Here is a 49,386-nt window from a genome sequence, read left to right as displayed (position 1 = left end):
AATTCAACCATCGGCAACACGGCAAAAGAGGAGACGGCAATGCCGTTTCCCTACCCCAAAATCTCCGGCGCGCGATCAAATGCCATCATCACCCGAATATCCATCTGTAGGGAAACGGCACTGCCGTGTCCTCATCCGAATATTTGTTTTTTACTACAAAACAGCCGCCACAGTAGCCATCAGCAACCCTTGAAACAATTTCATCCCATCAGTCTCGCCCAACATCGGATCAGAAGCCCGTTCAGGATGTGGCATCATTCCTAACACATTGCCTGCCCGATTGCAAATGCCCGCAATATTATTTAACGAACCATTTGGATTACCAGCAGCGCTAATTTCTCCGGCACTTGTACAGTAGCGAAACAACACTTGATCGTGCTCTTCTAACTCTGCCAAAGTATCCGCATCAGCATAATAGTTGCCTTCCCCGTGGGCGATCGGCAAATCGATGATTTCACCCGAAGTATAAGCCGAAGTCCACGGCGTATTACCGCGTTCAACTTTCAAGGAAGTGCGATCGCAAATAAAATGCAATCCCGCATTCCGCACCAGAGCACCCGGCAACAAACCAGCTTCAGTCAACACCTGAAAACCATTGCAGATGCCCAGTACAAGCTTTCCTTGTTTCGCGTGTTCCGCCGTAGCCTGCATCGCCGGAGAAAAACGGGCGATCGCGCCGCACCGCAAATAATCTCCGTAACTGAAACCACCAGGGATTACAATGATATCAATATCCGAAATATCGGTATCTTCGTGCCAAATCATCCGCGTCGGTTGGTTGAGCAACCCTTGAGTCACCCACACCACATCGCGATCGCAATTTGAACCCGGAAAAACAATAACTCCAAACTTCATTTTTATACCCCTGCTGTCTCGACAGGTACAGCAATTGCAGTCAAATCAAAGCGATAATTCTCAATAACTGGATTCGCCAAAAGTTGGTCGCAAACGCGATCGAGTTGTTCGCGGGCCTCCGACTCGCCAACAGCAGTCAGCGTCAATTCAACGTACTTTCCGATCCGCACGCCCTCAACATTGTCGTATCCCATGTGTTGCAAACCAGACTGTACGGCAGTGCCAGCGGGATCTAAAACCGAAGGGCGGAGAGTAACATAGATTTGGGCAAGATATTTCTGAGTCACGGGAATGTTGCGGTAGGTGATGTGCAAGTTAGCGCCATTGTATTCTACAACCGACCTGCGCGCGATCGACCTTTGACTTCCCCAAGTGAGATAGCCTAGAAACAGGGACAAATGTGATTCCAGCAGACTACACAAAAAAATTATGAGAACCAACCGCACCCGCAGTCAGGAGCGCATTTTAGACTTGCTCAAGACCTTGAATCGATCGCTCTCAGCACAAGATATCTACCTAGAACTGCGCCAGAGCGACCACAGCATGGGCTTAGCAACCGTTTACCGCTCCCTCGACGGTTTAAAGCGGGAGGGCTTCGTGCAAGTCAGAACCCTTGCTAGCGGCGAATCTCTCTACGGTGCCGCCCACCAAGACCAACATCACCTAACTTGTCTCGAATGCGGCACGTCCATTACGATCGACGAATGCCCCGTCCATCACCTAGAAAGCCAACTGCAACAATCTCATTCTTTCAAGATTTATTATCACACTTTGGAGTTTTTCGGATTGTGCGATCGATGTACCCTCGCTCAAGCATCACAGTTGACAGTTGACAGTTGACAGTTGACAGTTGACCGAAGGACAAAGGAAGAAGGACAAAGGACAAAGGACAAAGAAATAAATAGGACTGATCTGAAATCTTGTAAAACCCTAATGATATCGGAGTGCGAGCATCCCACTCGATCGAACTTGCACTCAAGAGCCCAACACTCGAAAAATTATGATTCCCATACAAACGGAAACGAGCAATTGAGAAAAATAGCTCTCCCAAACATCGCAAAGCCCCAGCCAGCAGCCAAAGGAGCGCGGAAATCCAGATCGTAAAAAGAATAGGTGATACTATTTAGATTCTTAGATTTAAAATTGGAAATTTAAGAATTATCAACGACTTACTCTGCAAGGGTTTGCGACTTGCCAGCCCGATCGCGATTTGTCGCGCCGCAGTCCTCCGGTTGATGCTTCGCTCTTACTCAAAATCAGAGCTTTAGTAACTTAGATGACAATTTTAGCCGATCGAGACCGGCCGCAACTACAATTTCTAGGGGCCCAAGGCCTTTAAGAAATTGATCGGGGCTAAAATCAGTTTATTCTCAAGCTCGTGAATTTGGAGCTGGGAATCATATATCTTCAGAATGTTTTTACACAAACTATTTCGATATGATCAGTAGTTTCTCTCAACCCATTTATTGCCCGAATCTGAGCTGTCCCGATCCCGGCAATACCTTTGGCCGCCAGCAGTGTGCAGCTTGCGAAACCAATTTAATTTATCGCTATTTGTGGGCGGTGGGCCCAGCAGCCGATGAAGTGGCGACGGGTAAGGTAATCGCCGATCGATATTTTGTGATTGCACCCCAAATCTGGCTTGACAGCCGTCCATCTATCCCTCCTAGCGTCCCCGAACAACTGCCGGATACGATTATGCCTTACTTGCATTTGTATCCCCAGCGGCTGCACACGCCGGAAGTATACGGCTTTTGTTCCCTCGGGGAAGCAGCGGAAGCGGTAGAGGTGCTGCTGTTGGAAAATGTGCCAGTCAATAATTTCGGTCGCCTGTATCCTTCTATTCTAGAAGCTTGGGCTCAGACAAGTGCCGCCCGCCAAGTTTACTGGCTGTGGCAAATGCTGCAAATGTGGACGGCGCTTTCAGAACAAGGAGTCGCTGCGAGTTTGCTGGTACCGGAAAATTTGCGCGTGGAAGGTTGGCGGGTACGCCTGCTGCAACTGCACCCCGGCAATTTTGTACCGACGCTGAAGGATTTGGGAGACGTGTGGTCGGGTTTGGTGGAATCGGCACAACCCGAGGTGCAGTCGAGACTCGGAGAGATTTGTGTATTTATGCGCCGCAGCAGCATGAATCTCGATGCGATCGCCCTGGAACTAAACGATTTACTATTAGAACAAGCTGCTAAATTGCCCCTGCACTTAGAAGTAGTCGGCATCACCGATACTGGGCCGCAGCGCTCCCAAAATGAAGACAGTTGCTATCCGACTGCTGCTGATTTTCAATCAAGCAAAACTTCAGGGAACGACCAACTAATTCCTTACTTGACAATGGTTTGCGACGGGGTTGGAGGCCACGAAGGTGGAGAAGTTGCCAGTCAATTAGCCGTGCAGTCCCTGAAAGCTTTAATCCAAAATTTGCTCGCAGAAATCGCTGAACAACAAGAGTTGATGACGCCACAAATGGTGACCGAGCAACTCGAAGAAATAGTCAGAGTTGTGAATAATGTGATTTCCGCTCAAAATAACGAGCAGGGAAAAGAGTTGCGCCAGCGGATGGGGACGACTTTGGTGATGGCCCTCCAGTTGCCTCAAAAAGTGAAAGTTTCCGAGGATTTGCCGTCGAATAACGGCCACGAACTTTATTTAGTTAATGTTGGAGACAGCCGCGCTTATTGGATTGGCAAAAATTACTGTCAGCGACTGACTGTGGACGACGATGTAGCGTCCAGGGAAGTGCACTTAGGACACAGTTTATACTGGGAGACTCAATTGCGATCGGATGCAGGAGCCCTGACTCAAGCTTTGGGCACCCGGGACGGCGATTTTCTGCGCCCGACGATTCAGCGATTTATCATCGAAGAGGAAGGCTTACTGCTGCTGTGTTCCGACGGTTTGAGCGACAACGATTGGGTAGAGCAATCTTGGGAGAATTACGGCCCAGAGGTGCTAGAGGGCAAAATGTCTTTGGAAGCTGCGGTTCAGTCTTGGATTCGCCTCGCCAACGAGAAAAACGGTTACGATAACACCTCTGTGGTGGTGACTTACTGTCGGATGTCGCCGGAGAGATTGGTACTGTTCGATACGGCTGGTGCGTCAGCGCCGGTGTCAGCAGCGCCGGTGTCGCTGCCGATGTCACCGTCTGTGTCAGGGTCGGCATCCCTCCAGAAGACCGGCAGGATGCCAGAATCTCAGCTTTCTGAATCGTCCAAACAGTTGCTGTACCCAGAAACTGCCCCCGCCCCGGAACCAGTTCAAAAACAGAAATCCAAGCGTTGGCTGCCTTTGCTGGGGCTGTTGGTGCTGATGTTAGCCTTCGCCGGTTTAGGTTTGTGGGTGCGCCGCCTCCAAAGCCCGCAGCCTGATCCCGAACAACTTCCGCCACCGCCGGAAACTACCGCCCCAACTCCTGCGGATATTCCCTCGCCCGGTGCCGATATTCCTTCGCCCGCTGCTGAGAGTCCCTCGCCATCGCCAGAATCGACTCCTGCGGAGAGTCCCTCGCCGTCGCCAGAATCAACTCCTGCGGAAATTCCCGCGCCCGGGGCCGAGAGTCCCTCGCCATCACCGCAGTAAAGGAGAGCGAATTCAGCAGGAGGTTTCAAAAAATGCAGATACTTTCCGGCGGCACGGCGACTCGAACGCTGTCGCCAACTTTGTGCCGCTGCAAGTCATCTCTGTGCAAGTTTTGTCGGCGAAGGGCGATCGAGCTTTTAGCAGTCAGGCGCACCGTATAGCGCGTATCAGTGCCAATATAAATCGCCTCTTCTACTGTTCCCGGCCAGCTATTTTCAGCCTCATAATTAGCCGGATAAATAGCAGCTTTTTCCGGCCGCAACACCAGCGTAACAACTTTCCCAGCGGGCCAATCTTCTGCTGTCGCAACTAATACTGGCAACTGTTGGTCAACCAACACTATTATTTGACCCTGTTGCTTTTCTACTACTCGCCCGGTTAAAAAATTGCTGTCCCCAATAAAATCAGCTACAAACCGCGTTTTAGGATATTCATAAATATCAACAGGCGTCCCGACTTGTTGCAGTTTTCCTCCCTCCATCACTGCAATTCTGTCCGACATTGTGAGTGCTTCTTCCTGATCGTGAGTCACATAAATAAACGTAATTCCCAATTTTCGCTGCATTTTTTTTAATTCTAATTGCATCTCTTTACGCAATTTTAAATCCAGCGCTCCTAGGGGCTCGTCCAACAGCAAAACAGAAGGCTGTTTGACTAACGCCCTCGCCAGCGCAACTCGCTGCTGCTGTCCTCCCGACAGTTGGCGGGGATAGCGTTTTTCTACATCTGTTAACTGTACTAATGCTAAAGTTTCCGCCACGCGATCGCCAATTGTTTGCTGAGGCAAATTCTCCATTTCCAACCCAAATGCAACATTTTGTGCTACAGTCATGTGCGGAAATAAAGCATAGTTTTGAAATACCGTATTCACTGGGCGGTGAAATGGCGGGCGATTTTGCATCGGTTGGCCGTGAAGATAAATTTCCCCCGCTGTGGGCATTTCAAAACCCGCGATCATTCGCAAAGTTGTGGTTTTGCCGCAGCCGGAAGGGCCGAGCAAAGAAAAGAATTCGCGATCGCCAATTTGCAGGTTAAGGTTGTCTACAGCTAAGAAATCTTGACTGCGGACACTTTTAAATACTTTGGAAATATCTAAAACTTCTACGGCGTGCATTGTCTATCCTGATAGGGTGTTGTGCATTTGAATTTAATTTTTAGGGGTGATGCTCGGAGCAACTGCCCACAAGAGTTTTAAGAAAGAAGATTGTTAAAATGAGCTCGGCGATTAATCTATTGTGCATTTAAGTTGCTTGTCAAAAAATAATCAAACTATTTCTTGTGGGGCGTTGCTCCGAGCATCACCCCAAATCGGCAATTTAAATGTGAAACAGCTTACTTTCCTGCCCCTGCTTTAACTTCCGTCGAAGCTCGATCGTACAATGCGGTTGCTTTCCCGACATCCTGCAAGAATTTCAGTTTGCCAAATACCTCAGCAGGCGGGTAAATTTGGGGATTTTTCAAATCTTTCGGGTCAATTAAACCTTTGTCTATTGCTGCTTTATTCGGCGAGCCATAGTGGGTAAAATTGGAAATTTTAGCACCTATTTCTGGCTGCAAAATGAAGTTAATAAATTTCTCAGCTAACTCTTTGTGCGGCGCACCTTTGGGAATTGCCATGTTGTCAGAAAAGACTATTGTGCCTTCTTTTGGAATAGCATAGCGGAGATTGGGATTCTCTTTCATCACCTGAAAAATATCGCCGCTCCATTCCATTGTCAGATTTACTTCTCCTTGATCGAGCAGAGTTTGACCAGTGTCGGGGACAAAGGCGGCAATGATATTCTTATTTTTAATCAGCAAATCGCGGGCTTTGTTGATTTCTTCAGGATTAGTTGTATTTGGGTCAAATCCTAGATAAATTAAAACCACTGCAAAAGTATATCTGGCATCATCTTGCCATGCTACTTTTCCCGTATATTTAGGATCGAACATCGCCCCCCAACTGTTAATCTCGCCCTTGGTTGCTTTGATGTTGTAGCCAATTCCCATTGTTCCCCACTGATAAGGCAACGAATATTTGTTACCAGGGTCAAATGTTTGGTTTAGCCATCTGGAATCAAGATTTTTTTGGTTGGGAATTTTTGCTAAATCTAACGGCTCAAGTATATTATCGGCTGCCATGATTTTCACCATGTAATCGGCGGGAAATATGACATCGTAACCGGGATTTCCCTGTTTTAGTTTGGCATAGAGTGCGTCGCTGTTCTCGAAAGTGTCGTATTGAATTTTAACATTGTTCTCTTTCTCGAATTGGGCGATCGCTTCTGGGGCGATATAAGTTGCATAATTGTAAATGCTGAGGACTTGTTGCTGGTTGCCACCTGTGCGGCTACAGCCGAAAACCACCGTTGCACTCATCACAAACAAAAGTAGGAAAGTCAGCAGGCGTTTCATGGGTTTTGTTGGCTACATAAAACAATAATTATGACATAAAAAGCAATTTAGGAATGAGAATTAAATAACTTACAATCTTTATTGTTCTTGTGGGATGGGCGTCCCGCCCGTTCTTTATGGACGGGCGGGACGCCCATCCCACAAACTTGTGTAAATTATTTAATTTGCGATCCTTAGTCAATTTTTTTGAACCCTGAGTGATGATACAACCAGCAACAAGGAAGCCAACAACATCAAAGTTGAGATGGCATTAATCGCTGGCGTCACTGCAAATTTTATCATGCCGTAAACCAATAGCGGCAGCGTCATCGAACCGACACCTGTGGTAAAGAATGTCACGACAAAATCATCGAGAGACAGCGTAAAAGCCAGCAGTGCCGCGCTGAAAATAGCGGGCCAAATTAGAGGGAAAGTGATGCGCCAAAAAGTCCGCCATTCGTTGGCGCCCAAGTCAAAAGCTGCTTGTTCTAATTGAGGATCGAGTTCGGCTAAACGCGCCCTGACAGTAATCGTCACAAAGGAAATATTAAAGACAACGTGACCGATAATTACTGTAGGTAAGCCGAGATTGAGGCGGATTCCCGTGAGATTTTCTACGATCCGAAATACGAGGGTAAAGAAAACTAGCAGCGAAATGCCGATCGTAATTTCGGGCATAATAATCGGCAAAAACAGTAAAGCTTCCACTGCTTTGCGTCCAGGAAAATGAAAGCGTTCGAGTGCTAGCGCTAGCATTGTACCGAAAATTGTCGCTAACACAGTCGAAATAGCTGCAATTAGCAAGCTATTGCTAAGTGCTGGCAAAATTCCGGCGCTGCTGCTGGTAGCAATCGTCGCGCCTGCATTGCTAAACAAGCTACCGTACCAATCGAGGGTAAAACCGCGCCAAACTGCGTTAAATTTGGAAGCGTTGAAGGAGTAAATAATTAAGATCAGAATTGGCAAGTAGAGAAAGGCAAATGCTAGTGTCGCTTGTACCCAAAGCCACTTTTTGCCGATCGCGCGCACGAGCAAATCTAGTTTTGTTTTAGTCATTGGGCATTGGGCATTGGGCATTGGGCATTGGGCATTGGGCATTAGTCATTGGGCATTGGGCATTAGTCATTGGGCATTGGCCAAACAGGGCATTGGGCATTGGGCATTTTATCTTAAATTTAGGGTGCGCGATGCACACCATTTATGAACTTTCATCAGAGACACGGAAGTAAATTAAAACAGGAATCAATATGATTACAGTCAACAGCATAGAAAGCGCCGAACCAAAAGGCCAATCCCGAGCTTTCATAAACTGATTTTGAATCAAGTTTCCCACCATAACTGTTTTGGAACCGCCCAATATATCCGGTGTAACAAAAGCACCAACTGCGGGAACAAAAACTAGAATCGAACCTGCAACAATGCCGCGAGTTGTTAATGGCAAAAATACGCGCCAGAAAGTCCTAATATCGTTTGCCCCTAAATCTTGAGCAGCTTCTACTAATACAAAATTGAAGCGTTCTATGCTAGAATATAAAGGCAAAACCATGAAAGGTAAATAACCGTAAATAAGACCGATCGCCACAGCGAAAGGCGTAAACAGCAAGTTTAACGGTTCGGTAATAATTTGCAAGCTTTGGAGGGCTGTGTTAACTACTCCTTCGCTGCGCAGCAGAATTATCCAGGCGTAGGTTCTCACCAGAAAATTAGTCCAAAATGGAATAATTACCAGCAACAGCAAGGCATTTCGCCAGCGTGGAGGACGGGTGGCGATGAAAAATGCTAGGGGATAGCCAACTAAAAGGCAAGCGGCGGTTGTCAAAAAAGCTAAAAAGAGCGATCGCCCAATTACGCCTAAAAAAAGTCCGCTGAACAAACGCTGGTAGTTGCTGAGAGTAAATATCCAAGTAACGCCGCCGTAAGTACCGCGTTCTAAAAAACTGTACAAAAGTACAATTAGCACCGGCAGAATGAAGAAAATTATCAGCCATGCGGTGGCTGGAAATAATAGCAGTAACAGGCTATACAATTTTCGATGTTCGATGTTCGATTTGCGATCGGGAAAGAGCGATTTCATAAGGGTGTTTGGCTACCCGTGCGTATAGCACTAATAATGCAACACATTTTATATCAAATCCGCAGGTCAAGCCGCAGCATTTATTTAGGGGGAGAATTCTGGCTTTTGGCTTCGGGCGAGGGTAACTGGCGGTTTAAGTCTACATTCAAGTTTTCGCGGCGGAATTGGAAGCGGAAAACGACTTTGCGATCGCCCGCTGCATTTTGAGTCGGATTCGCATCTAATTCTCCCCGTCCCGAAACTAATACTTTCTGCTGCAATTCTGCTTTTTTAGGAAAATTAACCTCATCGGAAAACATATAATTAGAAACAGCTAAAGCTCTTCGCAAACTCAGTTCCAGATTTTTTGGTTCGGAACCTGCGGAACTGGTATGCCCTTCGATAACAACGCGAGCAATTTGTTTTTCAAACTGTTTGTTAGCAAAAAGCACTTGGCTGTAAATGGGAATGAAGGCTTGGAGAAACTTTTTTCCTTCGGGTTTGAGGACGGAACTGTTATTATCAAACAAAATGCGATCGCGAATGCTGACATCTCCCGTCCCTGGGTCAACAGTAAAAATATCTTTGTCTCCAACTTTCCCCTCTAAAGCATTGACAATAATCTGCGGCAGTGCTTTAAATGCGCTTTGATATTGTTGCAATTCCTGGCGCAGCTTTTCCACCTGAAGGATTTTTTCATCCAGCATTTTCACCTTTTCGCTGAGCTGAATTTGCACGGTGATGAACAAAAGGGCGAACAACATCAGCAAGCCGGACATTAAATCGCCGATCGACAGCAGGACGCTGGAATCTTCCTCTTCTTCTGTTTCCGGTGCATTGTCTAAATCTGATAAATCTCTCATGTTTGTTGTTAGGTGTTAGTTTTTTTATACTGTCAGATTTGACCTATAATTATTACTGTGGACTATTTGATAGATTCTGCCATTTTACATGACAATCTCGAATAAAAACAACAAAAAAATATTATGCCCTACAGTCAGTTTAGCATCGACAAGGTGAAGCGAGATTTTCACCTGACAATAGTTGAGGGAAGCCGATTTTTCCCGGACTCTGTTGAGCCGATCGCTGCGAGTTCTAAGTTATTAGCGATTTTAGAAGATGTACCTTGGGCGATCGCTGTAGACACCGAAAAAGCTCGCTCTGAAGTCATTATTAATCCTGTCCTGCTGGAAGTGCGACGAATTCTCAACCGTCAAATTAGCGTGTTTTCCGGTGAAGAATTTAATGTCGATCCGAGTGTTGGACTAAACGGAGTTTGTGATTTCCTGATTAGCCGTTCTCCCGAACAACTTACGGTGGAAGCGCCAGCAATTGTGGTGGTTGAGGCAAAAAAATCTGACCTGAAATCAGGGCTGGGACAGTGCATTGCAGAAATGTTGGCTGTAGGGCAATTTAATCAGGCAAAAGAGCAACCGCTTAGGGCTGTCTACGGTTGCGTTACCAGCGGGACACAATGGCGGTTTTTGAAGTTGGAGGGACAAATAGTAACGATCGACCTAACCGACTATCCGCTACCTCCTGTCGAGCATATTTTGAGCTTGTTAGTGTGGATGGTGAAAGATGATTAATTGCCAACTTTCAAGCCATTACAACTATGGAGGGCGGGTTTATTAGACCTGCGATATGTTTCCAATATCTCTCGTAAAACCCGCCCCTACGGTTTCTTCGTTCCCAAATTATCAGCCGCCGCCACCAAATAATGAGCAACCTGCATCAAACCGTCCGAACTTTCTTGCAATCCCGTGCACACTTTCGCCATCGAAGTATCAGCTTCTTCAAAAAACTTGTGCTGCGAGGACGTAGTTTTTTCCAAATAGCCAACTAATTGATTGTTGCCCAACTCCAGCGCGCGATCGAACTGATTTGTCATGTTTTGATAGGCACTTTCAACCCGCTGCACTTGTTCTTGTTCCGCTTGCAAAGCTGCATTTAATTGATTCACCAAATTTGTATAGGTAGTTTGCAACCTTTCCCCTTCTGTATTGAACTGATTTGCCATTTTTTCATACACGCTTTCTACCCGCAGCACTTCTTGTCCGGTGATCTTCGCTAATTCCTGCAACTGTGCCAAACGCTGGCTGGAATTCAAGCCTACAGAATTAGCAAACTGACTGACTTCTGCGGCGGTTGTCAAAATTTGGCTCATACTTTGGTCAACTTGCTGCGACATTAATTTGCGCTTCTCCGATTCTTCCTGAAAAACTTTCTGCAAGCCGAGTACAACCTGTGCTAAGCCTTTTTGTTGCTTGCCTAAAGTACCTTCTAGTAAATTGTTTTGTTGGGTAAAGAATTGATGAAGAGACGATTGATACGTCACTCGGAAGTTATCTAACTCTTGCTGAACAGTGACGCGAGTATTTTGCAACATTGCGTCAACATTTTGTAAGCTACCAACCAAATTTTCTCGGGCTTTATCCATCAGTTCCGAAGCTTCGTCGCCTACTACTTTGAGCGTGTCTGACTGAGTTTGAAAAGCTGTATGCGTTGCATTTAAAATATTGGTCATCCGGGTTTCGACACCTTCTAGCATTTCCTTCTCTTGTGCCGCTTGAGTGTGCAGCGATGCTTGCAAATTGTCCTGAATTCCTCTAAATGTATCGGCGGCTTCTTGGGCGCTTTCTTGAAAGGCTGTTCTTTGCGCTTTCATGCCTTCAATGCTTTCTCCAACTCCCGATCGTATTTCGGTGGCCATTTCCTGCAAAACGCCGTGGGTGTCAGTTTGAAACTGTCCTAAAATTTGCTGCAAGTTGTTGGCAAATTCCTGCAACTGTACTAATGTATCTTGCTGGAAAGTTTGAATTGTCAGGATAGATTGTGCTAAACTAGAAGATATTCCGCCTAGTTCGTTCTTGAGTTCTCTGACAGCTTCGGATGCTTCTTGAGTTAACTGAGCACTTTGATCTAATCGCCCAACTACGGGTTCAATTACTTCGGTGCGGAGTCCTGAAAGCAGGTTGTTTAATATCTCTTCGCCTTGGTCTGCTTTAATCTGTTTTAGTACGGATAATTCTTGGCGAATGTCTTGGAAAACTGGGGTCATTGCTAAACCGATTTGTTGTCCGATCGCCTGCGAGTTCACATTGCTTTGCGCCTCGACGATTTGAGCAAATCCGCTTCTCATTGTCTCGATTGCAAGGGCGATCGCACTTTCAGCATCGCCGCTAGAATTGGCGCGGGAAAACATTTGTTCTGGCGTTTGCAATTTCGCGATTTTATCTAATTTGTTGCGTAAATTGGATTGATTAGCAACGCGCGTGCGATCGCCCCAAGCCAACACAATCGTAAATACGCTAGAAGATCCCAAACCCATCAAAGAAGTCGAAAACGCCGTTTTCATCCCCTCCAGCAACGTGCTAATCGAGGGTAGCAATTCTTTTGTATCTTGCAGCGAACCCAAGTTAACATCCTGCAAGCCAGTTTGAATGCCGTAAAATGTGCCCAAAACCCCGAGGGCTACTAAGACGCTGGGCACAAACCGCCACTGACTCCGAGGTGCCGATCGCCCTAAAATTGCCGGATACTGAAATAAGACAAACCGCCCGGATTTTACCTGCGCCCTGTAAGCCTCGCCGTCAGCGGTTATGTCGCCCGCCAAGTGTTCGCTAAACCAGTCTACAAGCAGTTTCCAAGTATCCGTTGCTGCTTCCCACTGTCGTAGTTCGATCGCCCCTGAGGTACCGCTTTCTAACTTCGAGCTCAAATAGTTGACAGCCTCAAAAGTCGATCGGCTTTTCGCACCGACATATCGCTGATACTGCTTCACAGAAGTGTACTCACCCCAAACAGCCACGCACAGCAAAATTAGCGCCGCCCAGTGAAAAATGCTGTTCTGCCAAATCACCCCAAAAACAGCAGTCAAATAATTAATTAATTGCATATTGACAACCCGTTCACTTTGTGTATTTTACTTAGCTTTCAATCATGGAAAAAACTCACCTTAACGTTTTAATATAACAGCTCTCGCCCTCAAAAAAACCAGTCTAACCTTAAGAAAATTTATCTCGCATCTCACTTTATTTTATCAATTATGTCATGATTAACAAAGAATCAAGAGGTACGCAATGTCAGCAAAATCGCCAACCCCCAAAATAGTCATAGTCGGTGCCGGATGGGCCGGTTTAGGCGCCACCTATCACCTAGCCCAGCAAGGCTATGACGTAACTTTGTTAGAAGCAGGCCCTCAGCCGGGAGGCTTAGTCGCGGGGTGGAAAACCGCTGGCGGGCGTTCCGTAGAAGCAGGCATTCATGGCTTCTGGTATCCCTACAAAAACATTTTTTCATTGGTCAAGCAATTAGGACTCGATCCATTCACACCTTGGACTCGTTCTTGTCAGTATTCCCCCGCCGGATTGGAAGTCGAATCGCCCATTTTTCAGGACGAACCACGACTTCCCACACCGTTAGGAACCTTTCTGTACACCCGATTTAAAAGACTGCCATTAGTCGATCGCCTGTCAGCCTTACCCTTACTCTACGCCGTCCTAGATTTCGACAATTCCGACGCAGCTTGGCGCCGGTACGATCGCGTTACAGCCCGCGAGTTGTTCAAACAGTTTGGCGTTTCTGCAAGGCTGTACCGCGATGCTTTTGAGCCAATGTTATTAGTAGGTTTATTTGCACCAGGAGAACAATGTTCTGCCGCCGCAGCTTTGGGAATGCTTTATTATTTCATTCTAGCACACCAAGCGGATTTTGATGTAGTTTGGTGTCGCGGCACAGTCGGAGAAAAAATCTTTCGCCCGTGGGTGGAGCGCCTGGAAAAACTCGGCGCAAAAGTATTGACAAATCGGCGAGTTACTGATTTAATTATTGACAGCAACAACCGAGCGACGGGCGTTGTCTGCGGCGACGAAACCTTCGATGCAGATGCAGTTATTTTTGCAGTTGGTGTCACGGGAATGCAAAAAATTATCAGCAGCAGCCCAGCTTTGCAAAGCCGCCAAGAATTTCGGGACGCGATGAATTTGGGCGCTGTTGACGTGCTAGCTGTTCGCCTGTGGTTTGACAGAAAAATTGACATTCCGCTGCCTTCCAATGCCTGTTTTGGATTTAGCTCAACTACTGGATGGACATTTTTTGATTTGAATGCTTTGCACGACGAGTTCCGCGACGAACCGGGAACAGTTGTCGAAGCTGACTTTTATCACGCCAATCAATTAATTCCCCTAAAAGATGAGGAAATTGTTTCCCTAGTTCAGCGAGATTTAGCGACTTGCATTCCCGCTTTTCGGGATGCTAAGGTGATTGACAGCAGCGCGATTCGCTTGTCGCGGGCGGTGACGCATTTTGCACCGGGAAGTTATCAGTATTTGTTGCCTGCGGTAACAAGTTATGATAATGTATTTATGAGCGGCGATTGGGTTGTTACCCGTCACGGTTCTTGGTCGCAGGAAAAGGCTTATGTTACTGGTTTGGAGGCGGCTAATTTGGTAGTTTCTCGTTTCGGAATCGGCAAGAAAGCGGCAATTATTCCCGTTGAGGCTGATGAACCGCACATTCAAATCGGGAGACAGATTAATCAGTTTGCTCGCGGTTTGACTAAGACTTTGCTTCCCGATTTTTGGCTGCCATAATCAGAAGGAAGTTCGGCAACGGATTGTGTAACGGATGTAACGGATGGAATAAGTAACTAATCGTAGGGTGCGTCAGGGCAAAAATTATTAATTTATACTCAAGACATTCAACCCTGACGCACCCTACAATCACTCATAGCGCAATACGGTTCACTTAAGACAGATATCCCTTAAAAAGGGGGGGACAAGAAAGCTCTCAAAGTCCCCCTTGCTTTTGGGGGATTTAGGGGGATATCCGGGGCATAAATAGTAACTAATCGTAGGGTGCGTCAGGGCAAAAATTATTAATTTATACTCAAGACATTCAACCCTTACGCACCCTACAATGACTACTGACTACTGACTACTGACTAAAAACTATCGCCAATAAGGCCGGCCCTTCCAAAAAACTCCCACAGTAATTCCTATTAGCGCAGCTTCTGATAAACTTGCTAACAAAGCAGGTACGGGCAAAAATGACTTTAATACCAAACCGAAGAGCACGCACAAAACTAAAACCCACAAATTAGTCCGATTGAGTAAATATTGTTGCTGCCAATACTCTAAAAAGTACACTGCTAAAGCTCCCATCCCCACTGCGGCGGCGAAAGGTATCAAGAGTCCCAGGGAGGGGCTGTAGAGAAGCGTCAGGATGTTGCGGATTACCCGCGATTGCGTGAAACCCCAGGCTAAAAATAGCTCCACTCCCATCACGATTGAGTTGACGAGGGCAGCAATTTGCAGCATTTCTCGCCAGGGTAAAAGTTTTAAGCGGCGCAGAAAATTGCTCATAATCGGCAAATTAGGTAGGTTGCTTTGATTTTATAACAGTTTTGTCCGGGCGATCGACATTTGATGCCAGTTTGTCAAGTAAAATGAACAGAGAGGGCAGTCTCTTGACAAATTCGCCCAGAGCATCTGCCTGCTAGTTGTTGGAACCGTGAAAGGAAAAAAGTTATGGTGGAGAACACTGTCGATTGTGCTGTAGCTTGTGTCAACGGCTGCGTTTTGGGCGACAAGTGCCCGAAGCGGGAATATGCGGCGGCAACGTCAAACTTTATTGAAAATACTTCTCTCGACAAAATGCTAGAAATAGCCGAGGAAGCGGTGAGAAAGAAACGCAGGGAACCTCCCAAGTGGATCATCCCTGATTTCCCCGAATAAAATTACCGTTCTTTTGAAAAAGCATCGCCCTTATGAAAGGGCGATGCTTTTTGTATTCCCAATTAAATAGCTGATCAAAATCAATATATTTCTTGGGATAGAAGCTGAAAGCTTAAATAGCAGTTATTATGCCACTTAATTACAGCCATTGGCAATCAATAACAATTCAGCTAAAGCCCAATACGCTTGGGATAAGCCTGATCCCCCCTAGCCCCCCTTAAAAAGGGGGGAACAAGAATTTGCTCTTGCGTCCCCCTTTTTAAGGGGGATTTAGGGGGATCTCCGAGGACTAAACAGTTTTAATTGAACCGTGTTCAGCTAAAGCCAATAGCTAAATTCCGAAGTATTTAATTGAATTAAATTAAAAAAACTCAGGAGAAAACATCGTGGCACAGCCAAAGAAACGAGCAGAAAAAGCAACAGAAGAACGCGATAATTCGGGCGATTTGCCTCAAGAAATCACTGAATCTTACGGCACTGGCGTCATCACTCAACCGGGATTGAGCGAAGACGACATCACAACCCTGGATGACAGCAGTTCGGAATACGGTTCTACCAGTTCCCAAATCAGCGGCGACGATGGCGAGGTTGCTGCGGCGGAACAAGAAAGTGCCACTGGCGAGGAATTGGTGGGGGGAAGCGCTCCAACTCCCGACCAAGATATGGTTGATGAACTCGGAGCTGCGGCGGGCATAGAAATGGCCGACGGAGCTATTTTGCACACCGCAGATATGCTCGATCGCCGAGATGAAGATCGGTGGGAATTAGACCCTAGTTCTGCGGAAGATCATCAGGAACAGCCGGATTTATAGGTTTATTTGTTAGAGTTTTGGAGTAATTTTTTAGTCTTAAGTTGACACGAATAATTAGCGGCCTCCAAGTTTGGAACCGGAGACCGCCATTTCTCGCAATTTTTGTCTAATTGGCAGTTCGATCGCAAATTCGGTACCTTGGCCGGGTGTCGAACAACACTGCAAACTTCCACCGTGCTTTTCTGTGACAATGTGCCAGCTAATTGACAACCCGATTCCCGTACCTTTGCCGATCGGCTTTGTCGTAAAAAACGGGTCAAAAATACGATCGCACAATTCCTCACTGATTCCCAGCCCGCTGTCAGAAATTCTAATAATTGCCGTGTTGACGTTGCTGACTTTCGTACAAATCCGAATCTGGTAGGGATTTGCTTGAATTTCCTCGAAAGTTTTTTGACTGCTGGATTCTTCGATCGCATCGATCGCATTAGCTAAAATATTCATAAATACCTGATTAATCTCCCCGCCGCAGCACTCTACATTTTTCAAATCGGGAGCGTACTCTTTAATCACCTCAATCGCGGGACGGTTCGCCTTAAATTTCAGCCGATTTTGCAAAATCATCAGCGTGCTGTCAATACCTTCATGAATATTAGTCGGCTGCATTTCCCGCCCTTCTTGCCGCGAAAAATACCGCAGAGACAGAATTATATCGCGAATGCGATCGCCACCTACCCGCATCGAGTCTAGCATTTTCAGTAAATCTTCCTTGATAAATTCTAAATCCACCGCTTCTGCTGTTGATGTTATTTCCGGTGCGGGATCGGGATAGTGCTGTTGATAAAGATTGAGCACCTTGAGCAGATCTTCAGCATAATCGCGAACATAATTGAGATTACCGCAGATAAAATTCACCGGATTGTTAATTTCGTGAGCAATTCCCGCCACCATTTGCCCCAAAGCCGACATTTTTTCGCTTTGAATTAACATCGATTGAGCCTGCTGGAGATCGTGTAGAGACTTCTGCAAATTCTCCTGTATTTGCTGCCTCTGGTTCACCTCTTCCTGTAGCTGCTGGTTGGCTTGAGAAAGTTGAACAGTGCGCCATTCTACCCGTTTTTCCAACTCAGCAGCCAGTTGTTCCAGGTTAATTTGAGCTTGTTTGCGATCGACAATTTCCTGCTGCATCTGGACATTTTGCTCCTGAAGTTTTTGAGTCAACTTGCGGATGCTCAAATGCGCCTTAGCGCGAGCTAAAACTTCTTCATTTTGAATCGGCTTAGTAACATAATCAACAGCCCCCAAACTAAAGCCTTTCACCTTATCTTCCGTCTCATCCAGCGCCGTCATAAAAATCACCGGAATTTCTTTGGTCAAATCGCCAGCCTTCAAAAGCCTGCAAGTTTCAAACCCATCAATTCCCGGCATCAATACGTCCAGCAAAATCAAATCCGGCGGCGAGTATTCAGCTTTTTTGATAGCGCTCTCGCCCGTCCGCGCCACCAACACTTTAAACCCCGATGCCGTCAAAAAATCAAACAGCACTGCCAAATTATTTGGGTTATCATCGACGATCAAGATAACGCTCTCTTCCCAAGGTAAAATGCTCATATTTTCACTGATTCCTGTATTGTTCTACGAATTCTAGAATCTTTTCTTCTTCAAAATTTTTAGCTAATTGATTCAGATGGCTGGCGAAAGAGACATATCTTGCATCCATTATTACCAATTTTTCTGCTTGTTTTTGAATTCCTCCTAAGTCACCCATCATCGCTAATTCAAAAAGTATAGCTATTTCCTCTCCCTCTGGAGCGATTATTTCTTGATGCTGAATTTGAGATTGGTTATCGGAAACTTTAGATTCAGCATTCTCATCCAGCAACTCCTCGTAAATCCATTCTAACTCCAAATGGACTTGTAAGCAATTTAAAAGTTCCTCAGCCCGGATCGGTTTTGGCAGAAAAGCATTGCATCCTGCTGCTAAACTTCCCTGCTTTTCCGTTTCCATAATGCTAGCAGAAGTGCCGATGGCCACCACATTTTGCAATTGGGGCAACTTGCGAATTTGTCGCATCGCTTCAAATCCGTCCATCACCGGCATCACCAAATCAATCAAGATACAATCCGGTTGAAATTCCTGGGCTTTATTCAAACAATCTTGACCATCAACAGCCTCAATTATTTCAAAACCTAACGGTTGCAGCAGATGAATTAAAACCGAGCGATTTTCCCGCATATCGTCCGCCACCAAAAGTTTTTTCTTAGTACCCTTGAAACCTTTGATAAATTTTTCGGAATACTTTTTATTTGTCTGTGGGCTGTCAACTGCTAGCAACTCCAACTCAAACCAGAAAATGCTACCTCTGCCTAAAGTGCTTTCTACTTGTAATTCGCTGCCCATAATCTCCACTAATTGGTGGCTAATCGCTAATCCCAAGCCTGTTCCTTCAGTATGGCGGCGGGTATTCCCCACCTGTTCAAAAGGTGCAAATATCTTTGGCAATTCATCAGCAGCGATACCGATTCCTGTATCTTCAACTTGAAACCGAATCCTCACGTTCGTAGTAAGGACTTCAGTCCGGGTTCCATCCCTGGCACAATCCACTGCGGAAACCTTAAAAGTAACCCCACCTCTTTCAGTAAACTTCACAGCATTGCCAATTAAATTAATCAAAATTTGGCGCAACTTCTTTTCATCAGCCAAGATTGCAGTGGGGAGAGACGAAAGATATTCGCAATTAAAAGCTATGTTTTTTTGACCAGCCCGGATGCTACAAATGGCAGTTATGCCTTGCATGAAATCGGGAAAATCAAACTCTGTCGGCACGAGTTCCATTCTCCTAGCCTCGATTTTAGAAAGGTCTAAAATATCCTCGATTAAAGCGAGCAAGTGTTCGCCGCAGCGGTGAATAACGCGAATTCCATCCTGTTGTTGCGAGGTCAAATGCTTGTCGCGCTTAAAGATTTGAGCGTAACCTAAAATGCCGTTGAGGGGGGTTCGCAATTCGTGGCTCATGTTAGCTAAAAATTCACTTTTGGCGCGACTGGCATCTCGGGCGGCGGCTTCGGCTTTTTGGCGTTCTTGAATTTCTTCGGAAAGGAGTGTATTTTTTTCGTGTAATTCTTGGGTGCGCTCTTTAACTTTTGCTTCTAGGGTAAAGTTGTATTCTGCTAATTGTTGGTTGGCAGTTGCTAAGTTAGCGTAAAGGCGGGCATTTTCCAGGGCGATCGCAGCTTGGGAAGAAAGCAGCTTCAAAACTTCCAATCGTTGGGGCGTAAAAGCACCCGTTATCAAATTGTTTTCCAAATAAAGGATCGCGGTTAATTTGCCTTGATAGACGATCGCCACGCATAACACCGATTTGGGCTGGTGTGTGGCGATGTAGGGGTCAGTGTTGAAAATAGCCTCGTTGCGGGCATCGTGCAGGACAATATCTTCGTGAGTGCGATCGACAAAATTGATTAGCGATCGCGGATACGCACAATCCAAGCCCGCGCCGGAGAGCACCCGCACATCGCCGTCCACCTCTCCCGCAGCTTCAATGACAAATTCACCGTTTTTAGGCGCAATCAGACAACCAGTTTGAGCACCCGCATTTTCCAGCACAATCTGCATCAATTTTTGCAGCAAAGCATCGAGGACAATTTCGCCAGAAATAGCCAGAGATGCTTTGATCACAGTAGCGAAATCCAAAGCTTTGTGACTCTCAGTAACAGTTGCAGAAGTTACAGTCAGAGTCGGGCTGCTACTTGTTAAAATATCGCTTTCTGGCATCCGTACAATTAACTGCGGATAGCGTTCTTCCAAATCAGCAACCTTAGCATTCGCACCCCAGCGGATATACCCGTAGTAAGCATCCGTCATGTAAACCTTAGCCACCTTTTCCCGGCCCGCCAACAGGTAAAACTCAGCGGCTAATTCATTAGCCAAAGCCTCTTCCTGAATGTATCCCTGTTCGCGGGAATGTTGGATTGCGCGATCGTAATAATCGATCGCCCGGTCTTTATCTCCCAACACCCGCGCTTTTTCAGCCTCAACCAACTCATATTTGTGCTGATAATTCATTGGTGCATGGTGCGCCCATTTCTGCATTCTTTCCTGATTTGCTGCTACCTGCATCAAGTGTTTTTCTTGTTCTGCACTGTCAGCAGTTGGATACACAGCAAGCAGTGCCAGCGAATAGTAAAAATTGTGCGTACCGATCATCATGAAGCCAATTGCTGCTTGTGCATATTCGGCAGCTAAAGATGCGCTAGTAACTGATTCTTCGGGCTTTTTAAATAAGTAAGCAAGCAGCATTTTAGCAAAATAAACATTAAAAGTTGACATACGATTATTAGTTATTTGCAGCCGAGGCAACATTTCTTCTTCATTAAATTGATCGCCTATCAATTGAGATTTATTTGCGGATATTCCTCGCAAATTTAAAACAAGCTGCCCCCAAATGCCCAGCAATACCAGCGAAACTTCTTGTTTTAGATTCTGTCCCAAATTGAAGTATTGAACTTGTTTTTCGGCTACGTTTTCTAGCGGTTCTCCGATCAAAAATGGATAAGAACAACTGTTGAAAGCAGAATAACTACTAAATTCTAAGTCTCCAGTTTCGAGGCCGCTTTGAATGCTCTCTATTAAGGGTGCAATTGTCTCCCGGCCGTGTTCTCTCCAGTGCCGGATAAAACTGTTAAACATAGTGTAAACTTTGGATTTAAGTTGTTTAGCATTGAATTGGTCTAATAGCTTCAAAGCTAGTTGTCCAGAATGATATCCAGCGTCTATCTCTCCTAATATCCCAATCAGCAGCAAGCCGTACCAACTATAGCCAATTGCCCCAAGTGCTGAATGACCGCGTTCAATAGAAAAATCAACCATTGTGAATACGATCGGCGGCAAGAGTTCTGGTTTTGCCACAAAAGCAGGAGTAAGAATAACCGAGAGTATCCGCATTGCTGCCAACTGATAGGCATCAGTCATTACCGGAATGTTTTCTATTTCCTCAAGCTGAGGTAACTTAATTCCAGCCAAACCCTCTGGCGGGATTTCTGATAGGGAAAATCCCAATATTTCCAAAGCTTTTAAACCAGTATCGATGGCTTTTGGCATCTGGTTTTGAGATATATAAGACTGGATTTGCAGTTCGTAAACCTTAACTTTGTCGAGCAGGTTTGTAGCTTGTTGTAACACGATATCTGCTAATTCTTGCGATCGCCCAAAGTTAGTATTGAGATATTCCGCCTCCGCTGCTTCTACGTGCAGGTTAAGCGTCAAGTCATAATCAGTCTCCCAACTAGACCCCATACTAACAGGGGACTGAGGGGAGTTAATGAGTTTTAAACCGACATTCAAATATCTGACAGCCGCTTCGTAAGCATTGGATGCTTTAGCTTTTTTACCAGCAATCAGATTCAGTTTTGCCAGTTCATATTTTTCGGCTTTTTCAGCGATTAATTCAACACCGAAATTCAGTTGATTGACAATATCAAAGACATTTTCTTCAATCTCCGAAGCGGGAGTATTATTGAGCAGCAGTTGACCGATTTTGACGTGCGTTGCTTGTTTCTCGCCATCGGGAATCAAAGAATAAGCTGCTTGCTGCACTCTATCGTGCAAAAACTTGTAACTAACCTTGACATCTTGCAGCCCGGACAGCCCCGTTTCCGAACCCTCAAAAACCAGGGGAATTTTGTAATCGTTGCTCAGCGGCAAAACTAGACCTGCCTGAAGAGCATCCCAGAGACTTAATGCTGTTTCTTTCTGAGATTGTTCGCTGACAATTGCCAGGACTTCTAAATTAAACTGGTTGCCAATACAGGCAGCCAATTGTAATGCTGACTGCGCCGAAACAGGCAACTTCCGAATATTTCTAGCGATTAACTCTACGACATTGCAGTCAGTAATCCCAATGGCTTGGATGTGGCCGAGATCCCACTGCCACGCACAGGATGGAAAATCGTAAACTAACAAATTTTCTTGATAAAGAGTTCTGAGTAACTGAGTTAAAAAGAAGGGATTTCCTTGGGTTTTGTTGAAAAGTAGCTCTGCTAAAAGTTTGACTTTTTCTGAAATTGTGCTGGTTAAAGTTTCGGATATTAACAGTTCAACATGACTCAATTCTAATGGAGCGAGAACAATATTGCTGATTTTTTCGGGAAGTCCTACTCCAGCTTTTTGGATATTTTCGATAGTTTGAATCAGCGGATGGGTGGCGCTGACTTCGTTATCTCGATAGGCTCCAATTAGCAGCAAATATTTGCTTTCTAAATCCGTCACTAGCAGTTCAATTAATTTCAGCGATGCCGAATCTGCCCACTGTAAATCGTCGAGAAAAAGCACCAGCGGGTGTTCCTTGGCGGTAAACACGCTAATGAATTGTTTAAACACCAAATTAAATCGGTTTTGCGATTCTGTCGGCCCTAATTGTGGGACTTCTGGCTGTTTTCCAATAATTAGTTCGACTTCGGGAATCACGTCTGTGACAACTTTCCCGCTGCTTCCCAAAGTGGCTAGCAATTTATCTTTCCAAGTCTGGATAGATGCTGCGCTTTCTGTTAGTAACTGCCGAATTAATGACTGGAATGCTTGAATCAGGGAAGCGTAGGGAATGTTGCGCTTGAATTGGTCAAATTTACCGGAGATGAAATAGCCGCGCTGCCGAACTATGGGTTTTTGAACTTCATTTACTAAGCAGGATTTGCCGATGCCGGAGTAACCGGAAACCAGGATCATTTCGACTCCGCCTGTTTTGCTGGTTAAGGAGGGTGAAGAAATTTCTTGAAGTCCCCCCTTAGCAAGGGGGGGTTGGGGGGGTTCTACGCCGCTAATTCGGTTAAATGCTGCCAGTAAAGCGGCGACTTCGGTTTCTCTACCGTAGAGTTTTTGGGGGATGAGGAGTTGACCGGCTCGATCGGCATTTCCGGCAGTAAAATCAGATATATTACCAGTAGCTTGTAGTTGTGCGAGACAAGTTTCGAGGTCAAACCTCAGCCCATCAGCGCTTTGATACCTGTCTTCCGCCGTCTTAGCCAACAACTTCATCACGATAGCAGAGATTGCTTCGGGAATTTCGGGCTGCAAACTGCGGGGCGCGGGGGCGATTTTAGCGATGTGACAGTGAACTAATTCTAAAGGGTCGATCGCACTAAATGGCAATTCACCAGTCAGCATCTCGTAAAAAGTGACACCTAACGAGTAAAAATCGCTGCGATAGTCGATCGCCCGATTCATTCTACCAGTTTGTTCCGGCGAAATATAAGCTAACGTACCTTCCAGCAAATTGGGATAGCTGGAAGTTGCGTTTTCTCGAACCAATCGCGACGAGATGCTGAAGTCTGTAATTTTAACCTGATAGGTTTCTGGATTGATGATGATATTGTGCGGTTTTATATCTTTGTGAATTATTTGATTTTGATGAATCTTACCCAAACTTTGCGCTAGCTGCACGGCAATTTCGAGAAATTGTGTTAAGTTGATTTTTGTTGATGTTAAAAAACTAGATAAAGCCAAGCCACCAAAGTCTTCTAATGTCAGCGATACACCATTTTGATGAGTTTCGATGCGGTAGCAATTGACAATATATTCGAGATTTCTCAAATTTTTGCGGATTTTATACTCGTGTCTCAAGCGGGTAATCTCTTCCAGAGTTGGATACTCGCTTTTTAGGGTTTTGACGATGACTGGCAGGTTGTGTTTTTGCCAGATTCCCCGATAAATTACAGTATTGACACCAGAGTAAATTTGTTCGGTGATTTGATAGCCTGTTAGGGAAATCATAGTTTAAGAAAGTTGAATTTAAAGGGTTTGTAGCAAATTTGCAAAAGTTGTGCTGTGGGCGGAAGTCGATCGCCTGTGTTGAAGGAGTGATCGATCGGGCGATCGGCCAAACTCGTGAGATATACCCAACCTTAGTCTAAAGCCCACAGCTTTGTCATTAGCTATTTAGCTTAATCTTTAAGTCGATCGCACTTGCGTAATATTGCGTAGATATAATGTGCTAGATTTGACTCGGCGGTTGAAACCGCGTCTACACAAACAAAACCCGCCTCCGCGGGTTGAAAAACGGGCGGTTGAAACCGCCGTCTTATCTTCTTATCTTCTTCCTTCTTCCTTCTTCCTTCTTCCTTCTTCCTTCTTCCTTCTTCCTTCTCAATCATTGCGGGTTAAACCCTGAAGGCTAACTTGCAAAATCGACAAACCCAAAATCAGCAAAAACAACACCAGCCCGATCGTACAAGCATAACCAATTTCCAAATCCTTAAAAGCCCGTTCATAAAGATAATAAACAACTGTCTTAGAACTATTGCGAGGCCCGCCCTGAGTCATAATATAAACTTCTTCAAAAACCTTAGTAGCAGAAATAGCCGAAATCACCGCCACCAAAACCAAATAAGGCTTCATCAGCGGCACAGTAATATCCCAATGTTTCCGCAAACCTTCCGAACCATCAATCGCAGCCGCCTCATAAAGTTCTGCCGGAATAGATTGCAGCCCTGCCAAATAAATTACCATGTAATAACCCAATCCTTTCCAGATAGTAACTGCCATGACGCTAAACAGTGCCACCTTCGGATTAGCCAGCCAAGAAACCGGAGGTAAACCCAACAATTCTCCCAACTGATTCAGCAATCCAGTCTCAGCAAACAGCCACTTCCAAGCAATCCCAGCGACAACCATCGAAATCACCGCAGGCGTGTAATATGCTGCGCGGAACCAGTTCATCCCCCGCAGCTTTTGATTGCACAAAATTGCCATTCCCAACGGTATAACAACCAATACAGGCACAACACAGGTGAGATACAGCAGCGTATTGGTCAAAGTTTGCCAAAATGTGCGATCGCTCCACAACCGCTCAAAATTCTTCAACCCCACCCACTGCGGCGCTTGCGTCAAGTCATATTCGTAACTGGTAAAACTCAAATAAAAAGCCTGCAAAGCCGGCCACAAAACAGTCAAACTCAAAATAAATAAAGCCGGAAACAAAAACAAATAAGGCGTCGAATAGCGGCGAACAAAACTAAAAGACATAATAATTAGTAATTGGTAATTGGTAATTAGTCCTCCGGGTGCTCTTCGGCGCACCTTACCCTACTCAAAAACTCGCATTTGTAGGGTGCTCTTCGGCGCACCGGCGCTGAGTCCTTGAAAACATTTCTTGTCCCCCCCTTATTAAGGGGGGTTAGGGGGGATCTAGACTTCGACGCCTACAAACAATTGTTATTTAACGCCAGAGAACAAACCCTGCCAATCTCCGGGAGGACTACCATTTTCCCCCTCTTTCACCTCAAATGTCACCTTAGAAGCTTGCGGTTGTTCCAAGGCTTGCACGCACAACTCAGCAATATCTTCCCGACTAACTTTACCCCGAATATTGTCTCCTTGCTCGAATATCAAAGCTTTGCCGCCCGCTTCTTCGGTCAAAGCACAAGGTCTGACAACAGTATAAGGTATGCCGCTCGATCGCACGCAATCCTCCCCTTTCAACTTCCAAGTCAAAATTCCCCCCAACATATCATTCATCCTGACAGCCGGCGGTTCATCTTCCAAAATAAGTCCAGGGCGGCCCGGGCGAGTAACTCCAGCCGAACTCACCATCACAAATCGCGGCAAAGTCTGCCCACCATCAGCTTTCACAGATTCTAATTCCAGTTGAAAAACACCCGGTGTAAATTTCGGATTTAGCGCGCCATCATATTCAAACTTGCTCAGCATTAACTGAAAAGAATAAATACTGCTGGCATCAAATTTCGAGCCTTCTTTCACAGTTTTCGCGCGGAATACGGGAATCAACTTATCGAAGGGAACTGCGATCGTAATCCAGGTATTGTAAACAGTATCAAAAGAATAGCAATAGCCAATACCATCCCATTTAGCCTCGCTACGCACGATCAACTTGTAGCGCTTACCGTCCCCTTTGACGCGCAGTTGGAGGCCGCTAAATCCTGTGAGATTGAGCGGAGAATCGAAGTTGCGAGTCCGCACGGAAGCAAAGCCACCGGAGTTTGCGGTGGAAACATTGCCTGTGAATATAGCTGTATTGTCCGTAAGTGCGATCGAACTTTCGCTAGTCCCGCCCATCACAACATCATCGAGGGCACCCCAAGTTTCTTTTAAATCTTGGCTGGGTTTTGTGAAATCAAAAATGAATTTTTCGCCTGCTTTAATTAGCTGGCTGCGAACAGCTTGCACTAAATTATTCAAGCCTTTGTATTCCACTATTTCGGGAACATCCACAACTTCCGGCATATAAAACTTGATGCCTTGATAGTATTTTTCCCTGGTTGGGGTGTCTCCTTCTACTGGTTGAACTTTCGTGCCGGTGCAACAGATAACTGCTTCTACGCCCTCGGTTACTAAGGGCGTTAGCGTCTCGGCGACAGTGATATCTCCCTCGACTAATTCAACATTTTTGCCCAGAATTTCCGTTGCTCTTTTGGTATCTCTAACAAGACAGCGGACTTGATATCCCCGCTGTTGCAGCCGCTTGACAACTCGCTTCCCCACACCACCGGTGGCACCAGCTACTAATATTAGTTTGGGTTTGTCTTTTTTAATGTTGCTGCTGCTTCCGAACAATTGTTGCAGCCAGCTAATGCTGCCAATGAAGGGAATGACGCCGAAATAAGCCAAGGTTTTGACAAATCTGCCGGCATCCCATTGGGCGGTTTTTTTTTCAGTCACAGTTGGTTCCTCAGAGTTGGCTTAAATCTATTTACTATTCAATACGCTTAGGTTCACACTATTTATTCCCCGGAGATCCCCCTAAATCCCCCGAAAGCAAGGGGGACTTTGATGGAGTTCTTGTCCCCCCCTTTTTAAGGGGGGCTAGGGGGGATCTGGCTTAACTGAACCGTATTGACTTACTATTTAGCTGCTTTTGTATTTTAATCGAATTTTCGATTTTTGAATTTGAGCGATGAACGGACTTTTTTTCACTTGACAATGGGTTTGAGATGAGTTTGGCTCAAGGGAATTTCAATAATCAACTTTGTTCCCTCTCCGGGGGCGGAAATGCAGCTCAATTTGCCGCCGTGTTGTTCCACCACAATTTCGTGACAAATCGCCAAACCTATTCCCGCACCTTTTCCCACTGCTTTTGTGCTAAAAAACGGCTCAAATATTTTTTGGCGAACTGTTTCTTCCATCCCCCAACCGTTGTCCTCGATCCGAATTGCTACGGCTTTTTCTCCCGGACAAACTTCTGTCACAATCCGAATTTGTCCGCTCTTGGCTGGCTCTGCTTCGGCTCCGGAGTGCAGCGATAAGTTTTTGTGGAGAAAGGCATCTTCTAGAGCATCAATTGCATTTGTCAGTACATTCATAAATACTTGGTTGATTTGAACTGCGTAACACTCAACCAATGGCAGAGAGCCGTATTCTTTGATGAGATGAATTACCGGGCGATTCCCTACGGGATAGCTTTGCTTCACGGGCTTCGGTTTGAGTCGGTTGCTCAAAATCAGCAAAGCGCTGTCCAATCCGTCATGAATGTCAACTGGTTTAATCTCTGCTTCGTCAATTCTAGAGAAGTTTCGCAGCGACTGAACTATTTCGCGGATGCGGTTAGCTCCTACTTTCATTGAACCTAGCAACTTCGGTAAATCTTCAACTAGAAACTCTAATTCTGCTGCTTCTGTTTCTGCTTGAATTTCTGGCAAAGGCGACGGATAGTGCTGCTCATAAAGCTGCAATAAATTGATGAGTTTTTCACTGTATTCGTTGGCATAGCTCAGATTTCCGTAGATGAAGTTAATCGGGTTAGTGACTTCATAGGCTACCGCCGCCACCAACTGTCCCAAACTTGACATTCTTTCGCTTTGCACCAATTGAGTTTGCGTCCGCTGAAGCTCGGACATAGCTGTTTTTAAATGAGCAGCTTTTTCCCGTTCTCTGGCGACTGATGCTTCTAGTGCTGTATTTAATTTTTCGAGTTTTTCGGCTTGGCGCAGCACGATATTAATCATGGCTTTTTTCAGTTCCAATGCAGCCTCTATTTCGCATTGTTTCCAAGGCAACGATTTACACCTCACATTTTCTTTCCACAGCTCGAAGGATTTCCGAGGAGACAGTCTCTGGCTGCCATCTTCATCTATTTCAACTGGTTTGTTGGGGTTTCCCGCCCAATTTACGGTCTTAATGACTTCCGGGCGAAACCACAAAACATATATTTGTTGAGTCGGCGATATTGCGATTGCCAAACACCCGCTGGCCGTGTCTTTAAATTCCTCAGCTTCTGGAAAAAACTTGGTCAAAGAGTCTGTATAAAATATTTCTTTGTTTAAGTGTTTTTGCACCCACTTAGTTAAGTATTTGAGCGATTCTCCGCGAGGTGTTTGCCCGACTCGATAGCAATTGTCTCCAAATACTATTGCTGCGCCTTGGGCGTTGACTGCTTCCAGCAAATTATGCTGGCATTTCACTAACACTTCTGACAAGTTTTCGGAGGTTGATATGTCTTCAAAAATCTTGGTTTGAATTGATTTTAAGTGTAGCTTGTAGTCGTAGTCTTCGTTTCCTTCTTTGGATTGCAGTTCTAAGGACATTACTTGCCCGATAAATTCGCAGGCTGCGCGCACTTCATAGTTGAGGTATTTTGGTGTATAGTTGTGGCAAGCAATCAATCCCCACAGTTTTTGATCTTTTATTAACGAGATTGACATCGAAGCTGCAACGCCCATATTTTGCAGGTATTCTAGGTGAATGGGAGAAACGCTTCTCAACACGCTGAAACTGAGGTCTACGGGCTGGTTGGTAATAGCATTGTTTGCTGAAACGAGGGGGACTGGTTGATAATTAATATCTGGTACTAACCTCAGCCAATTCAACGAATACAGTTTTCTGGCTTGTTTGGGAATATCTGTGCTGGGGTAGTTTAATCCTAAGAAAGGACTCAGGCTTTCTGCTTTGTCTTCAGCGATTATAGCGCCATTGCCTTCTGGGTCAAATTGATAGACCATAACTCTATCAAATCCAGAGATTCTCCTGACTTCTTCTACAGTCTGCTGACATAATTCCTTGAGATTTTTGGCGCTTTGAATTTGGGTGACAGTGGCTCTCACTGAATGATAAAAGCTAAAAACTGAAAGATTTTCTTGGGTGGTGGCTAATTCTAACTCTACCATCAAAACTCCTTCTCCTCGGTGGAGGATGCAGTCAAATTCTAAAGACTTGCCTGCTTTTTCGACAGACAGTTTAATGGGATTGACGGTTTTTAAGTTTTCATTCTGCAAACAGGCTTTGAGTTTTTCTAGCTGAGTGCGATCGAGTAATAAGCTTAAATCTTGACCGATCGCACTTTTGGCATCGAAGCCTAACAAATCTTGCGTATTTTCACTGACTTGCAGTATTTCTAGTTGAGGTTCTCGTACAACAAGGAGCACCCCGTGCGGCTGAATCTGCCCTGATATGTGAATGGGTTCTCTGTCGCAGTTGGTCAAGTCAACTTCTTCGAGTGCTGGGATTGTGATTTGTCGATTCATTGTCTCTGTTTTCCGCTGTAAAATTTCTCTTTGGGTTCTATCGATTTTAGCTTTGAGCTCAAATTGGCTTGTCAATAATCTCATATTGTTCGATCGCACAACGGCTTGCTCCCTTGACCGACGCTGACAAGGCATCATCCGAGAATCTGCGTGTCGAAAATGATTGAGTCGAAAATTAGCCTGCCGTTGTGTTGCTGCGACACCGGCCTCAGCCTTCTAGATATTTTTACGGACTTGGCTCTTGTATACGCTTTATACCAGATCTTAATTATTGCAGCAACTGCTACCATTATTCAAGTAGGTTTAATACTTATCCACAAATTAATATTTGTGGTAAAATTTTGCCAGCAAGAAAAAGGCGAGAGAAATGGGTCTTCAGACTGGCCTACTGAGGAAACTATTAAGTTAAACTAAGGGTGACAAGATGTGAAAGTCAAGTCACGTTAAGCTCTTTGAGTATATCCAACAGGCCCGACAATTAGACAGATGCTCGACTTCAATACTGTTAATGAGTTTTCGCATAGCTACTGCATAGCTATCTGTGCCTTTTTAGTTCCGGCAAACTTGCTGACTACTTTGCAGACAGGGATTTTGACCGGACTAAACCGACCTCGAATGCAAGTTTGGGCGTCTGCGGTTGTGGCCGGGCTTTGGGCTACAGCAATGATCTTTCACGTTTTTACCTGGTTCGCGATCGGGGTAGTAATGCCTCCGACATACATCTTGCTAGCTATGGGAATCATTTGTCTGACAATCAATGTCTGGGCAGTGGGACATCCTGACAGCATGATGCAATTAATTGGAGTTGCGATATCAGCTTTTAGGGGATTTGTGAGAAGAAGGAAGGAAGTTCGGCAACGGATGCAAGTAACGGATTTAACGGATGTTAGAAAGTTCGGCAGCGGATGCAAGTAACGGATTTAACGGATGTTAGAAAGTTCGGCAGCGGATGCAAGTAACGGATTTAACGGATGTTAGGAAGTTCGGCAGCGGATGCAAGTAACGGATTTAACGGATGTTAGGAAGTTCGGCAGCGGATGCAAGTAACGGATTTAACGGATGTTATGGAGTAAGGTTTTAGTGATTTAGGAGAGAAGTTGGTAGCGAAAAATGTGAAAAATGTCAGGGAGAATATTAGTTTTAACTAAAGTTTTCCCTGGTTTCAAATATTAGTTATGAGTCGTGATTTTATCATGCTTATTCCGGTTCGCGATCGCGACAATCTTCTGCTTCTGGGCCGCCCGGATGGATCGTGCAGTTGAGCAGGTTGCCACCATCGCTTCTACCGTAATAGTAGCGACATCCGTTGCAAATTGCGGGACGGGCGATCGCCCTTTGGTAAACCGGATAATCCGCAGCCGCCAGCAGGGAAAAGTCGCGCTGAGTCTGCACAGTGCCGATAATAGCGCCTGAGAGTTCGACAGCTTGGCGGATGTTTTCGATCCTGCTGTAAGGCGGCAGGTAAATGTCAATATAAAGGCGCACGCCCAAGCCTTCCTGCTCGTGGCGGGTAATAGTGCCTCCCAGCAAACCGACGCGCTCGGCAATAGCGGACAAAAATTCGGCCAGCGATGTGCAGTAACCGGAGAAAACGTGAATGTGTTCGTCGGTAGTAGCTCTCACAGTCAGGCGAGTGGGAATCAGCACTCTCAGGTAAGCGTCGAGTTCGTCAAAAACAGGTGCGGCGACGCACAGCAATTGGTTTGCGTCTTCGTGGTTGAGCCCAAAACCTTTAGAAACCTTGGACACGAGGGCTGCTAAAATATCAAAAACTGCGGTTAACAGCGATTGCAGCCTGTTATCAATGGCGATCGGACATTCTCTGAGCAGTTTTAAATAATCCTCCAAGCGATGGGCTATGCGCTGAATGCTGCTAAATCCGAGCATAGCAGCTCCCCCTTTAATCGAGTGCGAGGCTCGGATCAGTTGGTGTATCCTTTGAGGAGCTTGCACGGTGTTTTGCAAGCCCTGCAAGCCTTGTTCGATGATTTGGATGTGTTCTGCGGCTTCTTCGAGAAAGTAGCCGATAATGCGCTGTAGTTGTTCTGGGAGCATAACTTTTTTCTCCGAAAGGCACCCTAGTAGTAGAAAGCAGAAAGCAGAAAGTAAAAATGCTGATATTTTTTAATTTTGAGTCAATATTTAACTGACTGGTGGTATCACAGCGGCGTTACATACGGCATACCGCTCGCTGTGCGAGCGAAAAGCGCTCGACTCGGAAAATCATGATACGGATGCCAGTGCAAACCATATTATTTCTACTTGATATCTATCCTGCCTCACGATAACGGCGGTGGCAAATACCGAACCGCAGAGGCTTGTTAAACTATCTATGATGCCAAATATAGTGCCAAAAAGGGCGATCGCTTGTGCAAACTCGCAAGAGATTGTCATTAAAATTCTCCAAAACAAAATCTAGGGTAGGCAAGATGCCTACCCTAGAAGACTTATAGTGCGAGGGAGCGAATTAGTATTGCCAGAGCGCGATCGATATAACAACAACGGCTATATCGCTCGAATTTTCCTATGGAGCGACTGTGGCACCGACTTTGGCGGCGATCGCGGCTAAAGCGTTGCGGTTGGCTTGCAGCAGCGCGTTATTTTTCTGCACCATGCTGCCGCTTAATTCTGGGGGAGCGGGCAGTTTAACGCCTAATTTTTCAGCGATCGCACGGACAATTTGTCGATTTCCCAACAATAATTTGTGGTTTTCTGCGGCTAAGTCACCACCACCTGCTGGGCCTGCTACGCTGGGTACAGTTGCGCCTACTTTTGTAGCGATACTGGTAAAAGTAGCTCTGTTTTGTAAGATTAGCTGTTGGTTAACTTGCAAAGGATTGCTACCAGAGGGATCTCCATCCTTGCTAACTGCTGCGCCTACTTTAGCAGCAATATTCTTAGCTGTTTGACCATTTTTTAATAGCAAATCTCGATTTTGCTGGATGAGAGCTTGTTCGTTAGCTTGAGCAATAATTGTACTGTTAACAGTAGGAGGTTGAACTAATTCACCAACGCCGCCAAATAATCCAGATGCCAATAAACTAGCACTTAAACCAACAATTAATTTAGACATTTTTTCCTGCCTCGATATGTTTTTTACACACGCATATGTTTTACTGCGTCATCTACCAAAAGAAACATATCAAGACTTTTTTTAGCAGTTTGTCACAAATATTACATTTTGTGACGACTTATGCAAAAAGTGCAACATCCCATTGCGATTTTTACAATCCGAGACAGAAAGTAGGTTTTTATAGCAGTTGACAGTTGACAGTTGACAGTTGACAGTTGACAGTTGACAGTTGACAGTGGACAGTTGACAGTTGACAGTTGACAGTGGACAGTTGACAGTTGACAAGCGAAGATATTTGCTATATTTTATTGCTTTTCACTTTTTCACTGAGATTTTTGGGCTCCGAAAGTGGCCGCGGCTACCCCAAACAAGAGGACTCCGGCACCTGTGAGTACCGCCGGGGCTGGCATTTCCCCAAACAGCAAATAACCCAAACAACTCGCCGCCACGGGTTCAAACAAGATGGCAAGAGTTACCAGAGTCGGGGAAATCTGCACTACAGCCCAGTTTAAAATAGTGTGGCCGACTAATTGAGGCAAGGCGGCGGTTAACAAAATATACAAATATACAATGTTTGGATAGCCTGCATAACTGGTGCCGAAGGCGAAGGGGAGAGGCAGCAGGACGATCGCACTAACAGTATAGGCGATCGCGATATAGCCGCCAATACCCAATCCCCGCCGTTGAGCTTCCCGGCCTAGCAATAGATATAAGCTGACAGCCCAGGAACCAGTCAGAGCAAGGAAATCCCCCAGTAGTTGACTGTTTCCGGCACTTTCTGCGCCTGCACTCCCGACTGCGATCGCCATTCCGCCTGCAAGAGCTATAGTAATGCCTGCGATCGACATTTTGCTGAGTTTTTCGCCAAACCAGAAGCGCGACAACAGCGCTACCCAAACGGGACTTGTGGTGACGAGGGCTGTGGAAGCTGCGATCGAAGTATAAGAAAGTGAGGTAATCCAGAGAGCAAAGTGCAGGGCGAGACACAAACCCGCCGCCGCAGCATAGCGCCGAGCTCCGGGGCGCAGGGTATTCCACTGAATTTTCTGCCAAGCGGGAAGCAGAATTAAGGCAGATAAAGTCAAGCGAGATGCGGCGAGTACCAGACTAAAACCGAAGCCGCCCGCGCCTGCTTTCAAGTTGGCCAGCCGGATTAAAATCGATGAGGTTGAGACTGCTAAAACGCCGATAATTAACAAAAGGGCGATCGACCAATTCGGCGGTTTTTTCGCAATATTCATTTTTGGGGTAATTGGGAATTGGTAATTGGGAATTGGGAATTGGGAATTGCCAAAAATAACATTTATATAGCAATTTTTGCATAATAAGTCGTAAACTCTTTATCTGCCCTTCTCTTCTCGTCTCTTGCTTCGTGGAACAGGCGGGACGCCTGTTCTTCATCGCGTCTTCGCGGTTGGTTAAAAAAAGCCCGATCGCCAATCATGAAAAATTGCTATTTTCAACAACAACTATCAATCTAGAGCGCGCCCAAAAAACTGTGCATCTGTTATAGTTCCAATAGAGCAGCAAACGAAATCCCAACTTACAAATTATAACTATCTATGGCTCCTACAGTTTTGATTACAGGCGCTTCTCAAGGAAGCGGCAAAGCAACAGCACTGTTATTTGCAAGCAAAGGTTACGATGTGGTGATGGTGGCTCGCGAGCCGGAGAGATTGGCAGCAGCAGCGGCTCAGGTGCAGCGTGAAGGCACTTCGGCTGTCGCGATTGCGGGGGATGTGGGCGACGTTCAACAAGTGCGGGCGATCGTCCAAAAAGCCCTGGATGCCTGTGGAAATATTGATGTTTTGGTGAATAATGCTGGGATTTGTCTCACGGGGGCGATCGAGCAAACCACCTCCGAAGATTGGCAGCAATTAATGAATACCAATTTTTGGGGCTGCGTTAACACAATTCAAGAACTTTTGCCACATTTTCTCGCCCGAAAAATGGGTACAATCGTTAATGTTGGCTCTATTGGCGGCAAAATGCCCTTACCTCAAATGACTGCTTATTGCGCCAGCAAATATGCAGTAACGGGTTTGACAGAATCTTTGCGATTGGAATTGGCACCCCAGGGCATTCACGTTTGCGCGGTGCATCCGGGCTTGATTAACAGCGATTTTCTCGAAAGAGCTCAATTTCGCGATCGAGACGAGCCCGCAGTCGAATTGCGCCGCCAGCAAATGACCGAAATGCTGAAATCTGACTGGGCTTCTCAGCCAGAAGATATTGCTAAAGCTATCTGGGATGCTGTAAAAAATCAGCGTGCAGAAGTTACCGTCGGCCCTGCTTTTTTGGCGTCGGAAGCTTATCGATTGTTCCCCGGTTTGATGCAGTGGGCAATGGAAAAGGGCAAGTTATAATTAGTCATTAGTCCTTAGTCCTTAGTCCTTAGTCAGTAGTCAGTAGTCAGTAGTCATTAGTCATCAGTTATTAGTAGACAATATTGCATTCACTCCTAATTATCTGAAAAATATCTGCGTTAATCTGTGTTTGTCTGCCTTACCAGAAAAAATTGGTTTAAAGCCTCTCCCTTTTAGGGAGAAATTAAAATCAGACGATTCATTACTCCAATCCTCTTCCTTCTAGGTAGAGGTCGCACTCATCTGTCAACTGTCAACTGAAATCTGCGGTTTCTGTATTAAGGTCAGATTTATTTAATTCAAGTCTAGTAAGGTGCGCATTGCGCACCCTACACCTACTAATTAAAGCAAAGAACTAGCATTAATAAAACGGCCGGTTAAATCTGCCGGAGTCACATTCAACACAGTTCCTAACAAAGCATTAGTAACACCGAATCTAATATTAGTAGCTTCCACGCGCCCGTTGCCATCTGGATCGAGACTTTGCTGCGAGATGCCACCCTTGGCTAACAAACTCGTTCCCCCCGCTATAGTTCCTGGATCGATCAGCAACAGTCTCGGATCGTTCAAGCTATAACTTACTTGTTCAAATGAGATATTATTGCTAGTAAATGGTACACTAATTCCAATCGAATCGCTAGACTTATCAAAATCCACAATTACTGCGTCAGGAACTTCAATCCCAACTACTCTGATTCCAGCTTGATCAACTCGAAAAACAAACACATCACTTCCCACACCTCCTTTATAAATATCCACATCTCTGTCGCCAATTAAAGTATCGTTACCGTCACCGCCAACTAACAAATCAACACCTTGTCCGCCGCGCAGTAAATCATTTCCTGCACCGCCATCCAGGAAATCGCTATTTCTATCTCCTGTCAAGAAATCGTCGCCTGTTTCTCCCAAAATGTCGTCATCATCTTTGCCACCGTAAATAGAATCATTACCGGCACCACCTAACAGACTGTCTTTACCATCGTTGCCGAAAATCCGTTCTGCATCTGACGCGCCCCTGACAGTATCATTGCCCCCCAGCATCCAAACTCCCCCAGGAAAACTGGCAAGTTGTCCCGGTGTAAGTGTAATATTTTCAGGAGAATTGTCTCCTACCAAACGAGAGATGCCGGAAGTATCGGGTTTGAGTACCATAGTTGTAAATTTGGTGCGATGTGGTAATGGATATCTTGTAAGATTCTACAGCTTGTTCCATCTTGGCACAAGCCCGATCGCAACATCACAGATTAAAATAAAAGTTAAAACTTAAGCTGATGCCAATTATCCTAGTTGAAGACTTGAGCAAAGTTTATCCGGTAGCAATTAAAGAACCGGGACTCAAAGGAACAGTGCGGCACTTTTTTAACCGCACTTACCGCAATGTCAAAGCAGTTGAGGGCGTTTCTTTCAGCATTGAACCCGGGGAAGTGGTGGGGTTTCTCGGCGCTAACGGTGCGGGCAAAACTACGACGCTGAAAATGTTGACTGGTTTGATTTATCCGTCTGGTGGTACTGTCAGTGTATGCGATCGAACTCCTTTCCGTCGCGAAGCCGATTTTCTGCGAAAAATCACCTTAGTGATGGGGCAGAAACAGCAGTTAATCTGGGATTTACCCGTGCTCGACTCTCTGAAAATTAATGCCGCTGTCTACGGAATTTCTGACAAAGATTACCGACAGCGAATCGGAGAATTGACAGAAATGCTCTCTCTAGAAGGCAAGCTAAATCAGGCGGTACGAAAGCTGTCTTTGGGGGAACGCATGAAAGCTGAATTCATGGCGGCGCTGCTGCACCAACCGGAGGTATTATTTTTAGATGAACCGACGTTAGGTTTGGATATAAATGCACAGTTTAGCGTCAGACAATTTTTACGAGAATATAACGAGCGCTATCAAGCAACGGTGCTGTTGACAAGTCACTATATGGCTGACATTACTGCTTTGTGCAAGCGAGTTTTGTTAATCCATGAAGGGCAATTAGTCTATGATGGCAGTTTGGACGGATTGCTCGATAGATTTGCACCTTATCGGCAAGTTCAGGTAGAATTAGCTCATCCGCTGCCAAAAGATAGCGCTTTTGCTTACGGGGAGGTAGAATCTATTGAGGGGAATTCAGTACGGTTTTTGGTAAAAAGAGACGAGCTGACAGGGAGCGTCTCGAAGATGTTGGCGGAGTTAGAAGTGGTAGATTTGACTGTTACTGATCCGCCAATAGAAGAGGTTATCGGTCGAGTTTTTCGCACCGGAAAAGTGTAATTAATGCGACCGCTTTGGTGAATAAAATTAACCACAATACTTGTAGGGGCGGGTTCACAAAAAATCTGTAATTCACATCCAGAATATAGATAAACCCGCCCCCACCAATGGACAGAATTCGAGCGCCGGGAATTCAATGTGCACGATATAAGTATAAATTTACATGATTTGATACGCTCTATGAAAAAAATCATCAGAATTGCTAAAACTTTGCTGATTACTTACTACGCTTATATGGTCGAATACCGGGCGGAATTGCTTTTATGGGTTCTGTCGGGAGCTTTGCCATTTATCTTGATGGGCGTGTGGATGCAGGCGGCTCAAAATGGGCAATTCGGGCTGAATTCGATCGACTTTGCCCGTTACTTTTTAGCAGCTTTTATCGTCAGACAAACAAATGTTGTATGGGTGATTTGGGAGTTTGAAAAACAGGTAGTGCAAGGGACTTTATCTAATAAGTTGTTGCAGCCTTTAGATCCAGTATGGCATCACTTTGCCTCTCACGTTTCCGAAAGGTTGGCGAGGCTGCCGTTTGTATTCGGATTGGTATTGCTGTTTTTTGCACTTTACCCGCAGTCTTTTTGGTTGCCGAGTGCTGGCAGATTTATGCTTTTTTTGCTGGTAATTGCATTGGCTTTTTGTCTGCGATTTCTGATCCAGTATACGTTTGCACTGTTTGCTTTTTGGATTGAGCGCGCAAGTGCGATCGAGCAATTCTGGTTTTTAATTTACCTGTTTTTATCGGGACTTATCGCGCCGCTGGAAGTGTTTCCCGCACCCGTGCGCGAAGTCGTTTTGTGGACGCCGTTTCCTTATTTAATTCATTTTCCGGCTTCAATTTTGATAGGATTGCCCGTGGATATTGGCCGCGGTTTGTTGGTGATGCTGGGTTGGGGTTTGGTGTTTTTTGTGTGGAATCGGTGGCTGTGGCGGCAGGGTTTGAAACAATATTCTGGTATGGGAGCTTAAACAGTTGACAGGGGACAATTGACAGTTTACAGGGGACAATGGATAATTGAAACTTCACAGGGGACAATTGACAGTTGACAATAGATATTTACCGAACAATCTCCGGCCCTGTGAATTGTCAACTATTAACTATCAACTGTCAACTATCAACTGTCAACTATCAACTGTCACCAGACATCATGCAAAAATGCGATCGCCAGCATTCGACAATTGCATAAAAATAATTTTTTTGTATCTATACATACAAAAATTTACAAAAAAGTCTTATATTAATAAAACTAACGACTGATAAACAGGATAAAAGAGATTCTAATGACAGCCAAAAAAAACCTGATTGTAATCGGCAATGGCATGGTAGGTCACAAGTTCCTAGAGTTAATGGTGAGCTCGGATGCTGCCAAACGCTGGAATTTAATTACTTTTTGTGAAGAGACGCGCGTTGCTTACGATCGCGTAAACCTCAGCGGATTTTTCTCTGGCAAAACAGCGGGAGATTTATCCCTAGTTGCACCGGGATTTTATCAAGAAAATGACATAAAGATTCACATCGGCGACAAAGCAGTCGCCATCAATCGCGAACAAAAAACAGTCACTTCAGCCAACGGTTTAGAGGTTCCCTACGACAAAATTGTGCTCGCCACGGGTTCCTATCCATTTGTACCGCCCATCAAAGGCAAAGATACTGCTGGCACTTTTGTTTACCGGACAATTGACGACTTGGAGGCGATGTCTGAGCACGCTAAAAATTGCCAAGTTGGTGTAGTAATTGGCGGCGGTTTGCTGGGTTTAGAATGTGCTAATGCTCTGCAAAATATGGGCTTGAAGACTCACGTTGTTGAGTTCGCGCCGCGGCTGATGCCCTTGCAAGTGGACGAGGTTGGTGGTGCAATTCTCCGCAGCAAAATAGAAGAGTTGGGGGTTTCGGTTCACGCCAGCAAATCTACAACGGAAATTGTCAGCGAAAATGGCAAAGTTACTAAAATGCTGTTTGCTGATGGTTCGGAATTGGCAACGGATATGATTGTCTTTTCTGCTGGTATTCGCCCGCGCGATGAAATTGCGAGAACTTCTGGGATAGAAGTAGGTGAACGCGGCGGTATTGTGATTAATGATAGCTGCCAAACTTCCGATCCTGATATTTATGCGATCGGCGAATGCGCACTTTATCAAAATCGCATCTACGGCTTAGTTGCGCCTGGGTATACAATGGCTAGCGTCGCCGCCGATATTTTGAGCAGCGCAGCGGATGACAGCCAAGATGCTAGCACTAGCACTTTCGCGGGTGCGGATATGTCCTCGAAACTCAAACTTTTGGGCGTGGATGTCGCTAGTTTCGGTGATGCTTTTGCCAAGTCTCCCGATGCTAAAGAAATTGTGGTTGCTGACACTTTCCAAGGCATTTACAAAAAATTAGTTTTAAATCAAGACGGTAGCCGGATTTTAGGCGGAATTCTCGTGGGAGATGCTTCTGCTTACGGCACTTTGCTGCAATTCATGCAAAATGAAATTGCTCTCCCGCCGCATCCTGAAGATTTGTTGATGCCGCCGCGCGAAGGTGGAACTCCTGCGGGTTTGGGTGTGGATAGTTTGCCGGATTCAGCTCAAATTTGTTCTTGCAATAATGTCAGCAAAGGGCAGATTTGTGAGGCGATTCGCGATCGCAATTTAACTGATGTCCCCAGCGTCAAGAAATGCACTCAAGCTGGTATGGGCTGTGGTGGCTGCGTGCCTTTGGTGACGGACATCTTTAAGTCCGAGATGAAGAAAGCCGGGTTTGCAGTCAAAAATAACCTCTGCGAACATTTTGAATATTCCCGTCAAGAATTGTACCATTTGGTGCGCTCTCAAGAGCTTAAAAGCTTTGATGAGACGATCGCAAAACACGGCCAAGGCCACGGCTGCGAAATTTGCAAGCCTGCTGTTGCTTCGATGCTGGCTTCTACTTGGAACGACCATATTTTAGAGAAGTCTCACGTCGGTTTGCAAGATACGAATGACTACTATTTGGCAAACATTCAGCGCGACGGTACTTATTCGGTGGTGCCGCGAGTACCTGGCGGAGAAATTACGCCGGATAAGTTGATTGTTTTGGGAGAAGTTGCTAAGGATTTTGGGCTTTATACTAAGATTACTGGGGCACAACGGATCGATTTGTTTGGGGCGCGTGTGGATCAGTTGCCCCTAATTTGGCGTCGGTTGATTGATGCGGGATTTGAGTCGGGACACGCTTACGGTAAGGCTTTGCGGACTGTAAAATCTTGTGTTGGTAGCACTTGGTGCCGCTTTGGGGTGCAGGATTCGACGAGTTTGGCGATCGAGGTGGAATTGCGGTATCGCGGTTTGCGAGCTCCTCACAAATTCAAGTCTGCTGTCTCTGGTTGCACTCGCGAATGCGCGGAAGCTCAAAGTAAAGATTTTGGGATAATTGCAACTGAGAATGGTTGGAATTTGTATGTGTGCGGCAATGGCGGGATGAAGCCGCAGCACGCGGTTTTGCTGGCGTCTGATATCGATAAGGAAACTTTGATTAAGTATGTCGATCGCTTCTTGATCTTCTACATCCGCACTGCCGATCGCCTGGAACGTACTGCTACTTGGTTTAATAAGCTTGAGGGCGGAATTGAATACTTGAAGCAGGTGATAATTGAGGATTCTCTGGGCATTTGTGTTGAGTTGGAAGCGCAGATGGAACATTTGGTGAATACTTATCAATGTGAGTGGAAAACGACGATTGAAGACCCGCAAAAGGTGCAGCGGTTCCAGCATTTTGTGAATTCCGATTTGCCCGATCCGAGTATTGTTCGCGTCGAGGAACGGGGACAAACTCGCCCTGCTTACGAGCATGAAAAGTCTCTGGCTGGAGTTGCGGAATAACTCAAGGCGTGTCAACTTGAACTCAAACGTATTGTCAGCTTGATTGTTTTAGCCAAAGCCCCGATCCCCCCTAACCCCCCTTAAAAAGGGGGGGACAGGAATATTATCAAAGTCCCCCTTTTTAAGGGGGATTTAGGGGGATCGAGACTCGGAGACAAACGAGCGCGATCATGGGTTTTAGCCAATTGTTGATACGATGAATGTCGGAAATTGGGAAGAAAATTGTATTTAATTAATAGGAAAAAAAATGGTTCAATCATTACAAGTTTCTGAGACTGTGACAACTTGGGTAGATGTGTGCTCGCTGGATGCGATCGCCCCGAATACAGGTGTTTGTGCTTTGGTTGCTGGGGAACAAGTGGCAGTTTTTCGAGTGGGAAACGGGGATGAAGTTTATGCTTTGAGCAATTATGACCCGTTTAGTAAGGCTTTTGTGTTGTCGCGGGGGCTTGTGGGCGATCGCAGTGGCACTCTGAAAGTTGCTTCTCCGATTTACAAGCAAAACTTTAGCTTGGCTACGGGCCAGTGTTTGGACGATGAAACGGTAAAAATTCCGACTTTTAGGGTTCGGGTTGCAGCCGATCGCGTTCAAGTAGCTGTTAGCTAGATTCAGTAGCTCAATTGTGCGAGATCCATCCGTCAACACCTGACATTCCGATTCGGTGGTGGCGGATTTTGCATGGGAGCGATCCAGAGCCAGTAGTTTTGCTATAAAATAAAGATCGGACGTAGGGTTGAAACCAGGTTTAGACAAACGATGTCCGCACTTCGACAAGCGAGCGCGACCACCTCCGCGGTGTAAAGAGGATAACGTATTTTAACCGCCATATCTTCAACCCGCGCACCATCCGGGTTTTGCCTGTATAGACGCGGTTTCAACCAGTCTTCTTTCAATGCAAACAAACTCCAGGGGGCAGGATATCAGTATGTTGTTAAAAAAACTTGTTTCTGAAAATAATCCCCAGACAGTGGCAGAGTTAATCGACGCACAACTCAAAACTGGTCAAATTACTTGGGCCCAACTCAAAACACAAGTTTTTGTCCAGCACTGGCGGGACGAATGTTTGCACGAAGTTCTGAAAGAAATTGCAGCCAAGCTCGACCAAGAAACAGCGAGCGAAATTATAGAATATTTGACTGCTCAAAACGGTCAACAAGAAAAATTCATTAATGTGTTTTTGGCAGCAGAATGCCTGTTAAAAATTCAAGAGGGTGTCAATAAAAAAATCGAAAAAAAACTGTTAAACGCTTTAAAAAAGTTATCGCAATACGGCACGGGTTTCCTGATTCTTTATCAAAGCGCTGAAGAATTGCAGGAAACTTATCAAATTCGCGATCGCTCGATCGCCGCGATCGCCCAAACTTGGAAAAACGACCCGCAAACCCTCCCCTGGCTGAAAATACTCGCTCACTCCAGCGACAGCGGTGAAGTCCGCGCCACAGCAGTCAAAGCCATAGCCTGCGGTTGGCCCTCCGATCCAGAAATTTACCTGATGCTCAAAAATCTCGCTAAATCCGATCGCAGTTGGGCAGTGCGATCGGCCTGTGTGCGAGAAATGGCTTCGGGTTGGCCCTCTAACAGCGATACCTTGCCGCTGCTGACGGTACTGGCTCAATCCGATCGCAGTCCTGCCGTCCGCACCTGCGCGCTGGAACAATTGGCCCTATATTGGGGCGATCGCACAGATACCCTGCTGATGCTGAGAACCGCCGCCGAATCCGACGAAAATTTGGGAGTGCGAGTCGCAGCGTGGCAAGAAATAGCCAGAGGTTGGCACAGCGTTTTAGGCACTTTATCCCAGCTCAAAAACCTCGCCCACACAGGAAGTTCTACCCTGCGAACCGTAGCGGTGCGGGAATTGGCAGCAGGCTGGCGGGCCGATGACGAGGTTTGCTTACTGCTGAAAACCCTCGCGGCATCCGACAGCAGCGAAAAAGTGCGCACAGCCTCGATCGAAGAATTGGCCTCAGGAAAGGGGCCGGGCGAAGCAGACATTTACCCGCTGCTGAAAAGTCTCGCCGAGTCCGACCCGAGTTCCACCGTCCGGCAGGCAGCAGTGCAAGGAATTGCCTCTGGCTGGCCCTCTAACCCCGCAACTATGGCTTTTTTGCAAAATATAGCTACGGGCGATCGCGACGCCGAACTGCGCGAAATCGCCCTGCAACAGATTGCCTCCGGTTGGCCCGACAGCCCCGAAACATTGCCCCTGCTACAACAAATTGCTAGCTCAGACGATTATTGGACTGTACGGCAAGTAGTAGTAGTAGCCGCAGCCACGATGCCGTCAGCCAGTCTCGAAGTCTTTGGCTGGTTGAAAAATCTCGCCGAGTCAGACAGACACCTCAACGTCCGAGAAACTGCTGTGGAACAGATAGCATCTTGCTACGGGCACAGGGGCGAGACGCTGCCTTTTCTCAAAAAACTGGCGGAGTCGGAACCCGATTCTCACCTGCTGAGCGTGCTGGTGCGAGAAATAGCGCGGCGATGGCCCTCCGAGCCGGAAACCTTGCCTTGGTTGAAAATTCAGCTTGATTCGGGGAAGGATGAGGTGCGGAAGGTGGCGGTGGCGGAACTCGCTCGCCATTGGCCCGATGCTGCTGAAACTTGGATGATACTGCACGCTAAAGCAGAGGGCGATGAGAGTCCGGCGATCAGGCAAATCGCTTTGCAAAAGTTAGCCCGGGGGCGGACAAATGAGCCTCAAACTTTTGAGTGGCTGAAAATTAGGGCCGCCCAGGATGAGGATTCGCAGGTGCGGGCGATCGCCCTGGTAGAGTTAATGCGGGGATGGAAGGACGAACCGGGAATGTTTGAGTTTTTGCGCGATCGCACTCTTACCGATCCCTACGATCGAACAGGTTCTTTTGCTTACAATCCCCGGTTCACAGCACTCGAAGCAATTATCGAACATTATCCCGAAAATGCGGAAACTTTGCTGCTGGTGCGATCGCTTGCAGTTTCCGACGCAGACGAGCAAGTGCGGGCTTTGGCGGGCCGCCGACTGAGGAGCCAAGACTGGTAATTAGTGATTAGTCATTAGTCCTTAGTCATTAGTCTTAGTCATTAGTCCTTAGTTATTAGTTCTGAGCCGGTGTTTTTAACAATCTTAAATCCCCAATCGATTCATTCCCACAACAGGGCGATCGCAAACCGCACCGCTTCCCCCATCATCGAACAACGAACACTCGCCGAGGCCGTTTTTTCCCACCTCAGCAACTGTTCCCGAAAACCCGCATCTTGCTTGGCCCGCTGCACGATCGCCTGACTGATTACTTTCTTCTGAATCTGCTCTGTGGGAATACCTTGCTGCTTCAAATAATCCAACAACCGCTGCACGCTTTCTGAGAATTTATCCGGCGTTTGAGACATCAAAATAAACGAAATTTGGCGCACCATTCGCTGATAGATTTCCTGTCTTCTAAGCAACTGCTCCTTTTGGCTCAGCATCGCCGGCTGTGGTGTTGCTGACTCCTCCTGGGAACTGCGGGCAACAGCCAAGCCTAGCAAACTCAAAATTTCAGCACCCTTCCCTAAAACCTTTTCCAACATATCTGGATAAAGCGCCAAAATGCGATCGCCCAAAATCTTGCCATTCACCAAACGGTTCGCGCTCAGCCGCAGTAAATTTTGTTCTCCCGCCGACTCAAAAAATTGAACCTTCAACTGAAGTTCGCAGCTCTCCAACTCCACCCGACGCACCGTAAAAACCAAAGCCTCCCAATTAGGAGATTGAGCAAAACACACCTCCACAATCGAACTTTCCTCTGGATGCTGCCGCCCCAATTCCCCCGACTCAAAATCGCGATCGACCGGAAAGCGATTTGCCGCAACTTTCGCCGTATAATCAAACTCAGTAAAAACATAGCGACAGTCAACTTTCGACAGATCCACATCTTGAACCTGCCAATTTTGAATGCAGCAACCCGTAAGCTGCGCCCCCTCCAAATTCGTCCGAATCAAACGGCACTCAATCAAACAAGCTTCTCTTAAATCCGCCTCAGCCAACATCGCATCCATCAAATAAGCGCCGCTCAAATCAGCTTTCCGCAAATCAGCACTCCGCAAATTAGCCTCGCTCAAATCCGCCCGCAGCAAATACACTCCTTGCAGGTTAGCTCGCAGCAAAAGCGCCTGCTTAAAACTCGCTTTCAACAGATAAGCACCCGCCAGATTAACTCGACTCAAATCAGCGTTATCCAGCACCGCCTCAGTCAAATCTGCCCCCGCCAGCACGGCTCGGTGCAAGTCAGCCCCAGTCAAATTTGCCGATCGCATTTGAGCACCATTCAAGTCAGCTTCAATCAAATTTACACCGCTCAAAATTGCCGAGCGCAAATTCGCTTCCACCAAATGCGCTTCCCGCAAATTAGCACCCGTTAAATTAGCACCGACAAGACTACCGCGGTTGAGATTCGCCTCCATCAATTCCGCCCCCATCAACTGCGCGCCGTCGAGTTTAGCCCCTAACAAATTAATTTTGTCAGATTTAACTCCTTGAAGATTTGCACCGCCCAAATCCGCTTCCGGAAGCGCCGCCCAATTCAGATCTGCCGCTTCCAAACAAGCAAGGCGCAAATCCGCTTTCGCCAGATTTGCCCCGCTCAAATTTGCCCCGCTCAAATTCGCCCCAGCCAGCCCCGCACTGCGGAGATCCGCGCGGCGCAAACAAGCCCCAATTAACTTAGCATTGCTCAAAAAAGACCAGCTCAAATTAGCACCGGTCAAGTTAGCACCAGTGAGGTCTATTTCTCGCAAATTGACACCGCTTAAACTAGCACCGCTGAGGTCAATGTGAGCAAAGCTGCGCTCTCCCTCTTGATAGCGCCGTAAAAATTCATGTACTTGCATTCGCAGGGGAAGGGGAAGGGGAAGGAAAAAAACGATTTCTAGTCGGGTAAAATAACAGTTATCACGTTTGTTGTGAGGACTTTAGTCCTTTAGTCCTTAGTCCTCTGTTTTTATGCGGACTAAAGTCCTCACTACGAACCATTATCACGTTTGTTGTGAGGACTTTAGTCCTCTGTTTTTATGCGGACTAAAGTCCTCACTACGAACCATTTTTATTGCGATAGAACGACCGGAAATTACCAGATTCAGAAGTTGTGCTGATAGGATGATTTTAGAGAAATCGCTGCAATTCCTGCTGCAAATACTTTGCCCATTTAGTCGCTAGAGGAACTTCTGTAAAAGGAACTTGCACCGCCCCAGCATCTTTTAACAAAAATTCTATGGCGATCGCACTTCCAGAATTCGGCGGCGACTCTAAATCTACCGCAGCGCCGTTAACTAACAACCGCAGCGACTGCACATTTCTCAAAGAAAAAGTTTGCAAATTCACAGGCCCGCTGCGAGTAGGTTTCCCCCAAGTCAAACAGTCTTCTTGCTGACCGAGTACAGCATAAATATCGTACTTTGCCTTGGCGAATTGTTCCGCCCAGACGCGATACGCTTCCAGCTTTTGATACTCGTTCCATCCCGCCCACGCCAGAGAAATAAAAATTGCCAGCAGCGGCAGCCACATTAAACCTCTTTCCATGCAATATCCTTGTTGAAAATACTCCCGGTTTTGTTTGCCATCTCCTCTCATGATACAATTGATTGAACTCCTCAAACTTACTGGGCAATTTAAACTAGAAATTAGAGCAATTGGCGATCGCATGGGCAGCCCGCGCCGCCAAACACCAAACGCCCGCGCCCCAGCAATCCAGAAGCCGCCGCCCGTAAAACTGGCGATCGCACTGAAAATTGGGTTATTGTGGTGAACAAGCCTTCCCTAAACGGACGATCGGCCATGAAAAAGTTTTTCCTTTTGTGCTTATTTTTAATCGGGCTCGGCTGGGCGATTTCTAATTTCCCAGGACTGGCTACTCAAGGTACTTACGACTCGATTGTGCTGGATTTCCGCGAAGATATCGGTGCTGCTGAGATTGCCAAAGAAGTAAATGCGATCGCCCAGCAGTACCAAATATCACCGCGACTCAACAGCGAATTCTCAGCATCAGATAATGTGTATGTTGTCAAGGGCGATCGCGCGTTGCTTTCGGCCCTGAAAAAATCAAACTTCGCTAAAGATACCGAATACATTGAACCGAACTACGTCTACAGCGCTTTCGAGATTCCCAACGACCCCATGTATACCAAACAGTGGAATCTCCGCAGCATCAACGTAGAATCCGCCTGGAACGAAACCAAAGGCAGCGGTACAACAGTCGCGATAATTGACACCGGCATTACCCCCGTTGCCGACTTAAAAGAAACCAAATTTGTACCGGGCTACGACTTTGTAAACGATCGCGCCGAGGCCTACGATGACAACGGCCACGGTACTCACGTCGCCGGTACTGTCGCCCAATCAACTAACAACAACTACGGCGTTGCAGGCATCGCTTACGAAGCAGCTTTAATGCCGCTCAAAGTATTAAGCGGCAGCGGTGGCGGCACGGTTTCCGACATTGCCGAAGCGATTAAATTTGCTGCTGACAATGGCGCAGATGTGATCAACATGAGTTTAGGCGGCGGTGGCGAAAGTCAATTAATGGCAGAGGCGATCGACTACGCCCACTCAAAAGGCGTTGTCATCGTCGCAGCCGCCGGCAACTCCGGCGACAGTTCCGCGTCCTATCCCGCCCGCTATCCCCACGTCATCGGCGTTTCGGCCCTCGGCCCCAATGAAGAAAAAGCCGATTATTCCAACTTCGGCGCGGGTGTTGACATTTCTGCCCCCGGTGGTTCTGAACTAGGCAAAATTCTGCAAAGTACGATCGACCCAGAAACCGGTGCCGAAGTCTTTGAAGGCTACCAAGGCACCAGCATGGCTGCTCCCCACGTCGCCGGCGTTGCAGCACTGATCAAGGCTTCCGGCATCACAGAACCGGACGAAATTCGCAGCGTACTCTTGCAGTCCGCGCGAATTGTCACCGAAGATCCGTTAAACCATTTTGGTTCGGGACATCTAGACGCAGGCGCAGCAGTTCAGCTAGCCCAGCGCGGACAAATCAACTTCCGCGACTTCTTCCGCTGGCTGCGCGACAACGGCTATCTCAGCCCCCGCTTCTGGATTGACGGCGGTGCAGTCGCCCTGTTACCGAAAATTGCCATGGTGCTCGGTTCTTACCTGCTGGCTTTCATTTTGCGGAATTATTTTCCGTTCCAGTGGACTTGGGGCTTTTCCGGCGGCTTGATGGCTGGAAGTTCAGGGTTCTTTTTCCTGCGGAACTTGTTTGTCTTTGACTTGCCGCAGTGGCCGATGAGAATCATGGGCAGTTCTATCCCCGAACTCGGCGGTGCAATTAACGGCAGCAGTATGCTGAATCCCTTGTTTGCTAGTGTTTTGATTCCCGGGATTTTGATTGTTTTGCTGTTGGGACATCAACAGTGGAAGTGGATCGCGATCGCCATGTCGATCGGCTTTGCCAGCAGTTTAGCAGTGAATGCTTTTGTGTCTCCCGCAGTCTGGGGATTGGGAACTGGTTTGGTAGCACAATCATTCTTGATTGTCAATGCTTTGCTGTGTTTTGGATTGGCACGTTTGGCGATTAAAACAGAGGCGCAGTCAGCATGAGTATTACAGTCAAAGGCGAAATTGAACGCAAAGGATTAGGCCCGGGCACTTGGGCTTTGGTTGGCGAAGATGGGGAAACTTACGAACTTAAGGATGCTCCTTCTGAGTTGAAAAAAGCTGGTCTGAAAGTCAGCGTCAAAGGTGAAATCCGCAAGGATGTGATGACTTTTGCGATGATCGGCCCGGTGCTGGAGGTGCAGTCTTTTGATGTGTTGTAGGTCTAAAGATTAATCTAGCTTGCGATCAAAAAAAAACCCCGGCCTTAATTGGCTGGGGTTGATTAATCAGGGTGCATCTACTAATTTAATCTCCGGCTCAACAGCACATCATTCAGGACACTTTCGGAAAATCTGCGAGAATTTGCTGCGCCACTTCCATACCGCAAAAAAAAACTCCAAACCAAAATTGGTCGGGAGTTAATTAATCAGGGTGCATCTACTAATTTAATCTCCGCCTCCACAGCACCACTTTCAG

At 46.3% G+C, this 49,386-nt stretch carries 38 protein-coding genes; 16 read left to right on the top strand and 22 right to left on the bottom strand.

Features of this window, described 5'->3' with window-relative positions; genetic code table 11:
- Positions 1-153: 153 nt before the first annotated feature.
- Together purQ and purS are read right to left on the bottom strand one after the other, a co-directional pair.
- Positions 154-855, bottom strand: a complete 702-nt coding sequence (purQ, locus tag QUB68_RS00355) for a phosphoribosylformylglycinamidine synthase subunit PurQ (protein WP_332988303.1) — start codon at positions 853-855, stop codon at positions 154-156.
- A gap of 2 nt (positions 856-857) precedes the next feature.
- Positions 858-1,142 (bottom strand): phosphoribosylformylglycinamidine synthase subunit PurS, encoded by a 285-nt coding sequence (gene purS, locus QUB68_RS00350; RefSeq protein ID WP_332989199.1) that lies wholly within the window; start codon positions 1,140-1,142, stop codon positions 858-860.
- A 142-nt stretch (positions 1,143-1,284) separates the two neighbouring features.
- On the opposite strand from purS, the gene QUB68_RS00345 reads away from it, so the two are divergent.
- On the top strand, positions 1,285-1,695 hold the full coding sequence (locus QUB68_RS00345; protein WP_332988301.1) for a Fur family transcriptional regulator: 411 nt from the start codon (positions 1,285-1,287) through the stop codon (positions 1,693-1,695).
- A 597-nt stretch (positions 1,696-2,292) separates the two neighbouring features.
- The gene (locus QUB68_RS00340) at positions 2,293-4,431 is read left to right on the top strand and encodes a protein phosphatase 2C domain-containing protein (RefSeq protein ID WP_332988299.1); all 2,139 of its coding nucleotides are present in this window, start codon (positions 2,293-2,295) and stop codon (positions 4,429-4,431) included.
- A 25-nt stretch (positions 4,432-4,456) separates the two neighbouring features.
- Here the strand turns inward: QUB68_RS00340 and QUB68_RS00335 are convergent, their stop codons facing one another.
- The 5 genes from QUB68_RS00335 to QUB68_RS00315 form a co-directional block, all read right to left on the bottom strand.
- Positions 4,457-5,545 (bottom strand): ABC transporter ATP-binding protein, encoded by a 1,089-nt coding sequence (locus QUB68_RS00335; RefSeq protein WP_332988295.1) that lies wholly within the window; start codon positions 5,543-5,545, stop codon positions 4,457-4,459.
- A gap of 218 nt (positions 5,546-5,763) precedes the next feature.
- Positions 5,764-6,825, bottom strand: a complete 1,062-nt coding sequence (locus tag QUB68_RS00330) for an ABC transporter substrate-binding protein (protein WP_332988293.1) — start codon at positions 6,823-6,825, stop codon at positions 5,764-5,766.
- 177 nt (positions 6,826-7,002) lie between these two features.
- Positions 7,003-7,860, bottom strand: coding sequence for an ABC transporter permease (locus QUB68_RS00325; RefSeq protein WP_332988291.1), 858 nt, complete (start codon positions 7,858-7,860; stop codon positions 7,003-7,005).
- A 142-nt stretch (positions 7,861-8,002) separates the two neighbouring features.
- A complete protein-coding gene (locus QUB68_RS00320) occupies positions 8,003-8,878 on the bottom strand; it encodes an ABC transporter permease (protein ID WP_332988289.1) in 876 nt (291 codons plus the stop codon).
- Positions 8,879-8,958: 80 nt separating this feature from the next.
- On the bottom strand, positions 8,959-9,720 hold the full coding sequence (locus tag QUB68_RS00315; protein WP_332988288.1) for an OmpA family protein: 762 nt from the start codon (positions 9,718-9,720) through the stop codon (positions 8,959-8,961).
- Between the two features lie 123 nt (positions 9,721-9,843).
- On the opposite strand from QUB68_RS00315, the gene QUB68_RS00310 reads away from it, so the two are divergent.
- Positions 9,844-10,446, top strand: coding sequence for a hypothetical protein (locus tag QUB68_RS00310; protein WP_332988286.1), 603 nt, complete (start codon positions 9,844-9,846; stop codon positions 10,444-10,446).
- A gap of 86 nt (positions 10,447-10,532) precedes the next feature.
- On the opposite strand, the gene QUB68_RS00305 is transcribed toward QUB68_RS00310, so the two are convergent.
- Positions 10,533-12,755 (bottom strand): hypothetical protein, encoded by a 2,223-nt coding sequence (locus tag QUB68_RS00305; RefSeq protein ID WP_332988284.1) that lies wholly within the window; start codon positions 12,753-12,755, stop codon positions 10,533-10,535.
- A 184-nt stretch (positions 12,756-12,939) separates the two neighbouring features.
- Between QUB68_RS00305 and QUB68_RS00300 the strand changes: the two genes are divergently transcribed.
- Positions 12,940-14,451 carry a hydroxysqualene dehydroxylase gene (locus tag QUB68_RS00300; RefSeq protein ID WP_332988281.1) on the top strand — a complete coding sequence of 504 codons (1,512 nt, stop codon included), beginning with the start codon at positions 12,940-12,942 and terminating at the stop codon, positions 14,449-14,451.
- Between the two features lie 357 nt (positions 14,452-14,808).
- On the opposite strand, the gene QUB68_RS00295 is transcribed toward QUB68_RS00300, so the two are convergent.
- Positions 14,809-15,222, bottom strand: a complete 414-nt coding sequence (locus QUB68_RS00295; RefSeq protein WP_332988279.1) for a peptide chain release factor 1 — start codon at positions 15,220-15,222, stop codon at positions 14,809-14,811.
- Positions 15,223-15,387: 165 nt separating this feature from the next.
- Between QUB68_RS00295 and QUB68_RS00290 the strand changes: the two genes are divergently transcribed.
- Both QUB68_RS00290 and QUB68_RS00285 read left to right on the top strand, forming a co-directional pair.
- Positions 15,388-15,594, top strand: a complete 207-nt coding sequence (locus tag QUB68_RS00290; protein WP_332988277.1) for a hypothetical protein — start codon at positions 15,388-15,390, stop codon at positions 15,592-15,594.
- A 386-nt stretch (positions 15,595-15,980) separates the two neighbouring features.
- Complete coding sequence (locus QUB68_RS00285) at positions 15,981-16,406, top strand: DUF6335 family protein (protein WP_332988276.1); 426 nt, start codon at positions 15,981-15,983, stop codon at positions 16,404-16,406.
- Between the two features lie 54 nt (positions 16,407-16,460).
- Here QUB68_RS00285 and QUB68_RS00280 read toward each other — a convergent pair whose 3' ends face one another.
- From QUB68_RS00280 to QUB68_RS00255, 6 genes are all read right to left on the bottom strand, one after another.
- Positions 16,461-17,957, bottom strand: coding sequence for a hybrid sensor histidine kinase/response regulator (locus QUB68_RS00280; RefSeq protein ID WP_332988275.1), 1,497 nt, complete (start codon positions 17,955-17,957; stop codon positions 16,461-16,463).
- A gap of 4 nt (positions 17,958-17,961) precedes the next feature.
- Positions 17,962-24,114: a hybrid sensor histidine kinase/response regulator gene (locus QUB68_RS00275; protein ID WP_332988274.1), complete on the bottom strand. Its 6,153-nt coding sequence runs from the start codon at positions 24,112-24,114 to the stop codon at positions 17,962-17,964.
- A gap of 170 nt (positions 24,115-24,284) precedes the next feature.
- Positions 24,285-24,494, bottom strand: coding sequence for a hypothetical protein (locus tag QUB68_RS00270; RefSeq protein WP_332988272.1), 210 nt, complete (start codon positions 24,492-24,494; stop codon positions 24,285-24,287).
- Positions 24,487-25,365 (bottom strand): carbohydrate ABC transporter permease, encoded by an 879-nt coding sequence (locus tag QUB68_RS00265; RefSeq protein ID WP_332988269.1) that lies wholly within the window; start codon positions 25,363-25,365, stop codon positions 24,487-24,489. The genes QUB68_RS00270 and QUB68_RS00265 overlap by 8 nt, the downstream gene beginning before the upstream one ends.
- Before the next feature lie 189 nt (positions 25,366-25,554).
- A complete protein-coding gene (locus QUB68_RS00260; protein ID WP_332988267.1) occupies positions 25,555-27,018 on the bottom strand; it encodes a CIA30 family protein in 1,464 nt (487 codons plus the stop codon).
- A gap of 251 nt (positions 27,019-27,269) precedes the next feature.
- Complete coding sequence (locus QUB68_RS00255; RefSeq protein WP_332988265.1) at positions 27,270-29,816, bottom strand: ATP-binding protein; 2,547 nt, start codon at positions 29,814-29,816, stop codon at positions 27,270-27,272.
- Positions 29,817-30,302: 486 nt separating this feature from the next.
- Between QUB68_RS00255 and QUB68_RS00250 the strand changes: the two genes are divergently transcribed.
- A complete protein-coding gene (locus tag QUB68_RS00250) occupies positions 30,303-30,731 on the top strand; it encodes a hypothetical protein (RefSeq protein WP_332988263.1) in 429 nt (142 codons plus the stop codon).
- A gap of 282 nt (positions 30,732-31,013) precedes the next feature.
- On the opposite strand, the gene QUB68_RS00245 is transcribed toward QUB68_RS00250, so the two are convergent.
- The 4 genes from QUB68_RS00245 to QUB68_RS00230 all read right to left on the bottom strand — a co-directional run bounded on the left by QUB68_RS00245 (position 31,014) and on the right by QUB68_RS00230 (position 34,130).
- On the bottom strand, positions 31,014-31,871 hold the full coding sequence (locus QUB68_RS00245; RefSeq protein WP_332988261.1) for an Hpt domain-containing protein: 858 nt from the start codon (positions 31,869-31,871) through the stop codon (positions 31,014-31,016).
- A gap of 168 nt (positions 31,872-32,039) precedes the next feature.
- Positions 32,040-32,210, bottom strand: a complete 171-nt coding sequence (locus tag QUB68_RS00240; protein WP_332988259.1) for a hypothetical protein — start codon at positions 32,208-32,210, stop codon at positions 32,040-32,042.
- A gap of 130 nt (positions 32,211-32,340) precedes the next feature.
- A complete protein-coding gene (locus QUB68_RS00235; protein WP_332988257.1) occupies positions 32,341-32,889 on the bottom strand; it encodes a hypothetical protein in 549 nt (182 codons plus the stop codon).
- A gap of 323 nt (positions 32,890-33,212) precedes the next feature.
- Entirely contained in the window at positions 33,213-34,130 is a 918-nt protein-coding gene (locus QUB68_RS00230) for a DMT family transporter (RefSeq protein ID WP_332988254.1), read from the bottom strand.
- Positions 34,131-34,451: 321 nt separating this feature from the next.
- Here QUB68_RS00230 and QUB68_RS00225 point away from each other — a divergent pair, with 321 nt between their 5' ends.
- Complete coding sequence (locus QUB68_RS00225) at positions 34,452-35,255, top strand: SDR family NAD(P)-dependent oxidoreductase (RefSeq protein ID WP_332988253.1); 804 nt, start codon at positions 34,452-34,454, stop codon at positions 35,253-35,255.
- A 342-nt stretch (positions 35,256-35,597) separates the two neighbouring features.
- Here QUB68_RS00225 and QUB68_RS00220 read toward each other — a convergent pair whose 3' ends face one another.
- Positions 35,598-36,407: a calcium-binding protein gene (locus QUB68_RS00220; protein ID WP_332988250.1), complete on the bottom strand. Its 810-nt coding sequence runs from the start codon at positions 36,405-36,407 to the stop codon at positions 35,598-35,600.
- Positions 36,408-36,526: 119 nt separating this feature from the next.
- Between QUB68_RS00220 and QUB68_RS00215 the strand changes: the two genes are divergently transcribed.
- From QUB68_RS00215 to QUB68_RS00195, 5 genes are all read left to right on the top strand, one after another.
- Entirely contained in the window at positions 36,527-37,507 is a 981-nt protein-coding gene (locus QUB68_RS00215) for an ABC transporter ATP-binding protein (protein ID WP_332988249.1), read from the top strand.
- Positions 37,508-37,687: 180 nt separating this feature from the next.
- Positions 37,688-38,476, top strand: coding sequence for an ABC transporter permease (locus tag QUB68_RS00210; RefSeq protein WP_332988247.1), 789 nt, complete (start codon positions 37,688-37,690; stop codon positions 38,474-38,476).
- Positions 38,477-38,788: 312 nt separating this feature from the next.
- Positions 38,789-41,350: a nitrite reductase large subunit NirB gene (nirB, locus tag QUB68_RS00205; protein WP_332988245.1), complete on the top strand. Its 2,562-nt coding sequence runs from the start codon at positions 38,789-38,791 to the stop codon at positions 41,348-41,350.
- A gap of 247 nt (positions 41,351-41,597) precedes the next feature.
- Positions 41,598-41,957 (top strand): nitrite reductase small subunit NirD, encoded by a 360-nt coding sequence (gene nirD / locus QUB68_RS00200; RefSeq protein ID WP_332988243.1) that lies wholly within the window; start codon positions 41,598-41,600, stop codon positions 41,955-41,957.
- A gap of 319 nt (positions 41,958-42,276) precedes the next feature.
- On the top strand, positions 42,277-44,373 hold the full coding sequence (locus QUB68_RS00195; protein ID WP_332988242.1) for a HEAT repeat domain-containing protein: 2,097 nt from the start codon (positions 42,277-42,279) through the stop codon (positions 44,371-44,373).
- 101 nt (positions 44,374-44,474) lie between these two features.
- Here the strand turns inward: QUB68_RS00195 and QUB68_RS00190 are convergent, their stop codons facing one another.
- Positions 44,475-46,199, bottom strand: a complete 1,725-nt coding sequence (locus tag QUB68_RS00190; RefSeq protein WP_332988240.1) for a pentapeptide repeat-containing protein — start codon at positions 46,197-46,199, stop codon at positions 44,475-44,477.
- Between the two features lie 271 nt (positions 46,200-46,470).
- On the bottom strand, positions 46,471-46,887 hold the full coding sequence (locus QUB68_RS00185) for a hypothetical protein (RefSeq protein WP_332989197.1): 417 nt from the start codon (positions 46,885-46,887) through the stop codon (positions 46,471-46,473).
- Positions 46,888-46,936: 49 nt separating this feature from the next.
- On the opposite strand from QUB68_RS00185, the gene QUB68_RS00180 reads away from it, so the two are divergent.
- The 3 genes from QUB68_RS00180 to QUB68_RS00170 are packed head-to-tail and all read left to right on the top strand — an operon-like array spanning position 46,937 to position 49,130.
- Positions 46,937-47,113 carry a hypothetical protein gene (locus QUB68_RS00180; protein ID WP_332988238.1) on the top strand — a complete coding sequence of 59 codons (177 nt, stop codon included), beginning with the start codon at positions 46,937-46,939 and terminating at the stop codon, positions 47,111-47,113.
- Between the two features lie 29 nt (positions 47,114-47,142).
- Positions 47,143-48,912 (top strand): S8 family peptidase, encoded by a 1,770-nt coding sequence (locus tag QUB68_RS00175; protein ID WP_332988236.1) that lies wholly within the window; start codon positions 47,143-47,145, stop codon positions 48,910-48,912.
- Positions 48,909-49,130, top strand: coding sequence for a hypothetical protein (locus QUB68_RS00170; protein WP_332988234.1), 222 nt, complete (start codon positions 48,909-48,911; stop codon positions 49,128-49,130). The genes QUB68_RS00175 and QUB68_RS00170 overlap by 4 nt, the downstream gene beginning before the upstream one ends.
- The last annotated feature ends 256 nt before the right edge of the window (positions 49,131-49,386 follow it).

This window comes from Microcoleus sp. A006_D1 (assembly GCF_036702805.1).
In the GTDB taxonomy this organism is placed as follows: Bacteria; Cyanobacteriota; Cyanobacteriia; order Cyanobacteriales; family Microcoleaceae; genus Microcoleus.
This window is presented reverse-complemented; position numbering and strand designations above follow the sequence as displayed.

What these genes read in the sequence shown, in the direction of transcription:
- purQ (WP_332988303.1), bottom strand. Translation starts at nt 855, where the DNA reads ATGAAGTTTGGAGTTATTGTTTTTCCGGGTTCAAATTGCGATCGCGAT.
- QUB68_RS00345 (WP_332988301.1), top strand. Translation starts at nt 1,285, where the DNA reads ATGAGAACCAACCGCACCCGCAGTCAGGAGCGCATTTTAGACTTGCTC.
- QUB68_RS00340 (WP_332988299.1), top strand. Translation starts at nt 2,293, where the DNA reads ATGATCAGTAGTTTCTCTCAACCCATTTATTGCCCGAATCTGAGCTGT.
- QUB68_RS00335 (WP_332988295.1), bottom strand. Translation starts at nt 5,545, where the DNA reads ATGCACGCCGTAGAAGTTTTAGATATTTCCAAAGTATTTAAAAGTGTC.
- QUB68_RS00330 (WP_332988293.1), bottom strand. Translation starts at nt 6,825, where the DNA reads ATGAAACGCCTGCTGACTTTCCTACTTTTGTTTGTGATGAGTGCAACG.
- QUB68_RS00325 (WP_332988291.1), bottom strand. Translation starts at nt 7,860, where the DNA reads ATGACTAAAACAAAACTAGATTTGCTCGTGCGCGCGATCGGCAAAAAG.
- QUB68_RS00320 (WP_332988289.1), bottom strand. Translation starts at nt 8,878, where the DNA reads ATGAAATCGCTCTTTCCCGATCGCAAATCGAACATCGAACATCGAAAA.
- QUB68_RS00315 (WP_332988288.1), bottom strand. Translation starts at nt 9,720, where the DNA reads ATGAGAGATTTATCAGATTTAGACAATGCACCGGAAACAGAAGAAGAG.
- QUB68_RS00310 (WP_332988286.1), top strand. Translation starts at nt 9,844, where the DNA reads ATGCCCTACAGTCAGTTTAGCATCGACAAGGTGAAGCGAGATTTTCAC.
- QUB68_RS00305 (WP_332988284.1), bottom strand. Translation starts at nt 12,755, where the DNA reads ATGCAATTAATTAATTATTTGACTGCTGTTTTTGGGGTGATTTGGCAG.
- QUB68_RS00300 (WP_332988281.1), top strand. Translation starts at nt 12,940, where the DNA reads ATGTCAGCAAAATCGCCAACCCCCAAAATAGTCATAGTCGGTGCCGGA.
- QUB68_RS00295 (WP_332988279.1), bottom strand. Translation starts at nt 15,222, where the DNA reads ATGAGCAATTTTCTGCGCCGCTTAAAACTTTTACCCTGGCGAGAAATG.
- QUB68_RS00290 (WP_332988277.1), top strand. Translation starts at nt 15,388, where the DNA reads ATGGTGGAGAACACTGTCGATTGTGCTGTAGCTTGTGTCAACGGCTGC.
- QUB68_RS00280 (WP_332988275.1), bottom strand. Translation starts at nt 17,957, where the DNA reads ATGAGCATTTTACCTTGGGAAGAGAGCGTTATCTTGATCGTCGATGAT.
- QUB68_RS00275 (WP_332988274.1), bottom strand. Translation starts at nt 24,114, where the DNA reads ATGATTTCCCTAACAGGCTATCAAATCACCGAACAAATTTACTCTGGT.
- QUB68_RS00270 (WP_332988272.1), bottom strand. Translation starts at nt 24,494, where the DNA reads ATGATTGAGAAGGAAGAAGGAAGAAGGAAGAAGGAAGAAGGAAGAAGG.
- QUB68_RS00265 (WP_332988269.1), bottom strand. Translation starts at nt 25,365, where the DNA reads ATGTCTTTTAGTTTTGTTCGCCGCTATTCGACGCCTTATTTGTTTTTG.
- QUB68_RS00255 (WP_332988265.1), bottom strand. Translation starts at nt 29,816, where the DNA reads ATGAATCGACAAATCACAATCCCAGCACTCGAAGAAGTTGACTTGACC.
- QUB68_RS00250 (WP_332988263.1), top strand. Translation starts at nt 30,303, where the DNA reads ATGCTCGACTTCAATACTGTTAATGAGTTTTCGCATAGCTACTGCATA.
- QUB68_RS00245 (WP_332988261.1), bottom strand. Translation starts at nt 31,871, where the DNA reads ATGCTCCCAGAACAACTACAGCGCATTATCGGCTACTTTCTCGAAGAA.
- QUB68_RS00240 (WP_332988259.1), bottom strand. Translation starts at nt 32,210, where the DNA reads ATGACAATCTCTTGCGAGTTTGCACAAGCGATCGCCCTTTTTGGCACT.
- QUB68_RS00235 (WP_332988257.1), bottom strand. Translation starts at nt 32,889, where the DNA reads ATGTCTAAATTAATTGTTGGTTTAAGTGCTAGTTTATTGGCATCTGGA.
- QUB68_RS00230 (WP_332988254.1), bottom strand. Translation starts at nt 34,130, where the DNA reads ATGAATATTGCGAAAAAACCGCCGAATTGGTCGATCGCCCTTTTGTTA.
- QUB68_RS00225 (WP_332988253.1), top strand. Translation starts at nt 34,452, where the DNA reads ATGGCTCCTACAGTTTTGATTACAGGCGCTTCTCAAGGAAGCGGCAAA.
- QUB68_RS00220 (WP_332988250.1), bottom strand. Translation starts at nt 36,407, where the DNA reads ATGGTACTCAAACCCGATACTTCCGGCATCTCTCGTTTGGTAGGAGAC.
- QUB68_RS00215 (WP_332988249.1), top strand. Translation starts at nt 36,527, where the DNA reads ATGCCAATTATCCTAGTTGAAGACTTGAGCAAAGTTTATCCGGTAGCA.
- QUB68_RS00210 (WP_332988247.1), top strand. Translation starts at nt 37,688, where the DNA reads ATGAAAAAAATCATCAGAATTGCTAAAACTTTGCTGATTACTTACTAC.
- nirB (WP_332988245.1), top strand. Translation starts at nt 38,789, where the DNA reads ATGACAGCCAAAAAAAACCTGATTGTAATCGGCAATGGCATGGTAGGT.
- nirD (WP_332988243.1), top strand. Translation starts at nt 41,598, where the DNA reads ATGGTTCAATCATTACAAGTTTCTGAGACTGTGACAACTTGGGTAGAT.
- QUB68_RS00195 (WP_332988242.1), top strand. Translation starts at nt 42,277, where the DNA reads ATGTTGTTAAAAAAACTTGTTTCTGAAAATAATCCCCAGACAGTGGCA.
- QUB68_RS00190 (WP_332988240.1), bottom strand. Translation starts at nt 46,199, where the DNA reads ATGCAAGTACATGAATTTTTACGGCGCTATCAAGAGGGAGAGCGCAGC.
- QUB68_RS00185 (WP_332989197.1), bottom strand. Translation starts at nt 46,887, where the DNA reads ATGGAAAGAGGTTTAATGTGGCTGCCGCTGCTGGCAATTTTTATTTCT.
- QUB68_RS00180 (WP_332988238.1), top strand. Translation starts at nt 46,937, where the DNA reads ATGATACAATTGATTGAACTCCTCAAACTTACTGGGCAATTTAAACTA.
- QUB68_RS00175 (WP_332988236.1), top strand. Translation starts at nt 47,143, where the DNA reads ATGAAAAAGTTTTTCCTTTTGTGCTTATTTTTAATCGGGCTCGGCTGG.
- QUB68_RS00170 (WP_332988234.1), top strand. Translation starts at nt 48,909, where the DNA reads ATGAGTATTACAGTCAAAGGCGAAATTGAACGCAAAGGATTAGGCCCG.